Source organism: Paenibacillus sp. UNC217MF, assembly GCF_000686865.1.
Classification (GTDB): Bacteria; Bacillota; Bacilli; order Paenibacillales; family Paenibacillaceae; genus Paenibacillus_B; species Paenibacillus_B suaedae.
The window spans coordinates 1-57671 of record NZ_JMLT01000022.1 but is presented as its reverse complement, the minus strand read 5'-3'; the positions used below and the strand labels follow the sequence as shown (position 1 = coordinate 57671).

The following is a 57671-nucleotide window of genomic DNA, read 5'->3' as shown; positions in this document are numbered from 1 at the left end:
GAACAGCATAGCTTTACAAAAGCAGCTGAACAGCTGTATGTGTCCCAGCCTTGCATTACAGCCGCTGTAAATCGGCTGGAGGAATTTCTAGGTGTGCAATTGCTCGAACGCAATAAGAAGGAGAAGGCTGTGCATGTCACGCCGCAAGGGGCGTTATTTCTAGCCAGAGTCGATAACATTTTGTCTGAAATTGATGAAGCTATTGTAGAGGTTCGTAATTATAACAGCTCCAACATTCATTTTGGCTTGCCGCCAATTATCGGAGCCTATCTGTTCCCTTCCATGTTCGCTTACATAAGGAAGCGGTATCCGCATGTGCAATTTAAAGTAACCGAGTACGGTTCTCGCATTACAACAGAGCTGCTGCAAGAGGGTAAGCTGGATTTAGGCATTATCGGACAGGCAGATCAAGAACCAATCTCCGATCTCCATTCTGTGCTGCTCTATGAGGATCACTTAAACGTGTGTGTGCCTGACACTCACCCACTCGCGACTCGAGAGTCCATATCCATTGCTGAACTCAAGCATGAACATTTTATCGTGCTGACGGAAGCTTATGTACATCATGAACAACTGATGCTCGCTTGTGGAACATACGGATTCAAGCCGAATATTGTATTTGAATCAGATGAAATTCAAACCGTTAAGTCGATGGTAGCCAGTGGGGCAGGCATTTCCCTAATCGTCTCTATGGCGGTCAAAAATATGCCTGGTCTTGTAGCCATACCACTTGAGGATCCGTTGTACTTCTATATTTATTTATGCTGGAAGGAAGGACATCATCTGTCGCAAGACTGCCTCAGCATGATCGAGTGCATGCGCCAGCTCCCACTTCAAGAAGCATAACGCCGAACGGATAAATAACAGAGGACATAACTTCCATTTCGTTACTATAAATAAAATTTATTAGCTTATATGCGGAACGTATTTCCCTTTTCCCCACTAACGTAGCACAATGGTAGCATGGGGCTTGCGGGGCTTATGTTCAGCAGCGAGTCTCCTTGGAATGATAAACAGGGAGCTGATTGTAGTATGCCAGTCGCACTGGACATCAAAGAAGAGTCGTTACAACTTCATAAGAAGCTGCACGGCAAGATTGAAGTGACTAGCAAAATTGAGGTGACATCCCCAGAGGATCTGAGCCTTGTATATACACCAGGGGTGGCTGAATCATGCCGCCTGATTGCAAATGATGCGAATGCTGCTAACGAGTATACGTCACGCGGCAACATGATCGCCGTTGTGACAGACGGTTCGGCCGTTCTCGGCCTCGGCGACATCGGTCCCTATGCGGCTATGCCAGTCATGGAGGGCAAGTGCATGCTCTTCAAGCAGTTCGGCAATGTCGATGCCTTCCCAATCTGTCTATCCACGCAAAGTGTAGATGAGATCGTGAACATCGTCAAAAATATGGAGCCTACCTTCTCCGGTATTAATCTGGAGGACATATCGGCACCACGCTGCTTCGAAATTGAACGGCGCTTAAAGGAAGAAACGAATATCCCCGTCTTCCATGACGATCAGCATGGCACTGCTATCGTGCTGCTCTCTGCGTTAATCAATGCACTGAAAGTGGTAGATAAGCAGATGGAAGACGTACGCGTTGTCATCAATGGCGCCGGCTCTGCAGGCATTGCCATAGCGAAGCTGCTGTTGAAGGCAGGCATTCAGCATGTTGCCCTAGTGGATCTGAAGGGCGTAGTATGCGAAGGCGAGGAATGGATGAATCCTGCGCAGGCAGACATGGCGAAGGTAACGAATCGCGGACATCTACGCGGTACGCTGACCGATGTTGTACGCGGAGCAGATGTATTCATCGGGGTATCCGCACCGAAGGTGCTGACGCAGGAGCATGTGCGCTCCATGAATGTGAAGCCGATCGTATTTGCAATGGCGAATCCAACGCCGGAGATCTTCCCGGACGAAGCGCTTGCTGCTGGAGCGGCAGTAGTATGTACAGGTCGTTCGGACTTCCCGAACCAAGTGAACAACCTGCTCGCTTTCCCTGGCATCTTCCGCGGCGCACTCGATGTTCGTGCTATAGATATTACGGATGATATGAAGCTGGCGGCAGCCCGCGGTATTGCGGCTATCGTTACCGATGCAGAGCTCAGCCCGACGTATATTATCCCGAACCCGCTCGATAAGCGTGTCGTGCCTAGTGTCGCATCTGCGATTGCTCAGGTTGCGATCGAAACAGGAGTCGCACAGGTGAAGAAGATGCCTGTATATCGCGTCTAAGTCACCTTGTTGTAATGAGTGAACTCATCTCTATAATAATAGAAGGCCGCTGCACCGATCACGAGATCGGAATAGCGGCCTTCTTTAAATGTAAATGAATATGCTAGGCAAGCTGTGCCTTTACTTCTTTTGGCGTACGCTCCCACCACTCAGCATTGTGCGTCATAAGCAGCTCACGCAGCGCTGCCTTGTCTTCTGTATTCAGCTCTTCGACGAGCACGCGGCGCTTCATTGCATAGTCCATCCGATTGACGTGGTCTGCGAGCATCTTCCAACCGCGCTTCGCCTCCGTGTCGATCAGCATTTCACAAGCAGCCAAACCGCCGTAGAACGCACCTTCCGCAGAACGATCGACTGCCACCCATACGATCCAGCATTGGCGGCCATTCGGAACATCCTCTTTATTCGTAGAGAACTTAATTCCACGCTCCACCTTACTCTTCGCATGCATCGCGCCTAGATCGATGTACGCCGTTCCTTCATCGATGATGACGGGCGACACGTTGTTCAGATCGATACTACCCGAACCGAATCCTTTATGCTTACCACTGCTCATTACGTTCAATGCCAGCGGCTTCTTTACTTTCTTATCTGAAGATTCCATTTCGTCATGCGCTCCTTCCTTACCACGTACTCAAAATCATTTTCATTTTAGCTAATAATCTGCAAAAAGCCAACATATACATGCTGTAGATGCTTGTCAACGGGAGGTAAAAACGTATGACCCGAAGCAATGTATATCGCCGGCTTCTATTCACTGCCTTGTTCCTAGCCGCCTGCAGCTTCCTCCTCGTTCGGTTCTGGCCGTCTGGATCCGTTCCGTCCCTTGGACCCGAGGTGAACAAGCAGGCGGTTCAGGAACCCATTACGCAGCAAGCCGTGGAGACCCCCAATGCGGAGGTACTGAGTGAGCGTATTGCCGAATACCATATTGAAGTTAAACTGAATGAGTCCACACATACCCTTATCGGCAAGCAAACCGTAACTTGGACCAATCCTGGGAGATCGACTGTCAATGAACTGTTCTTCCACATGTATCCGAACGCTTTCCGTTCGCCCGATACCACCTTCATGAAGGAGTCTGGCGGAAAATTGCGGGAAGACAAGTTCCCTGCGGATGGATATGGCAGCATGACGCTAAAATCGTTATCCACGGTTGACGGTATGTCCCTAATGAACCGGGTACAGTACATTCAGCCAGATGACGGAAACGCGAAGGATGAGACGCTTCTGAAGCTGCGTCTTACCAAGCCAGTACGAAGTCAAGAGAAAGTCACACTTCGCATGGATTTTGAAGTAAAACTGCCGAAAATATTTGCACGTATGGGATACGCCGATAATTTCGTGATGGCTGGCCAATGGTTCCCTAAGATTGCTGCCTATGAAAAGGCAGGGGTACGCGGCCGGGCATCAGAAGGCTGGGATCTGCACCAATATCACGGTAATTCCGAATTTTACTCCAATTACGGCATTTACAGTGTACGCATTCAAGTACCCGACAATTACATCGTAGGCGCTACAGGCTTTCCAACGAAAACCCCTACGATAGCAGACAGAAAGAAATTTTATCAATTCTATGCGGATGATGTTCATGATTTCGCGTGGGCCGCATCTCCAAACTTTGTCTATTTTGAAGAGCCGTTCTCTTCTAGCCAAGTACCAGGGGTTCGTATCAAGCTATATTTAGACCCGAAGCATAAAGATTTGAAGGAGCGTTATTTCTACGCTGCGAAGACGGCGCTGTCCAAGTTCAGCGAATGGTACGGCAAATACCCGTACTCTACCTTGTCCATTATCGTGCCTCCTAAATTGGGCAACGGAGCTGGAGGAATGGAATACCCGACCTTGATTACAGCATTCGGTGCAGAAGATGAGAGTCCAGGTTACGATTTAGAACGTACCGTCGTTCATGAGATTGGACATCAATACTTTTATGGACTTCTCGCCTCAAACGAATTCGAGGAAGCATGGCTCGATGAAGGGTTCACTTCCTATGCAGAAGACAAGCTGATGGAGCAAGAATTCGGAGTACTTCCAAATAACGCAATACAAGCCAGCTACATCACAGATCCGGCTCCACTGAAGCTGAATGCATGGCGCTACAAAAATCAAAATCATTACGCAGAAAATGTGTACATGCGTGCCAAGCTGGTGCTGCTTGCAATCGAGAAGCAGGTCGGGGAAAAAATGATGAGCCGCATTATGAGAACTTATACGCAGAAGTACCGTTTCAAGTACCCAACTACATCAGACTTTCAGCGAGTCGTTGAGCAGGTAACTAACCGCAAGTGGAATGATTTCTTCCAACAATATGTGTACAACGGCATGATGGCAGACTTCGCCGTGGAGAACATTGATTCACGTACGATTGAATCGAATGGGTCTACCCAATATGAAGCGACTGTCTATATCCGCAAGCTCGGTGCCAATTATCCATCCATTCCGATCGTATTCGGATTCTTGGATGGCACGACGACTCGCAAGGGATGGAATGGAGAGGGAGACCGCATCCAATATACCGTCACCCATAAAGCGCCGCTCAGCTGGGTCATGGTTGATCCTCTATATTCGATTGTCGTTGAGAACAAGCACATCAATAATTATATGCGTGCTCATGTCGATGAACCTGTCCGTACACGAGTTAATTTATCCGTCATCAAGGTAATCGAAGCTGTTACGAACATTTTGGGGTGGTGATAGTGTGAAGGCTTATGTGCGTTCAGGCTGGAATTGGTGCAAAGAGCACATCTATATATGGGTCATTCTATTCTTGTACCAACTGTTATGGGGGTTCTTCCTCTATCGCTTCGTCGATGGAGTGGTAACACCTATCCTGCGCCGTTACCCAGATCCAGCACCTACCGAGATGAGCAGGCAGCTCTTTCTGACCGAAAGCCAGTTCTATCTAATGAAGACGAATGACTATTTCCCTTACTTATGGGCTATCCTCGGATTCGTTGCCGTCCATATGCTGCTTACCCCCTTCATTCACGCGGGTGTATTCCATGCTATGTCACGGCCCAAGCAGCAGGGGCTTGCCTTTTTCCAAGGGATCAAGCTCGCTTGGAAGCCAATGCTTGTCCTCTATCTACTCGAGACACTGCTCATTATCGCACCCGCTATATGGTTCGTTCCTTATGCGGCCCATGCCCTGTCCACATCGGCTTCTCTGTCTTCCTTACTCGTGGCAGTGGCACCGTTTGTAATCGCTTGGTTCATTGGCGGCTGGCTTGTTCATCAATTGTTCTTATTCCTTAACTTCGGCGCTGCCTCAGAAACACCGTTAATTCGATCTGTGACAGCCGGAACTCGTCGCTTGCTTCCCATTCTAGGATTGTCACTTCTCTTTATTGGTATCACTATTGGCGTAGGCATATTGTCCACAACGGCGGCGGCCGTGTTCACCGGAATTACCGCACTCATTATTCAACAGGCATTGCCTGCCATTATGACTATACTTAAAATGTGGGGATTGTCTGCACGCCACGCTGTCTGGCAGGAAGCAGAGCAACAGATGAAATAATGGGGGTTCTGATTGAACGCAATTTAGTTACAGAGTTATAAAGTTACAAAGTTACAAAGTTACAAAGGGTTACGATGATATTGAAGCAGCGTAACCTAACAAAATGAATTAAAAAACTTGTCTATCAGCGAAAAAAACGCTGATCTGACAAGTTTTTTTCGTGTCAAGGACAAAAAATATTTGTCAAAGGAATTTCCGTCTGTTACAATAAATCTAGATTTATTACAACTTTGTCATGAAAGCGGCACTAACTCTTGCAAAATTGTTACTATCGCACGCAGCAATACATATTCCAAAAACCAGAATGCCGAGTTTCCGGGCGGACCGGAAAGCGGGGGAACCAGTTTTTACGGGTGAATTGATCTTGTAACACAGGGATCATAGGGGTCCTTCAACCGAACCCTCCAGCTAACCTCGCAGGCACGGAAGGAGCTTTCCCTTTGAAGAAGAAGCTAGTGACAGCGGTGCTCGGACTGAGCGTTCTGTTTACTTCGTTCAGTGCAGGCAGCACATTCGCAGCATCCAAAATGGACAACACGATTGAAGGTTTGCTTGGCATTTCGTACAAGTATGGTGGTACAACAACGAAAGGCTTTGACTGCTCCGGATTTACGAAGTACGTGTTCGACAAGTTCGAAATTGATCTTCCTCGCACATCTTCGTCGCAATTTGACGCTGGTGAGAAAGTTAGCAAAGACGAGCTTCGTCCAGGAGACCTGGTCTTCTTTGACACAAGCGGCAGCAACGGTGTATCGCATGTCGGCATTTACGTAGGCGACAACAAATTTGCACACGCTTCGACAAGCAAGGGTACGCGCATCGACAGCCTTAGCATGGACTACTACGAGAAGCGCTATGTAGGTGCACGTCGTGTAATGAGCGAGAATGACTTCTCGTCTATCGCTACTGAAAATCAATAATATCAATAGTTTGATTGTTTACTGCACTCTTATAATGATATGAACGACTACATAACCCGATGAGAAGCGCTACGCGCCTTTTCGTCGGGTTGTTTCATGTTACCCTCATTATCCGCGCAAATCCAACTTCTTTATCCTATGCATCTCTGCATGTCAACGATTCGTGCTTTTATCTATCTTTACGAAATATTTCTTTTTCGGTTTCAACCATTCTCATCGCCATTAACGACACAAGGACATGCGCTTGTACGCATGTCCCAATATCTTGTCTGGATATTCACTATTTTTGCATAGACGCTTCTGATTTACTTGACTGACCCATTCGATTCTTGGAATTTCGCCTTAATCTCTTCTGGTGTGAGCCCATCCGCCTCCGCTCGATGCTTTTCTTCCTCGTGCTGAAGCTGAGTCTGACGATCCTCGACATGCTTCCCATTAATGTGATGTTTCTCGTGGAACAGTCGTCCTTTTATGCCTAATTTCTCGCGTAATTCCTGGTGAATTTGCTTGTTGGTCTTGCCTTCTGTCGAAATTCCGTGTTTCTTAGCTAGCAATTGAAGCTTCTTCTCGCGCAGCTGCTTCATTTCTGCACGAAGCTCCTTCATTTGTGCCTGTACTTGTTCTAATTGCTTATCCGTCTCCGTGCTCTGCTGATTCGGCTGTACAGCCTGAGATGAAGTGACCACTCGTACAGCAGCTTGCTCCCTGCTCTTATCTGTTGCAGCATCTAGCGCAGTTCTGCTTTGCGCTGCTGCAGGTGAAGCCATCAAGAGAAGCATTAGGCACGTCCACGCTGCTACGGTTGAATTGCGTTTCATAGGTTCCACCTCCTTATGTAAGGGATGGCTATAGTATGTTCGTAATTCCTGAAATGAAACTGAAAATAAGCTAAATATTCACTTAGAGAGAATGAAGCACTTACCCATTTATATTCTGGATGCTAATTGAGCCGACAATTCTCCATCAAGTATCTTCTGCATATATTCCAGCAGCAGTTCTTAATCCAGCCAGCCCTTCTCCCTGGCAGTTCGAATCGCCTCAATGCGCGTACCCGCTCCTACTTTGCTAATCGCATCCGACATATAGTTGCGCACCGTTCCATAGGATAAGAACAATTTGGCGCTAATATCCTGCATGGACAGTCCATTCTCAGCAAGCAACAGCACTTCCTTCTCCCTCGGGGACAACGGACAAGGGTCTTCCCACGCAGCCAACGTTAATTCGGGACTCATCACCCGCTTGCCTGCATATACCTGGCGAATGGCATCTGACAACTCGTCGCTTGGGCTGTCCTTGAGTAAATAACCGCCTACACTGGATGTCATTGCACGCTGGAGATAGCCTGAGCGAGCAAAGGTCGTCAGCATAATAATCCGACAGTCCAGCCCCTTCTTCTTGACTGCATCCGCGACATCCAGCCCCGTCATAAGCGGCATCTCAATATCCAATACCGCGATATCCGGCTGAAGTTCCTCTATAAGCGACAGCGCTACACTGCCATTCTCGGCCTGTCCAATCACTTCGATATCATCCTCAAGCGACAACAAGGTGGCGAGTGCACTTCGCAGCATCTGTTGGTCCTCTCCTAATATCACTCGAATCATGATGTACCTTTCCCCTTCCCATCGCGGATTACACGCGGAATGACTAACGATAATACCGTTCCCTTGTGGGCACCAGACTCTATAGCAAGCGTCCCGTCCACAAGCTGAAGCCGCTGTTTCAGTCCGGCCATGCCTGTCCCACTTGATTGCTTAAGCTGGTGCTCATCAATTCCGATGCCATCATCTGCAATCTCCAATCGAACCCTTGCCTCTTCCACCTCAACCCGAACCGAGCAATGCTTCGCCCGGCTGTGCCTGACGACATTCGTTAAGGTCTCCCGGAAGCACATGGCGAGAATCGTCTCCTGCAATGCTGATAATGGCAATCGGTCCACAATGCTTGGAGCTGCTGCTGAAGGGCTAATTCCCTCGCTGCGTTCCTGAAATTCCAGCTCAATTCCTGCGGCAGCGCATAGCTGCCTTCCATGCTCATATTCCTCTGCAAGCTTGACAATCTTCATTTCAGTTACGAGTTGGCGCATCTGCTTCAACGCCGCACGCGATGTTTCTTGAATCTCCCTTGCTTCAGCGATGGCCCGCTCTGGATTCCGTGTAATAAGCTTCTCTGTCACTTCACTCTTAAGCGTGATCAAGGACAACGTGTGTCCAAGTGTATCATGCAATTCGCGTGCAATGCGCTGGCGCTCTTCCTGCTGGGCCATCCGCTCGAGCTGTGAGGTCGCTGCCTGCAATCGTTCCGCCATCTGCTTGTATTGCCCAGCGGCACGCATGATGAATGGCATGACGAGCACACCGAATAATGGAGGAAGCAGCAGGGTATGCAGGGAAGACCATACGGCTACCGTATCCAAGCGTTGAGACAATCCGATTAAGATACCTACCGCCATGACGGCAGCTGTTCCTAAAATAATGGAGGTCTTCTGCCTGCTTATCATCTGCGCGATCATGAACACCATATAAGCATACATAGGGTGATAGAAAAGGATGAATACGAGAATAATTACAGCCTGAGCAGCCAACCACAGCAATGCCTGCTTCTCGTGCCGATACTGCAGCCAAAATGCGATCACTAGAAACAGAAGCAGCGTGAACCCCACCAATAGCTTGGTCGGAGTCTCACGCAGCAGGAAAAAGATGGGGACGCATAAGTTGACGAGGGAGATGTAAGGCTCCGCTCCCTCTTTTTCGGGAAATAATCTCTTCTTGACTACGTTCACTTACATCGCTTCCCGTCTGTTAAAGATATAACTCGATATTACCATGAAGATCATGCCACAGCCCAGAAGAATTACCCAATCCAGCAGGGCAGGACTTCCCCCAGCGAGCATATTCCATGCACCATGTGCATAGCGGTAGGATGGCAGCCATTCTCCAATAACTTGCATCCAGCTTGGCAATGTCTTCAGCGGCATCCACAAGCCTCCCATGATGGCAAATCCCATGAGCAAAATGTTCGCGACCGCAATGGAGGCATCCGCGCTCTTCATCGTTCCTAAAATAGAGCCGATCGCCAGGAATGGAATGCTTCCAAGCCACAGCCACAATCCGCATGTCACCCATTGTACAGCCGTCAGCTCAATGTGATAGGCAAAGTAGGCAGCAGGGAAAATGATGAGAATGACAAGCAAATGAACCAACATATGCGATACGATCTTAGCGCCAATCCATACCGACGGAGATAGTGGTGTCAGGCGAAGCAGACGTGTCCATCCATCACGACGCTCGTAAGCAAGGCGAATACCGAACTGACTCATTGCTGTGCCGATCAAGCTGAATGCTGTCATCGACATAAGTGAGAAGGCGCCATAGGTGGTCGATTCAATAGACTTCGATGCGCCATTTAAACTAGCGAATAAGAAATAAAAAGCGATTGGCATGACAAGTGAGAACAACAAGAAGAATGGACTGCGCATAATTCGTAAACTTTCTGCTTTGATTTGTGCTTGTAACATCGATCAATTCCCCCTATATATGATGATTTAAGGCACCCTCTGCCTCTATCGTTTATTTTCAGGCTTCAACTATATGCTTGCTTGAGTACGTGCAGCTTCATGAGATTTTGTTATTGATCGGAAAGCATCCTCAAGCTTAGCGGATTGGATATCAATATCGCTGACTCCCCAACCAGATTGCAAGAGTGCGGACAACACTTCGTCTGTACTGCGGACGTGAAGACGAATCCGACCTGATGCACGTTCGACCTTTACGACTCCCGGAAGCTGCATTAACGCTTCGTCCTGCTGTTCGACTTGAAGACGGAAGGACACTGTCCGCAGTGCCGTCTGTGCCTTGAGCTCCTGTGAGGTTCCGCTGGCCGCTACTGTACCTGCCGCAATAATCGCGATATGATCCGCCACTGCATCTGCTTCCTCCAAGTCATGCGTCGTAAGCACAACCGTCCGCCCATCGTTCGACAGAGCGCGAACCGTATCCCAGAAGCGACCACGCGCCTCCACATCCATGCCAACCGTCGGCTCATCAAGCAGGACAAGCTCTGGATTTCCAGCTAAGCTCTGCGCGAAGGCCAATCTGCGCCGTTGTCCACCGGATAACGATGTTGCGCGCCGCTTCGCTTCTCCGTGCAGACCTGATAAGTCAAGCAGTCTGGACAGTGGAAGTGGGTTGCGATAGTAGCTGCGGAACAGATTCAATACCTCTGCAACATTCAAGCCATCAGGAGCTTTCACATCCTGCATGAGCGCCCCTACTCTGTGGCGCAGTTCCCGTGTGCCTGCGGGCTGGCCAAGCACCTTAATCTCTCCTGATGTCGGCTTCTGCAACCCGAGGATCATGGAAATCGTCGTTGTCTTACCCGCTCCGTTCGGACCGAGCAGCGCGCTGATCTGTCCACGCTCGAAGCGAAGATTAATATTGTTCACGGCGCGAAAGCTGCCGAATTGCTTTATAAGGTTGGTACATTCGATTGCGTATGTCATCTATAATCATCCTTTGTCATTAAATTAGGAACCGTATGTGGTTCTATGATGCGGTCATTGTGTTGCGTGCAGCTTTCGGCTAACCAGTTAATCTTTCGAGATATGCTGCACGATGCTGTGCTGCTCAATTTCTGTTGCCCGTTGCCGTATCGCTTATGTTTGTATTGTACGGCAGGCACGCTTGAGCCAGTTAGTGTACGATGTCACCAACTGCATATGACAAATGTCAGGAATGAGGTGGCAGTATTCGAATTGCTGCGAGCCTCATTTTCTTCAAGGCCACTTTTTAAAGCAACCATTTATCCTGTGCCATAATTTTTGCAGCCCCGTCACAAAACGGCATGTCTGTCCGTTGTATAGGCAGAAAAGGAGAGATAGCATAAAAAAGATGTGGAAGCTAGGAATTGCACTGATACTGATCATTCCTTTGCTAGGTGGTTGCTACGGGGAACAACAACAAAATGAGAACTTGGAAAGTGAAAAAATCAAAGTCATGTACCATGATGAACCGTCGTTCTATAACGATTACGGGAATCTCTTCAAGATGAAGAACCCAAAAATCGAATTCGATGTCATTAGCATGAATAACGTGCTCGCAAATCGCGAGCAAAATGGCGCTTGGGACGATCATGCAGAATTGAAAAAATTAATTGAGACATACAAACCTGATGTGCTGCTGCTAAACGAGAATTTGTTCGAAGATTATGCGCGGCAGGAACGGCTGTACGACATCGAAACTATGATTGCGAAGGACAAATTCGATATTGACGCAATTTCTCCCGGACTTATCGAAATGATTAGAGGGAAAGGAGATGGCAAGTTATACGGATTAGCTCCGTCTTTTTATGCGGATGTCCTATATTTCAACCGCGATTTGTTCAAGCAGCATCATATTGATATGCCGACGAACAAGATGACCTGGAAGCAATTGTTTGAACTGTCGAGAAGATTCATCAACACGGGCACTGGCGAAAAGAAAATAGTTGGATTATATCAGGACTACGGTGTGGATCCAGATGTTACAGGAGATCGCGTCTTCCTCCGGGTTACGATTACTCGATGCAAAGGCAGACAGGCTGCTTATCAACTCAGACGGTTGGAAAGAAGCAATCAAACTCGTAACAAATGCCGTACGCGATAAATTCATCTACCTGCAGGCTTCAAATCAAAATAGCGAGGAGATGGCCGAAGCCTTTTATAGAGGTCAGGCTACGATGACAATCAATGGGCCTTGGCTTGCAAAAGAATTGAAAGCACGAGCTCTCTTCGACAGTGCATCGAAATCGTTCGAATGGGATATCGCCACAATGCCTGTTGACCCTTCCTCCCCAGATGAATCGGCAAATGTACATGTCTCGGAAATTTATGCGGTATCCGAAGACTCACCAAATAAGCAGGCGGCATGGGAGTTCGTCAAGTTCGTAAATAGCGCGGACATGGTTTCGGCCGCTTCACGGACGGCAAATGGAAAATTGCCCGCACGCTCTGGTGTGCTCAAAGATATTGAAGGCAAAAGCACGGAACCTTTCTATCTGCTTACGCCCAAAACAACGCCTTCTTTTGAGGAATCTCTAGGCAGTACAGCCGCTTCTAAAGAGTTCAATCAATTATTCCAACCTGTCTTATCAGAGGAACTGCAATCGATTATTGATGATAATCAGACCGTCGAGGAAGCGATAGCCGTGTTGGAAGTGAAGGGACAAGAAGCACTGCAAAAAGCAAAAAGCAAAAAAGCCGAAAAATAATGTACTGAAAAAGTGCTCTTATCACCCGAAAGTGAAGTTATACAATAAAAAGGTGTTATTAAGCCGGGCTGTATGAAAGGAGGATCCATACGGCTATGCCATCCAGCTCAGAATATCAAACTGTTGGGACTTTAGAACGTGCCATTGCTCAAGTCAAGTGCGGAGATAAAGAAGCGTACACCTTTATCATCCATCGATTTCAGAAACAAATTTATTTATATTGCTACTATTTGTTGGGCAGCAAGGAAGAAGCCGAGGACGCTGTTCAGGACATATTTATTAAAGGCTTTCAACGTATACACCTTTTCGAGCCTCAGGTATCTTTTTCAGCCTGGATATATAAGATCGCCTACAATCATTGCTTGGATATTTTGAACCGTAGAAGCAGGCTCCGAAAAATACTGTTCCTGCTGAAACGAGATCAAATCAATAATCAAGAACTTCCGTATGAAAATCTGGTTTATCAATTGCTGGACAAGCTTTCTGCAGAAGAGCGGCATATTTTGTTGTTAAGGGCCGTGGAAGAATATAGCTTCGATGAAATTAGCGAGATTATGGATTTAAAGCCATCGACAATTCGCAAAAAATATGAACGTTTGCGGAAAAAGCTGCTTCGCTATCAAGCCAATCCATTCACAGAGGAAGGAGGTCTTCATAAGCATGTCATCAAGCCATCGTAACGGTGTAGATAGCGAACAATTAGAGGCATGGATTCGCCAGACGCCGACAAATCCTGATTTTACGGGGCAAATTATGAGCCGATTGGACACTGGGTCTCTATTTGTTGATGCCTCACGTACAACACGTCGTAGTACAGCAGTTCGTTCCATTGTCACATCGATTGCTGCAGCAGCCGCTGCATTCGTCTTATTAATAGGGGGCTCCTTTCTGTCTCCCACGGTAGCCGAGTCAATGAGACATGTGCCGGGCGTGAGCAGTCTTTTTCGTTTTGCGGGAGATTTAGGTCTGCAGGCGGCCGACGAAAAAGGACTTGTCACCTCATCTGAGCAGAGCCTAACCCATCATGGTCTGACACTTTCGATTCCAGTAGCAGCCTATGACGGAGTACGAGTGGCAGTTGGTATTGAACGATCGAGCCTATCAGGGTTGCAGGAGAGCAGTAGCCGCAATACCTTGATGGAATCTTTGAGTGATATCCAACTCCTTATTGATGGAAAAAGTATTGCCGATTATGCATACAACCAGCACTCGGTTGGCATCATTACTGTCCCAGGGGAAAATGAAAATTCGGCAATCCTTATGTTCTCTGATATGCGAAATCAAGAAGGAATATCCTTGCCCGACAAGTTCGATTTAACGGTAAAGCTTACCGTGTCAGACATACAGGAGCCCTATCAAATGACGATTCCCGTTTCCATGCAATCAAATGATTCAGTCGTCATGAAGCCAAACATTTCGAAATCTAGCAGTCCATTCACCATCAAGTACAATAAAATAGAATTGACGCCGTTTACGACGAGTCTTGCTGCAAGGCTGGAAATATCGAAAGACGATCCGCTTACGGCCAACGATCTACCGTTTGGATTCGAAATCTACGATAATAAGGGGCGCACAGTCAAATTGCTAAACGGTTCAGGACTACATGAGGATAACGGGAAAACGATCCTGTTCAATTTGCTTTATCAGCCTTACGACCCTATTCCTACGTCTATTACGATCAAACCTTATATAAGTCTTATCAACGAGCATGATAAATCCCAATTCAAGCTTGGAGCAGACGGCCAACCACTCATCAAATATATCCCCGAGCTCGAAGTTACATTACCCGTTGAAACTCCAAAATAGAAAAGGAGAGAGCCCCACTGCTCTCTCCTTCCATCCTTATTTCATCCATTTATTCCGATTTCGCGTTCTCATTCCAATAATGATTATCTGGATAAATACGCTTGCCGAAAATTGCCGACCCAACCCGCACCAGTGTCGAGCCCTCCTCGATTGCCGTCTCGAAGTCTCCGGACATCCCCATCGACATAACTTCCATGCTGACATTCGGCAATGCAAGCTCCTCTGCTTCACGACGGATATTTTGCAGCAGCTTGAAGCATTTGCGCACCTTGTCTTGATCGTCAGTGAACAGCCCAATTGTCATGAGCCCCTTAATGCGGAGCGTGTCCAACTTGGCTACCTCTTGAATTAATGCGAGTGCATCCTCTGGGGCAGCACCGAACTTGCTATCCTCATACGACGTATTCACTTGGATAAGGATATCCATCGTGCGGCCTTCCTTTTGCAGCCGCTCATGGAGTGCCGTAGCCAGCTTCATGCGGTCAACGGATTGAACGCATGTTGCGAATTTGAGCACATCCTTGACCTTGTTTGTTTGCAAATGGCCGATAAAGTGGAAGTCTAGCGACGGATTAGCCGAGGTAAGCGGCTCCCGCTTCTGCAGCCCTTCCTGCACTTTATTTTCCCCAATTAAGTTCTCCCCTGCATCTAATGCCATCTGAATTCGTTCAACCGGAACTGTCTTCGTAACGAGCATCAGCTTCACTTCCTCGGGATTGCGCCCACTGCGCTTGCATGCCTGCTCGATACGCTCACGGATCACTCGTATGTTATGTTCAATATCGTTTAATTGCATCGTTATCACCACATTATTTTAGTATTTATGTCCATTCTAGCATACCTGTTCGGGTAAGGCTGTCACCTTCTGCACAATATAACGCTGAATCCGGCACCTCCCTTTCCATTTATTAGTTTCAACTTCTTGTGTTGATTTTATTTCCCTTATATATTAATATCGTAATATAACGATATAACGATTTATTAAGTGTATGAGTTCATGTACAAAATGAACCATTCCATCTTTTCACTTTCCTATAAATCAAAGGAGACATGATATGAATAACGACTATGAACGTTTTAATGATACTGCCGAGCTGTTAAAAGCTCTGGCACATCCTGTTCGCCTCTGTATCGTGAAGGGGCTGCTGGATAAGGGAAGCTGCAATGTATCCTTCATGCAGGACTGCCTAGGCTTGCCGCAATCGACGGTATCCCAACACCTACAGAAGCTGCGCAGCATGGGCATTGTAACCACACATCGCAACGGCCTAGAAGTGAACTATCGGGTAGAGAACGAGAAGGTAAAACAGTTCGTTGAAGCATTTTTCGGGGAGGAGACATCATGAGCAAAAAGGTATTGATCGTTGGAGGAGTAGCTGGAGGGGCTTCTGCCGCAGCACGTCTGCGCAGACTGGATGAGGATGCCCACATTGTCATGTTCGAGAGGGATGCTTATGTATCGTTCGCCAACTGCGGGCTTCCCTACTATATCGGAGATACCATTCAAGATCGCAACAAGCTGTTCGTGCAGACACCAGAAGCTATGCACCGCCGGTTCAATATCGATGTGCGCGTGCACAGCGAGGTCATCAGCATTGATACACAAGCGAAAAAGGTACGGGTACGCAGCAAAGAGAAAGGGGAATATGAGGAATCGTATGATTCACTGATTCTGTCCCCTGGTGCGAAGCCGGTACGTCCGTCTCTTCCTGGTATTGAGAGCGAGCGCATTTATACGCTTCGCAACATTCCGGATACGGATCGCGTGAAGACGCGCGTGATGGAAGGTGGCACCCGCTCTGCTGTCGTCATCGGCGGCGGATTCATCGGGGTGGAGATGGCCGAGAATTTGCGCGAAATTGGGCTGGACGTCACGTTGGTTGAGGCTGGACCAGCAATTCTTGCTCCATTTGACACAGAAATGGCCGGAATTCTGTCTAAGGAGATGGAACAGCACGGTACATCTCTCATTGTAAATGACCGCGTTCAATCGTTCCGTGATACGAACGGCGGGATTGAAACGCAGCTGGCCAGCGGCAAAGTGCTCACAAGCGACATGGTCATTCTCGCAATCGGGGTAGCACCTGATACGGGCTTTATTCGAGACAGTGGCATTGAGCTGGGGCCACGAGGTCACATCATTGTGAATGATTTTTTGCAGACCAATGTAGAAGACGTTTATGCCGTAGGAGACGCTGTTGAGGTTGTCGACTTCGTCAATGGGACGAAGACAGCGATCCCGCTTGCAGGGCCAGCCAACAAGCAAGGGCGTATCGCAGCAGACAATGTGAGCGGAATTGGCACTGCCTATAAAGGCTCGCAAGGAACATCTATCCTGAAGGTGTTCGGATTAACGGGTGCTGCAACAGGGAATAACGAAAAAACATTGCAACGATTAGGTTTGCCGTACAAGGTAACTTATGTGCATCCAAATTCCCATGCCGGGTACTATCCAGGTGCCAAGCCAATGACAATAAAGCTGATCTTTAATGAGGAAGGCAACGTACTAGGCAGCCAGATTGTCGGTTATGACGGTGTGGACAAACGGATGGACGTCATTGCTACGGTTATACGCTTAGGCGGCACCGTCACCGATCTTACGGAGCTTGAATTGTCCTATGCACCACCGTATTCTTCCGCTAAAGATCCCGTGAACATGGCCGGGTATACTGCCGAGAATATATGGACAGGAGCTGTGAACGCGTTTACGCCTGCCGATCTGGAACAGCGCGACCCACAAGCTACGATGCTTGTTGACGTGCGTACGGATATGGAGCATCAGAACGGTCATATTCCTAACTCCCTGTCTATTCCTGTAGATGAACTAAGAAGCCGTCTGAATGAGCTCGATCGGGAGAAAGAAATATGGGTCTACTGCCAAGTTGGTTTGCGCGGTTATACGGCGTCACGCATCCTAAGTCAGCATGGCTTCAAGGTGAAAAACTTAACGGGTGGATATAAGACATACCAGCATGCACAATATACCCCCGGACAGGTTACGCCGCCTGCCAGGCCTGACCAAGACACGTCTGGGAATCCGGTAAAAGAAAGCAATGAACAGAAAGATACACAGTACTCCTTCGATCGTACCCTGGACGCATGTGGTTTATGCTGCCCAGGGCCGCTCATGCAAGTGAAGCAGCATATGGATTTGCTGCAGGAAGGTCAAGTGCTGAAAGTAAATGCATCTGATCCCGGCTTCTATGAGGATATCCAAGCTTGGGTGGGCATGAGCAAGCAGGAGCTGCTGCATGTGCAGACACACACGGATGGGACGATTGAAGCCCATATACGCAAGCTGCCGCCTACCTCCGCGGAGGATTTGCAACAGGCAGACAATCGCAGTGTATCATCGGATCGCAGTACCATGGTCGTGTTCAGCGGCGATCTCGATAAAGCAATCGCCTCCTTCATTATTGCGAACGGAGCTGCTGCTTCGGGAAAGAAAGTGACTCTGTTCTTCACCTTCTGGGGTCTGAATATTTTGCGCAAGCCGAACAAGGTTCCCGTCAACAAGAGCTTCATCGGCAAAATGTTCGGTGCGATGATGCCACGAGGAAGCAAGAAGCTGGGCTTGTCGAAGATGAACATGATGGGTATCGGACCGAAAATGATTCGCTCAGTGATGAACAATAACAATGTATCTTCACTAGAAGAGTTGATTGAATCTGCGATCCAGCAGGGTGTCGAAATCGTTGCCTGCCAGATGTCGATGGACGTCATGGGCATTGCCCATGAGGAGCTTATCGACGGCGTTACCATCGGCGGCGTAGGCTACTATTTAGGCAAGGCTGATCAATCAGGCATTAATTTGTTTATTTAATATATCAATCAGAGCAATCAAATCGATAGGAAAACTCCAACTAAAGGAGGCTGCAGATCAACGATCTGCAGCCTTTTTACTTACTCTTCAGTTCCCTTTTCCCCATTTTCCAGCCACTCTATTTTAATGCTTCTTTGGTTTACACCCAAACCAGAAATCACCGGGTATTACCCCGAAGTCCATAAGTCAAGAGATACCTAGGTATTCACTATCTATGTTGATTCTGGCGGAAAACAGATGGCAGGCAATTTATTTTTTCTGCATTTTGGTATCTATAGCGTTTAATACCCCCCGCTTGCAGCTCTACTTCCAGACATCAGGTATACCACGTTTTTGTCGGCATCCAATGCAGCCCTCACTATCGTTGCTTCTGCCTTGGCGCCTTTGTCGTCCTTGTCGTACTTGAAGAAGCAGTAATCCCCAAATAAGTTATCCCTCTTCACTTCATATCCCGTAATGTCTATATTGAACAACTTTTTTGCCATCGGAGCAATCACTTCTTTTGCTTCTTTTACCGGAATCTCTTTGTCTGTCTTCACCTTTTCTGTCGTTTTATGAATTACATTAAGTACCTTGCCCGACTCTGCTTCTATCTCAACTAAAACACCGTTGCCTTCCAGTTCCCACTTAGATAGATTGATGTTGTTTTTAAAGTCAAATTCGCCAGGAATAAGTTTAGCTTCTGTAAAATTAAACTCTTGATCTAAAGCCGTTTTCACCGCGTCTGCTGCTGTTTTTAGCAATTTCCCTTCAATTTCTTGCGCCTCAACTTTAATCATGTATCCCATAGACTCTAGTTCCGACGATCCTTTGGATTTAACTAGAAGGACTTCAAAGTCTTTGCCCTTAAACGTATACCATACTTCCCCATTAAAAACAGCCTTCTTATCATCATACACTCGTATCGCTTTCACTTCATTTCCAAAAGCATATGTTTTTTTGGGATATCTCTTCTTTAGCTCTTGAATGGCCTTCTCCTGATCCTTTTTACTGATTTTATTGATTGGGACTAATCCAGAAACCGACCATACTCCACCTGTTTTAGTGCTATATTGGATTTTATATTTTCCGTCTACTGATTTAACCTCTGCATTCACTTTGTTTGAATCAATTATCATCTCGCCAACATCCTGCAACTTTATATCTTTCCCTGCAAATTGCTTTACCACTTTATTCAGCTTTTCTTTCATCGTCTTGTCGATTTGAACTTCCTTCTTATCCGATTTCTGCTGCTCTTGTACAGCCGCAGCAACGGGTGCGCTCGCTGCGTTGCTTTCCCTAGCATTAACCAATGTCACACTACCAAGCGCGAGAATCATTCCGATCCCCAGAATGGACAAGCGATAAGATTTTTTGTTGAATTGTTTGATCATCATAAGTCTCCTTTTCATTTCTTTATGTGTCGAGGACAAGCTGGCAAGCCCCGGCTGATGATGGCTGCCTGAAACATGCTCCAGTACATGAATAATGGTTTGTCCGTATGCTCTATTTTGCTGCGGATCCATCCGATCCAAGACGCATGCATCGCAAGCCATCTCCTGGGCCTGCCTTGCTTTATGTGCAGCAAGCCATATCAATGGATTGAACCAGTGGAGAATCAGGATGACGTGTATCACCCAATTCACAATCACATCCCGCCGCTGAATATGTGCGAACTCATGCGCCAGAATATATTGAAGCTGCTCCTTCTGTAGCGTGACGAGCAGACTTGGAGCAATAACGATCGCAGGTTTATGAAAACCGACTACGGCAGGTCCAGGAATCCGTTCCGATGCGACAAATCGTACGTTACGATTTATGCCCAATCGCTGCTTTGTCTCTTGAAACACGCCCGATAAAAAAGGCGTATCGATGACTCGGCCTGCACGCAGCGCCCGCTTTAATCGAAGCTGGTCGTATACCGTTTTCGCAGCAAGAAACAATCCCCCCGCAAGCCATACCAGCATAAGCCCATTGATAAACCCAAGTTGCTTGATCCGGTTCCACCAGAAACCGCGCCCCTGCACGGTCTCCGATTCATGGGATAGAGCAGGCATTTCCGAAGTTCCACCTGTTTCCGGCTGTACATATCGCTCACCATGCACCGCCACTTTACCTGCTCTCCCCGCGTCCCTCAAAACTTGGGGATCATGGGTCATCTGATGAATTCCAGGCGCTACATCCTTCAGAGAGAACACATTGTACAAGCTAAGCGAAGATTCCGGCGCCCAAGGAAGCAGCAGACGAATCGCCACAGGCAGCCAAATCAAATATTTCCATCTTGCTTCTAGCTTGTTTTTTAATAAAAATTGCAGGGTCAGGATTAGTAGAACCAGGATACCGGCCATAAATGATCCGCGAATCAACCAGCCAAAAAACGATAACAAGCTTGCATGTAATGTTGGGCCCATCAGCTATTTCTCTTTTCCGGCCCGCCGTCTATACAGCTTTCATCAAATAAAGCCTTCAGATCCTCAATTTCCTGCGCATTTAGCTTTTTATCGTCTAAAAAATTGGCCAGCATGGGCTTTAATGCACCGCCATATAACCTTTTTATAAAGGATCTGGTTTCAAACCGTAAGAATTCCTGCTCGCTAATAATGGGGTAGAATAGCTGGTTGCGCTTCGAACCCTTTTCCATCTTCGTACCAGCAGCTTCCTTCTGCACCAGCCGACTGAGGAATGTCCGAGTCGTATTCGGGCTCCAGCCCATTTTCTCTGCCATCAGCTTTACGACTTCGCCGGAAGGGCAATCCGGAATATCCCATAATACTCGCATAATTTCTAGCTCTGCATCCGTAATCGATGGTATTTGCTTCATGCATGTAACCTCCAAAGTCAATTTAATCAGACTACGTATGTAGTTGGAAAACAATGCTAGACTTGTAGTTTGATAAAATCCGAAGAAATGGAGATGCCGTGTTCGTATATACCACCTCCCTACCAGTATTAGTTTTTGGGTAAGCATGCGCTGAGTGCTCATCGTTAAAGGTGTAAAGATTTCTTCTCTGCCACTAGATCAACGATGAACAGCACTGCTGTTGAATGGCTACTTTTAATATTACGTTCTTTATATAGCACCCCCTTATGGTTATCATTAAAACTACAATTGTAGTCATGTATATACTACAGTTGTAGTTTTATGTTTGTCAATACCTTTGTTACGAAAATAACCCATCTTGCTATGCCTATTTGAAAGCGGGCTAAAGCTCAATTTGTTTCGGTTGCACAAAATACACAACATCAAAGAGCCATAGAGTGCTGCCTTCCACAGGCGGACATTCTATGGCTTTCCTATTTATCTTGAATTGCATCTACTCAGTGACCAAGTTCATTCCTGCATCGCATCGTATTCACTGCGCACTAAGCCAAAAATGAGTTCATCATGATATTGCCCCTTCGTAAATATCATCTCCCGAAGTCGCCCTTCCTGTAGGAACCCTAGGCGCTTGTGCAGCGCAATTGATGCCTCGTTGTACGCATATACATGCGCAATCACCTTGTGATAACGCAGCTCTTCGAAATAGTAACGGAGCAATACCTGAATTGCATCCGATGCATAGCCCTTACGCCAATGTTCTCGGAAGATCGATACGCCGTACTTGAATGTGCCGTTCCGCTTATCCACGCCATGCGTGTTCATTCCGCCCACCATTTCACCCGCAATCGTCTCAATGGCAAACCGAAATTGATCACTTTCCGGCACTGCAGCTGCCCGCTGGTCCGTCCATATTCGCGCACCCTCTTCGGATCTTGGAAAATGAACCTCATCGCATAATCGGGCAGTTTCCGTATCATAGTCATTGTTGTGGAACTTCTCCCAATCGCTTGGGACTATAGCGCGCAATCTAACCTTCCGTCCTTCCCAAATATGAAATACCATTTCGCTCCCCCTCATGGAAATTACTTCTCCATCATCTTGTTCATACATACCGCTTTAGTTGTTCTTAGCCTCTCTCCAGTGAAAATTCCGGATTGTCACCAAGATTTTGTTCCATCTTCTCGAAAGGTTGCCCCTTTAAGTAATGGTTAAAGAAATCAAGCGAGTATTCGTTAATGAGGCGATGTACAGGGCGTAAATTTACCCCTTCAGCCTTCTCGAGTAGAGGCGATAGCAGATAGAAGTCGCAGAAGGCTAAATGATCCATGTTTTTAATTTTCATCCAGTAGTTTCCTCCCTCTGCAACATGCTTATATCGTTCAAATATGTCACCGAAGTACTTGTATAAAGCTTTTCTCGTTGTACCTTGGGCAGCTGCTAACTGGTTTGCACCGGCAAGCGTTCTATCCGCACTCATCATCAACAACGGCTTCTTCACCCCGCCTTCCGGAATCCGGAGCTGACCAAATAAGCCGCCGTCCAAATTAATAGCTGCCTTAATTCTTGCGTCTGACATCAGCATTTGAACACTGGTTGCTCCACCGTAGGAATGACCGAACATACCGACGTTCTTCAAATCCATTCTTCCTGTAAAGCGATGGTCTGGATCGCCCTGTGCCAGCTTCTCCACTTGATTGACTACAAATTTGGCATCCTCCACCCATACCTTGTTCAGTTCATCCAAGTGCTCAACTGACGGATCCTGGGGAATAAAATTCGCAACGCGGCCATCATCGAACACCGATGTAATGCTATTATACGTGTGATCAATACCCACAACGATATACCCATAACTGACCAATTGTTCGATCTGGAAGGTGTTATGGCTCTTATGCCCACCCATTCCATGAGAAAACAGCAGTACTGGGTAAGCAGCTTCTTTACCGGATATCTCGGCATTTTCGATCGCATGTGTCTTGACGAATTTCATGCTTGTAAAAAACATTTTAGGCATATCGAAAGTTTGGCTGTACGCATTTACAAACACATCCGGATTAGATACATAAGGTGCGGTTTTTCCCTGTGCGCTCGAACTAACTGGATACCAAATTTGCACCATCAGTTCGCGCTTGTCACCCTTTTCTGGGGTAAGTGTTTCTTCACGCCGCTCATCCTTCCAATCATACGTTACTGTCCCAATCTTATACGGACCTGTAGGTTCTTCGAATGTGAACACCGGGAACAAGAGAGGCAGAAACACAGTGATAAGGGAATATAGCACTGCCAGCATAGCCACAAGAATTTGCTGAACTATGGACTTCTTTCCCTTCACTTCCTTCGATCTGAACAGATATCGTGCTGCAAGGATACAGATCGGCAGAAACGTTATCACATAGGCCGGAACCATCTCCCAACGCAGTCCCTCGATGAGTCCATGCAGCAGCACGAATATGGAAGATATGATGAAACTAATGAACAGCATTTGCTTTGTTTTGCTCCTTGCAAATAGCAGCCAACCAAGCAATAAAACATGAATGACGACTAACAGCAGTTCAAACGATCTCATAAGAATTGCACCCTCCCCATTTATGGCTTACAGCGGTGAATTTCAACATTAGATCCGTCTGTAAGGAGACATTCAAAACTTATAATTTATTCGTCATCCTCAACAATATGAACCCTGCTCAGGTGTTTAATGATACATAAATTTGAAATAATTGTAAATATTAATTAATTTTCTGTCGTGCTTGCCCTTCGGACTTTCCATGTTCCCGAATTCAAAGAACTTCACTTTTTTGATACCTACATACTGAAACAAGGCCCTTTTCATCAACACTTTATGCACATTGCGATAAAAGAAAAATGGATACAGGGTAGGACCCTTCATTGTAGATATACAAACAACCGATTTCCCTTTCAGCAGCCCTTCAGGCAGCAAGCCTCCGTTGTCTCGATAGGCGAAGTCAGAAGCAAATAACTGATCAATGTAGCCGAGCAGCATCGCAGGCGGACGCAGCCACCAGATCGGATACACAAACACCAACTTATCTGCCCAGCGTATCTGCTCACGATACTTCTCCAGGGTCGGATCGAGGTGCATATCTCTCCTCCGCTTCGTCTTGTGGAACACAAGTACTGGATCGAAGTCCTCTTCATATAAATCAAGAACCTGAATTTCTTCCACGTTCTTATTCTCTGTACACCCTTGTATGATTTGTTGTAAAAAGGCGTAACTCAAACTACTATGATTCGGATGCGTATATACGATTAACACCTTCATCTTCCCACCGCCATTTAGTTATCATTTGATAACTAAAAGATACCAACCCACCTATATAGTTGTCAAATGATAATTGTTTATTGATAATTGATTTGTTATCGTGTTCTGGTAAGAGGTGATTTTTGTGGACAAGAAAGCTCTGTTTCATCAATTCGTGAGCTTTACAACCTCCGTGCACGAAGTGACGCATGAATTAACGAGGGACATTAAGCCAGAGGATATTACACCCGTTCAATATCGTATTTTGGAATATATCGCGGTCAGCCAACCTGTTACCTTAAGCCAAATTAGCGATTGCATGCACATGTCTATGCCAAATACGAGCCGGGAACTGAGGAAATTAACGGAAAAGCATCTATGTGAAAAACTGGAGTCCACGGATGATAGACGCAAGCAAATGATCCAACTCTCGGAAACTGGACAAGCTATGATGGAAGAGGCCTTTGGGCGGATTAGCGAGCGTTTCTTCGAGCGAATTAAGAATTCCTCAGAAGAAGACTTGAAGGACATACAGCGGGCATTAGAGCTTCTCCAATCCCATGTGTTCGATGTAAAGAGGTAAGTCACAGCACAGCTTTTGTGAAAAGGAGTAAATACAAACTTGGTTTCTAGTATAGAAAAAGACGAAGGAACACGCCCATGTAGCGTCTGCCTTCGTCTTTTCCTTTTCAATCACCTAGAATCGTATCCTTGTACATATTCACCTGCTCGATCATATGACCGATATTGCCTTCTCCTGCATACAAGGTCATGTCGAAGAAATCGTGGGTCAGCTCCGACCAGTACAATTCATTCTCATCGCCATGAATCGCGACGTCATGCTTCAACTTGCCCACATAGACTTCCACATAACATTTTTGATAGTGGTACGTGAAGTCCATCAGGTGGTGCAGCGTGATATCCCCTTTGGAAATGCTCGTTTCTTCCGCCAGCTCTCGATAAGCACTTTCGATTCCTGCTTCACCAGCCTCTATTTTACCGCCGACTAGATTATTTAGTCCTTTGTACGGTTCTTTTAATCGTTTGCACATCAATAATTTGTCGAGTTCTTTATTGTAAACCATGATGACATTATAGCCCTGCATCTCTTCATCTCCCGATTCACAATTAACAAAAAATGGGTCCCGAAAAGTATCGAGACCCTATTCAACATCATAGCAAACCGGTCATTATAAGTCTATATTTTTTTGGGTTTTCGTGTAAAATTCTCCTCTGTAAGATGAACCCCATCATTCAGGAGGAAGCATATGATTCCAGAACGTCTATCTGCCTATACCAACAGAATCCCTTTGCTAGCTGAAGTAACCGAGTGGGCACTTTTACGAAAGTGGGCGCTATCCGAAGTGTATCGCATCACTTTACGTACAGGTGAAACTCGCATATTGAAATGGGGCGGCAAAGAAATGGCTCAAGAAGCCGCCAATTACCGTCACCTCGTGAAACCTTTGCACATATCAGCCCCTCGCATTTATGAATATTATGAATCGGAACGCAGTGCGGTCATGATTATGGAGGATGCCGGGCAGTACAATTTGGAGCAGCGTCCCAGCTCGGCGCTCTTTCTGGAAGCTGCAAGAGCGTTAGCTAGAATTCGAGATACAGCTGCGATGCATATCAAGCAGAATATTCCGAGCAGTCTCATTCATCAATACACCGAGACAGCTGCCGATTTCTTGGCGCTTGCGAAAGATCTCCTTCACTCGCCTCGTCTAACTGGCCATCCTGCCCTCGGCAAACTACAGGACATATTGCCGCAACAGCTGGAGAGACTATATCGCACTCAGCCCCTTACACTCGTGCACCATGATTATCATGCGAAGAACTTGCTCATTCAGGGGACACAGATTATGCCGATTGACTGGTCGCTTTCGTATCTAAGTCCCCATTTAGGCGACTTGCATTGTCTCATTGATGAAGCTCGAGAATATAGTCATGTCCCTAGAGAAGAGATGTTGTCCGCATTCCATAGCGCGATGGAGCAGAATTGTTCGATGGATCAGCTTAAATGGCAAGTGAACGTCGGTGGGGTATGCTGGCTTGTAAAAACGCTGAAATGGCTTGTCTATGGCGGAACCGATACAATCCCAGGTTCAGATGCGTGGATTCCGGATTTGATGGATGAGCTAGAATTGCTCGTGAATAGAATAGAGCAGCCTCCTGGCCGCTTAGTCTAAAACATATAGCCTGAAACCTGTGTCTCAGGCTATACTGTACTCAATCTATGGAATAAACGGAATCTATGGATATGAAGGGGGAACCAACATGAAAATCGGCATGATCGGTATCGGTGATATCGCACGCAAAGCATACTTGCCTGTACTAGGAACCCGTACGGATATTGAACTGTCCATTGCCAGCCGCAATCAAGAAGTGGTCGATGAAGTTGGTCGGCAATATCGTATTCGCAACCAATTCTCTACCGTGCAGGAATTGATCTCTTCTAACATCAATGCCGCTTTCGTACATACTTCAACGGAATCGCATGTAGATATGTTGCGTCAGCTTATCACTGCAGGAATTCATGTATTTGTAGACAAGCCCATCGCCTATACATTGCATGAATCGGAGGAAATCGTTTCTCTGGCTCAACAGCAAAACGTGCAGCTCATGGTCGGATTTAACCGTCGGTTCATGCCGATGTACAAAGGAGCAAAAGAAACCATTCCGGCAATCGAAACTGCCTTCATGCAAAAGAATCGAACCGGCCCCTTGTCGCCAATCCGGCAGACGGTTTTTGATGATTTCATTCACGTGGTAGACACGCTGCTGTACTATGTAGGCGAACCAGAGACGATTACGGTCAACGGCAAGGTCGAGGATGGCTTACTGCATTACTTAGTCCTTAACTTGGTGGGCAAGAAGACGACCGGGCTCGCAATGATGAACCGACAAACGGGAATAACGGAAGAACGACTGGAAGTCATGGGATGTCAGCAGAAGATCGTCGTCCATAACTGCGTTCATAAGACAACGTATGTAAACAACACCGAACAGCAGTCCACATTCGGGGATTGGACTCCCGTTCTCTATCGCCGCGGGTTTGTTGATATGATCGACCATTTCATCAGCTGTGTGAAGAGCGGAGACGAGTTTTTATCCAGTGGAGCAAAGTCACTGCTGACTCATCGCATCTGTGAAGATATCTCGCAACAGTTAGAGATATTATGATTCGCCTTTGCACCTGTAGCATCAACTGCCGCATGGGCTTATATATTGAGTGACAACAGGGAACCCGTTGGCCCCTTAGGTTAAAGACATACTATGCGAAGCAGTAGCAAATTTGTATTGAGCCATTTCACATCCACCTTACTCGTGTGTAGTCTCGACAACTACATGTTATGTAAGAGATATGAACATGGCTCTTTCCGCTGCCTTCCTCCCTATCTTCTTCATACTGCAATACATCCATCATTTAGTAGGAATATGACCAGATGCCAGATTCACGTACCTCAAATCAGCTTTGCAAGCCCAACCGCAACTTAAAGACCACCCCATTTCCAATCCAACAATGGAAATAATACCTATTTATGAACTTGATGTTGAAAAGAATTTATCTGAACTGCTTTGAAAATTGTCCTGTATGGAAATTGTGGTAATAAATGGCTTCATTTCAAACGCCGACTGTAATATATTTGGTTATAACTGCCGATAGACGATGTAGATAATGGACAATTTATCCTTCATGGCAGCTCCATCTCTTCTGAACAAAAATCGGGGAAATCGAAAGATGGCATACCTTTGTATGCGGAACTAGGGTAGCAGAATGGCTTTAAAAAAGAAAAGATATGAAATGGGGTCATGAGAAGTGAATGCTGTCAAAGTAATCGTCGCCCTGGTCGCAAGTATTGTGGCTGGAGGCGCTTATGCCTGGGTAACTAACCAATGGTCAGATCTTGTCCCGGTATACCCATTAATTTTAGCTGGATTGCTGTATCTGCTTATACTATGGGTATCCAAAAAGAAAAGCACCGTGATCTCGCTCGGTGTCCTGCTCGGCATTGTAGCCATTGCTGCGAATCTGTTCATCGGCATGGAGTTATTGAAAAAAGATCTCCAGACTCAAATGACAAAAGCGGGCAGCTTCACTGGTAGCGATGCGGAGATTAAGAGTGCGGTCAATGAATTTCTCGATGAACGGTTAATGGAAATGACCGGATATAAAGGCATTGTCGGGTACACGATCAACCTGACGAGTGGCGAGATCACGACCAAGACTGGAAGAACTGTCGGTGATGATGAGTCGTCTCCAGCCGGCGTAGTCTTCCAGGTCGCTAAGTTCGGTATCATACTGCTAGGTCCGGCCATTATGGGCTGGAGAAGAAAAGAAGAAAATCAAGAAGAGATTGCCGGCGCTGAGGTATCCAACAACGCCTAATCGTTCCGGCAGCCCTATTGACCAGAGCGTCTATCCAATATAACGCTCTGGCCGATTCCCCTACACCTGAATAAGGTGCGAGACGCCTTACACATGAGGCGAGATTTGTCATGTCTATCATAGCGAGCTGCCCTCGGCAGCGCGGCAGCAATACGTTTAGCGGTGGAGCTATATACTTCACCGCTGCTTCGTATGCCGGTTACACCCATCTCTCCCGAAATGTAATTTTGACTTACTTTGTCGTCATCATACTATTCACTCGCTCAAAAATATCAAATAACGCCTCGTTGAATATCCCCTTTCGTTCAAGCATGGCAATATGCCCCGCATCTGGAATGGAGTGAAATTGCTTGAGCGGTGCTTTAATGGTCGAATAGAATTCCCGTGCCAGTGGATAAGGTGTTTGCCAGTCCCGCTCGCCATGTATATAAAAAACAGGGACTTCGAATGCAGCACCCATCGACGCCAAATCGAACGACTCCATTAAATACTTCCAAATATGACGTTGTCCATCTCCAAATGCCCCAGAGATAAAGAAATAGCGCATATCCTTGAATGTATAAAACGGAGAGCTTAAAGCATTGCCAATCAACTCAATTGTAGGGCCAGCCGCTAACTTATATTTACTTTGAAATTTACGAACCTTTTTAACCTTCCTAATCATTTCACCATCAAATGTATTTGGAGGGTAAGGCTTCAAACGAAGTAGAGCTCGAACATCGTTTTCGTTGCCCGCTTCTTTTGCCGACTCTAGTACTTTTTCGTAACCGACACGTTCATTATCAATCATATTGACAATCTGCCCGACACCGATATAAGCCTGTACAAGCTCAGGGTATTTTTTAGTGAACAGGCTACCTAGTACCGATCCCCATGAATGCCCCAAAATGATAATCTTCTCTTTGCTGTACTTATTTTTTAAATACTGTACAACCTCATAAGTGTCCTGAACGATACGGTCAACCGTGGTTGTTGGCGTGACTTGTTTCGGATCATTGTTAAAATAGGTTTTGCCACAGTTCCTTTGATCCCAGTGCACAACCGTAACGTGCTTCTCCCATGGGATCTGAAACTCTTGGGCAAATGGCAATATCGTCTCTCCCGGGCCACCATGCAAAAACAGAAGTACAGGATTGTCAATGTCCTCGCCTCGATGGTGCAAATATTGCGAAATGCCGCCGATCGTTACGAACTCCCTACAATCAATACCGTTGCTCGTGGGAGCAATGCGAATTTGATTGGCCTTCTTCTTTTTCTGATACTGGACAAGCAGAACCAAGCAAGCCGTCCCTAACATGATAAGCAGTCCGCCTAAAATAACGATCCATAATATGATCATAGCTACCTCCAATAATCGATATAACCTCGCCTCTGCTCAAGCAAACCATTGCAACCAATCCACTGTGATGGTCTACAGTCTATTAGGAATTCTCTCATCGCCGGACTCCCCCTGCCATATAGTCGGCAATAGAATGGACGAGTATATCCAGGGCCTTCTCTTTACCTCGCTCACCAAAAGTTATATCTGCCGAACCGACATAATGGAGTGCATTCATTAAATAAGCTAGCACATCCATCTCGCATTCTGATTCATCAATGCCGCAAAGCGATAGTGTCCTGCTAAAATAGTCGTTTGATTTCAAGGTCTCCCATTCGGACACCTCTTCAGGAAGCTTGCGAAGCAGATACTCGAAATCCGATGGAGACACGTAAAGGACAATACTGTCTCCAGCCAGATAAATCTCCTTCAATGCCTTTACAATCTTCTCTTTCACATTTATTTTTTCGGATAGAACGGACTCTACTCTCTCAAAAATTCGACTCTCGTTCTGCTTGATGATCGCATAAAGGGATTCTTCCTTGGAATTGTAGTAGGAATAAAAGGAGCCTTTACCGATGTTGGTCGCTGTGGTGATGTCCTCCACCGTCACTCGCTTTATCCCCTTTTTGCGAATCAGCTCGATCCCTTTTGTATACATCGCTTCCCTCACCATTTGTTTTTCGTGCTCAGTGACAATCTTAGGCATAATCCCCCTCCTTTTTAATGACTATAAAATCATAATTCAGTCAATAAAATATTAAACCATTTTCCTATATATTACAATATGTTTTATAACTTCTTTTATAGTCTGGGAAATCCCGCGTTTAACCGCAATTTGTAAAAATACAGATTGATTACTTTTCCCAATATTTCCATGATATATTTGGTGAGAATGGTCTACATGGAATGTGTATGTCTTTATATAAGGGGGATTGGCATGGATGAGGATAAGCAGGGGATCGATATTCATCGATTCATAACCGAAGCTAGGAATGGAAATTTCGATGCTTTTCGCCAGATCGTTCTACAATATTCTAACGCTATGTTATCCGTTGCCTTCAGCATCATCGGGGACTTTCATGAAGCGCAGGATGCAACGCAAGAGGCTTTTACGAAATGCTATCGTCGACTACATACCCTAGACGATCCTTCAAAATTGGGCAGTTGGTTATATGCCATTGTTTATCGAACAAGTCTCGATTTCGTAAAAAAGAAAAAACAAACCTTGCCTTACGAAGGGGTGATTGCCCCCTCCAATAATAATATCGATACATGGTTAAATCAGCATATGACGCAAGAAACGATTTGGAATGCCATGCAGCATTTAGAGCAGACAAGTAAAATGGCCATCATGCTGCACTACTTAAGCGAATGGACAATGAAGGAAATCAGTCAATTCCTGAATATTTCTTTGTCCGCCGTAGAAAGCCGTATTCGGCGGGCCAGAGCAACGCTAAGGCGTCAGCTCACCGGCGAATTTGAGTCTTATTTCCGAATGCAGCGCCTAGATCGGAAGTTCGAACAGAAAGTCTCGGAACGAATATTAAGAAGCGCAGGTCATTTCTACATTCCCGTACTTCATCGAGAACGGGTATTAAATTGGTTCGTCCAGCATTTTCAACTGGGAATCAGCAGACATGGCAATCTTTTAGTAGAGTCTGGACATGAATTGTATTTACTGGAATGCCATACCCATCTACCAAGTGATTTGCCCTTATTGGCATTCGAGGTGTCCGATATAGAGGAGCTGTGGCATAAGCTGCAACATGACGAAGTCAAGTTGCAGTCGATCAATACGAACCCCTTTATCGGCAAATACTTCATTTTCTATGACCCTGACGGCAACTCATATCATGCGGTTGAACATAAAGAAAAAAGGAAAGCTTGAGGGCGACGGCTTTGATGAAGTCAGATCGTCTATATATAGAAATGTAAATTATGGTGAGAGGTGGAACTTTCATGGCCGAAAAAGAATCAATCAAAACAGAGGAGCAACAAGCAACACAAACACCGATGTTAAAGAGAGTCTCTCATAACTACTTACCCGTATCTAACGTGGAACTTGCATCCAAGTGGTACAAAGAGACATTAGGACTTTCAGTAAGACCCCGTGGATCTGCCGAAGGTGCCATCCTTGTGCTCTGTAACGGGCAATGGTTGTTCCTGCTGGAAACGAAAGAGAAGAAAACAGCAAACTTCATGACGGATCAATGGGAAGGCGACCAATATGAAATGTTCTCTCTGACATTCGAGGTTGATAATATCGTAGAGGTCCATAAACGACTTCGCGAAAGCGGCGTCTACGTCGAGCCGATAAGCGACCAAGGAAGCTGTGGTTTGCAATTCAAATTCAAAGACCCGGACGGAAACAAGTTCAATGTGTGGCAAGACGCAAAATAAACTGTTCATTCATAAGGGAACTTATTAATTCTTGTATCGTCAATAAAGGCCGAATCCCCTTTGTGTGGAGTTACGGTCTTTTCGCTTTATTCAACGTGGTCGGTTACTTATAACGAACGAAAATGTTTATTTTCTACAATACGACTTGCGTCTACCCTAATGTCGATTCAAAACGAGTTAAATTGTAAAACCAATTATTAAATTAAATTGTCAATACAGACTCCATGGCTAATCGTTCTTTCTCCGCAATCTCGAGTAGAAGCTCGGATGCAAGTCTTAGCTCCTGTTGATTTCCGGTTCTTCCCGCATTATCAATCGATGACGAAACACCGTTCCACATCGGCGCGATTTCCGTAAACAGAGAGTATGCCTGCTCTAATTTAGAATCACCGAACAAATCCACGCATTCTTTTAGAAAATCTCTATACAGGTTTCGAAATAAGGCGCCGCCGGTCCCCGCTCTTTCCATCAATAAAGCGGTCAAACACAGATCTTTCTCTAAATCCTTGCTTCTAGAAGGCCAATTCAGGATTTCACCGCTCATTTTTTTGATTCCTTTATTGCCCATATTGCGGATAGGCGGATTCAAATAGGCATGAGCATTGTTGATAAGGGATGATCGTATGGCGGGTGCAAGCGGCGGAAGGGTATCCGTTTGCTCGATCGTAAAGGAGCGATTCCTGGAGCTCATGGGCCCCTTTGCGTTTCTTGCCATAGCCAAATTCGACAATCGCGTTGTCACGAGTCCGCCTTGTTGGCTTGTGTCTGCCATATAGGCGTATTCGTCATCCATGCCATATATCACCGCATAGTGGGCTGCAAAGTGTATTTTGTTCGTAAAGTAATCTAAATAATACGAATCTAATTTAAGTCCCGCAGGAATTCCACGGTCTATGCAGCTTTGCACGTTCTGCCATGCTTTTGTAACAGACGAGGTTTCTTGCACCCTGATATTCAAATTGAGCCGGGATGCTATGCAAGCAGACAGTTCATCAGGCTTTACTCTACCCCCGATAAAAGGAAAGTCCATCCCCTTTGAATCCCAATAAATGAATCCCAAACCTTGCCCTATACCGAATAACATCGGCTCCGATAATCGAACACCTTTATGTTGAAGGAGATTGCCCATCGCTGTCGTCTCGCAGTGTTCTCCGTGAAAAAGAGTAAAACCTTCAATCAACATGGACATGTCCCTCCAGTTCTCCTGTGAGTTCACTGATCAGATTTGCGACAAATGTCTTTTCAGTCTCGATGAGATTCATCGGGTGAAGGAAAAGAGCCCTAACGTGCAATGGCAATTGATAGCCGCCTTGCGATTCATATTTCTGAGCTAAGTTCCTCAATGTCTCCTCTAGAAAGTTCTCCCGTTTCCGCAAAGCTTCTACGGCTTCATTCTTCCCTATAAAAGGGAGAGCCGCGAGTCCGAGATCGAAACGGTTATCTCGTTCCCGCGTAGAAGCTAGGCTTACGATGATTTCATTCCTTAATGTTTCTATCCCCGCTTCCATCATGACATACGTAGACGGCACAGGCCCTTTGCCAGACTTATGGACGGAATTTTCGGATCGGATCAGTCGTTTGTCTTTCAGTTTCTTCAATCCGACGTAAATAGAAGTAGTACCTATATTCGCCCATTCCCTGTAGCCTCTAAGCTCTATTAACTTATTGATTTGGTACCCCGACGCTTGTTTGGATTCCGCAATAATTTGCAGCAACATAAATTCCACGTTGGAAAGAGAACTCATTGTTCATCTCCTCTTCATATTACATACATGTAATATAACACTGATGAAATATAAAATCAAGAAGAGCTACCTAGCATGACGATCGGACTCTTGCTCCCAAGCCAAAGACAATCGCACGTTTGTGGATGGATATACTTGACGAGCTTTTCAACAGTAACCTGTCTCAATTGTTGAACCGTGGCTGGCTCTGGGCCTGCTGCAACTGTTTTCTCCGGCTTCTTGTTTGCCAGCTGTTGAACGAGAACGCCAAAGAGAGCCGAAACAGGTCACTTGCTCACCACCTGTCACAGCCCCAAAGCTCGCGTCCGACGCGGTCCAGCTCTTATTCCTCCAACGTTGCAATCGGATTGTCCGCGTAAGAACTCCAATCGCTCCAGCTTCCTGCATACAGCTTCGCACCCTTAATTCCCGATTGCCACAAGGACAAGAGGTTCGGGCATGCCGTTACGCCAGATCCGCAATAGACGATGACTTCCTCTGCGCCTTGCACGACCGGCTCCCATTGCTCACGCTGCGCTTGCACAGTTAGCCAGTTCCCTGCTTCATCGAGGCGATTGCGCCAAAATTGGTTCACCGCTCCCGGGATATGCCCCGCCTTCGCATCTATAGGCTCAATGCGTCCCGCATAGCGGTCAGCCTCGCGAGAGTCAATCATGACGACACCCGGTCTTCCGAGTCGCTCCCGAATATCATCAACATGAAGAACAAGCTCCGGACGAACCTGCGGTTCATAGCTGCGTGTTGCAATTTCAGGGCCTTCTGCCGATACAGGGTGTCCCGCTTCCACCCACTCAGTGTATCCGCCATCCATTACATAAACATGGCCTTCATGACCGATATATTGCAGCAGCCACCACAGGCGGCTAGCCATGGCTCCACCTTGATCATCATAGGCAATTACCGTCGTAGTACGGTCAATGCCGCTTGCACCAAGCTTCTGTGCCAATTCGCTAATCTCTGGCAATGGGTGACGTCCGCCATGTACCCCACGTGGTGATGACAGATCCCGATCCAAATCAAAATAAACGGCCCCCGGAAGATGTCCTTCCTCATACGCTGCCTGTCCACGCTCCGGCTCTGTTAGCCAAAATCGGCAGTCCGCTACTGCCGCTTGCCCTTCTTCAATCAGCTTCGCTGCTTCTTCCACAGATACAATTACCGTATACTCCTGCATGTCCCTATACCTCCCGAATCCATTTGTACTTTGCTTATGTAATCCAGCCATTGTCGTTCACATCGTAAGACACCCGTTTGCCAAACTCCCCTTCCCATGTCACAATGGGAGAAAATCCACGCGATAACGTCTTGTATCGCCGCGAAGGAGGAGAACAGACCAATGAGTTCGCCTCATGATCCATCATCACCTAATCATAATCATTCGATGTCCGGTCATCACCATCCTGCACAGCCAGAACCATTATTTCACGTTCACCCCATGACCGAGGAAGAGGCGCAGGACATCTGCACCTGGAAATACGAACCGCCGTATCAGCTATATGGATTCCTTCCTTGGGAACAGATGAAGGCGTTGGGCATTGAGATGGGCGATCCCGACATTCGCCGCAAGCAATATGTATCCGTCAAGAACCGGAACGAGGAACTTATCGGCTTCGCACAGTATTTTCCGCTGGTTGGAGTTACGCGCATCGGATTAGGCATGCGCCCTGATCTGCTTGGTCATGGAAAGGGGACTGCGTTCGTGCAAGCCATCGTGAGTGATGTCGCACGCCGTCACCCCGAAGATGAAATCGACCTCGAGGTACTTACCTGGAACCATCGCGCAATTCGCGCCTATCAAACAGCCGGATTCCTCATTACAGATACGTATGAACGGCCTACACCAGAAGGGATGGGGGAATTCCACTGTATGGTGTATCAGCCCGAAGCGAATTTAGCAGAGTAGTCTGCCAATATGATGCTTGGCTGTTCCATGAGCATTCTTTCACCTATGTATAATAAGAGCTGCCCGGTACGGGCAGCTCTTCGTTTTTTTGCGAAATTTTAGATTAGAGAAACCGTGGCCACCGTATCGCTTTCCACCACAATCTCGATGTTGTGAAACTGGGGATCATACTGTACACTGCCGCTTCCGATGAACAACAGCCGATCCTCTCCCAGCCCATAGAACACATCATCTGCGAGCGCTTCCAACACTTCTTGGCGTTCCGCTTGTCCAAGCTCGGCCCAGTCTTCTTCGGTCATTTCGAAAAACGTATACCCGTCCGGAATCAGTCCTATTGCGTTCGTCAATTCTTTCAAAATATCTTCATATGGTCTCCCGAATGAAACGCCCATCTACGCTGCCCCTCTCGAATCAACTATGTCTTCCGTATTGTAGCATAGAACGTCTATTCACTCGAATAGCGATTGCACCAGAAACCTAATTATTCCCCCACGAACTGGCTACTGCTTCAATCAGTTCTTCCACTGTCAGAGCGGTATGCGGAAACTTACACTGCTGGCCTAATTAAGTGACACATGGCGTATCCAGGTAGCCCTGTCTCGGCAATTCTGGCTACAAGAACACATTCCCCCCTCCCCACAATCAGCAACAGAACAAGGAGCAGACCTAATCGATCTGCTCCTGCCGATACTGATGCATATCTCAATGGCAATCACCTCTCCTTGCTCAAAAAGTCATCACCGTTCACGTTCATATCGTGATCCATCCAACGGTTCAGCTAAGACTGATTTCTCGCTTGCCATTGTTGAACCGATGCACGCGCAAGCTGGGTCAGCGCGACATCCTCCATCGGGGGATTATGGAGCCCAAATCGTACATCGCGGTACATCCGCTGCAGCGGATGATCCAATCGGAGGCTGTGTGCACCGACGATTCGCATCGCCTTATCGACAATCGATTGTGCAGCCTGCACGACGAATACCTTGGCAGCCGCAAGGTCGGCAGCTCGCAATTCCGCTCTCTCAGTTCCGCCCGACTCCCATGACTTCGCAACGCTATATAGCAATCTTCTGGCTGCAATCCATTCAAGCTCTATCTCTCCTAAATGCCGTTCCACGTTCGGCGTACTCACAATAGGCTCCGACAACGACGGAGGCGTATACGAGGTAGCGAAGGCAATCGCCTCGTCACGGGCAGCTGTTGCAATGCCCAGGTAGCAAGCTGGGATATGAAGCAAATAAGGGTTCAGCAGCGAACGATCACGCTGATTATGCTTATATAGGAACGCATCCTTTGATACTCTCACCTGTTCCAGCACAAGATCATGACTTGCTGTTCCCCGCATACCCGCCATATTCCATGTCCATTCAATGGACACACCCGGACTGTCGTGCGGGATAAGCAGTTCAATGACTTCCTCACTGTCCTCAAGTGTTGCCGTCACAATAAACCATTCCAGCAGCGGCGCGAAAGTTGTGAACGTCTTGCGTCCGTCCACCACATAACCACCACCAGGGATCGGCTTGACTGTTGTGCGTGTCTTGCCTCCACGGGAAGGACTGCCTCCCCCCACCTCCATGACGGCGCGATTCAGCAGCCCTCCCTCAAGAGCAATGCGGCGGCATACGTCTGCAAAGGTTACCTCCGGCCAAGTTCGGCGCTCTGCCAACTCATGCACAATACTCATATGCCATCCCATGCCAAGCGCTACAGAAGGATTTGCCTGAGCAAGCAGCTCCTGAGCCTTCAGCCATGCGGTAAGCGGCATGGCCTGACCGCCATACTCTTCCGGCACATTCCAAGCTGGATAGCCGATTTCCTTCAGCTTCGCTACATGATGCGCAGGCAGCCCGTGCTTCGCATCCAGCTCTGCTGCATCCTCATGCATATGCTTCACAATTTGTTCCACCTGCAGCAAACCACGCTTTACTTTGCAATCCGAAGCCACCGTCTGCTTCTGGAGATGTTGTTGCTCCGTTTCCACGCCATTTTGTTCATCTCTCCGTTCTCTCAGCGTATGTCCTGCACTTTGTGCCACACTTGTTCCCCCTCCGTCACCTTATCTCTAACTCCCTCATAAACAATTGCCAGCAAACAAGTAATGCAAACAGCAAAAGAAAATAAGGAAAGGCCTATTTCCATCCGAGTCTTGCCAGACAGCTACTAAACAACTAAACAGCTGTGCTATCAGCAAAAATCCGTTCCAATACTCGCCGCTCCAATGCTCCAAACTCCTGATCGGTTACCTGTCGCGGTCTTGCGCATGGATTGGCAACATCCAGCGCAATCCGCCCCTGATCAATAAGCACGATACGATCTGCAAGCCGTACAGCCTCATTCACATCATGCGTAACAAGCAGAGTTGTGAACCGCTGGGTTCCCCAGAGGGAGGCAATCAGCTGCTGCATCTCCAGCTTCGTCAACGCATCAAGTGCACTGAGCGGTTCATCGAGCAGCAGCAGCCTTGGCTTCCGTACCAGCGCTCTTGCCAGCGCTACACGCTGCTTCTGCCCGCCAGAGAGAGTGCTAGGCCAATCGTTCTGGCGACTATCGAGTCCGACCTGCTGCAGCGCTTGCTCCGCTCTTCCTTTCCAATCCCCCTGCAAGCCAATTCCAACATTATCGATCACCGTCTTCCACGGAATGAGCCTGCTCTCTTGGAACATCACCGTAGTGCTGCCCTGAATGCCATGGATTGGCTCACCATCAATCAGTAGTTCGCCCTCCGTCACTGTCTCCAGCCCTGCCAGGAGACGAAGCAGCGTACTCTTTCCACAGCCACTGCGACCAACAACTGCAACGAACTGCCCCTCCGTAATTGTTACATCGATATGATCAAGAACCTGATGTTCTCCAAAAAATTTACTGACCCCACTAATCCTAATCTCTGCCCCTACTGCAGCAGCCTGATCAGGTGCGGTCTCATTCGCTTGGAACGGCCATCCTGTTTGCGCTAACGGGCGCATGGCTTGATATCCTCCCATTTCTCAAACGCCTCCTTCTCTCCACATTCAAGCATGCTCCACACCTAATGAATCTCATCAGCCTTACTTCCGATACCTACTGCAAGCGGGGCTGCTTCGTTCAACCTCACGTTCGTTGCTCTGCATTCCAACGAAGCGACTTGCGCTCCAACAGCTTCGCAATCACATCGGCTGCTTTGCCGAATGCCGCATACAGCATGATGCTCAGAATAATGATGTCTGTCTGCATGAACTCTCGTGCGTTGAGCGCCAGATAACCTACACCAGCATCCGTAGCTATCGTCTCTGCGACAATTAACGTCAACCACATTACGCCAAGCGAATACCGCAAGCCGACAAATATGGATGGCAGTGCACCGGGCAATATAATATGCCGAAATAATAAGCCTGATCGCAGCCCATACACTTTCGCCATTTCCACAACGCCTGGATCAACACTGCGAATGCCATGGTACGTATTCACATAAATCGGGAACATGACGCCTAGAGAGACGAGAAAGACCTTAGCCCCTTCATCAATACCCAGCCAAATAATAACGAGTGGGACAAGTGCCAAATGAGGAACATTGCGCAGCATCTGTATCGATGTATCGAACAATCGATAGAAAGCCAAATACCTGCCGCTAAGTACGCCAAATAGAAAACCGATCCCTCCGCCAATAAGAAAGCCTATAAGTGCCCGCTGTAAACTAACACCAATATGATAGGCAAGTGTTCCATTTGAGGTCAGCTCCCATAAAGTATTCAGCACCTTCATGGGTGTAGGCAGCAGCTGCGCCGACACGATCGCTGACGAAGCTGCCCATTGCCAGAGCGCTAGGCATAATAGGGGCAGCAGCCATGGCACAATGGCAGAGGCGAGCTTACTCCCCCATTTCCATCCACTTCGCTGATTCGTTCCGTCCAATTGGCCTAACCGCTTCGTATCCGCTGTGCCCCGCACATCAGGGGATATTGATCGAACGGTACGTGAAGACTGTTCACGTCTTGTGAACCCCACTGACCGAGCTGAATCGGTGCCAACAATATTCGTCCCTAAGGGTTCTACATCTCGATTGGCCGGATCGATGGGTGAAGCCGCATCTGTCGTGCGCATTGTATATCCCTCCTCATCACTTGCTCGTAACAGGGCCTTTCGCAGCCCACGGTGTATCCAGCGGCATCCGTTCCGCCACCTTGATCGGACTCGGTATCAATCCAATCCGATAATACGTATCCGCCAGCTGCTGCTGTGCGTCGATAATAGCAGAATTGAACAGTTCCACTCCGTACGTGCGGCGCTTAACGGCAAGTTCGACAGCCTCTTTGTCAATTCCCTGTGTTTCCGACAATAGCTTAATCACTTCGTCCTTGTGTGAGTTCGCCCATTCATCAGACACTTGGATCTCCTCAAGAATGGTACGGATTAGTTCAGGCTTCTCCTTGGCAAAGTGTTCATTGGCATAATAGAAAGTACGATTCGGAGAGTAACCTTGGCCATCCGTGAGCGTGAGCGGCTTCAGATCCGTCTGTATTGCTGCAAAAAAGGGATCCCAGGAGCCAAGTGCATCCACCTGCTTCGTCTCAAATACAGCTCGCCCTTCAGAGGCATCCTTGACGTATACGAATTGGACATCCTCCAATTTCAGCCCCGCCCTCTCTATCGCCAGCACTGCCAAGTAGTGATGATTGCCTCCCTTGGCCACTGCGAGCTTCTTCCCCTTCAAGTCGGCAATCGACTTGATTCCTGACTCCGGATGCACCACAATGCCTATCCCTTCAGGATTCGGAAGATCATTGCCTACATACACAAATGGTTTATTGCCCGCTTGAGCGAAGACACCAGAGCCATCCGCTGCATGCCCGAAGTCAATGCTGCCGCTGCTCAATGCCTCAAGTAAGAAATTCCCTCCTGCAAATACCTTCCACTCGACATCATAACCATCTGCCTTCAGCCGCTTTTCTAGATTGCCGTTCACCTTGAGTACGTTCAGCGTGTTGCCCTTCTGATAGCCGATGCGAATCACTTGATGAGATTTCCCCTTATCGCTGGCAGAACCATTGGCTTCTGCTCCATTGCCGCCTACTGTCCCAGTTCCACCCGAAGTGCATCCTGCCAGTATCGCCATCAGGCAGATCCATGAAATAAAAAATTTGACTGCTCGTAAACGAGGATGCCCATTGGCATGATACTCAGATGACTTCGCCTCAGTCCCGCTAGCCAAGTTATCCAATGCATATAATTGGGTTTTAGACATCGTAAGTCCCCCTTTCATAATGAAATTCAGCAAGCAGCAATTCCTTCTCGACGAATATCACTTCAATGATGTTTGACATAACAGGCCATATCATTAACCACACACCATCTCTTCCCGCAATACCGAGCGCTCGCGATGGTAGACTACCTCCTTCCACTCCCGATAACCACATAATCCGATTAACTTACTAAGTATTTAGAAGACATTTTATTCCTCGCGCCTCTTTCCTGTCAATCCTATTTTTCCTCCATCATTTGAACTAGAGATATATCGTTTCATTAAATAAAATGGCCTCTTTTGCCGATAAAAAGAATATTGCATCTTTTTTTCACGTATTTCGGCTCACGCTGTCGAATACGCACGCAGGAAGCACCATTATACTCATGGATGAGGTGTGTATGGAATTATGGAAAAATCTACGATCATTGGTCTCGTGCTCGGCCTTGCTGCCGTCACGCTAGGGATGTACTTTAAGGGCGCGCCTATCTCCAATCTCGCCAACCCAGCAGCCATTATGATTATTTTCGTTGGTACTGCGGGCTCCCTGTTCATTGCCTTTCCGATGAAGGAACTGAAGAAATTTCCGAAGCTAATCGGCCTTCTCTTCAAGAAGCAAGATTTAGTTGACCGTGTCGAATTGATCTCGCTCTTCATGGAGTGGGCGTCGATTACACGTCGCGAAGGCTTGCTTGCCTTGGAAACGCGCATTGACGAAATTGAAGACGAATTCCTCCGCAACGGAATGCGGATGATTATTGATGGTAATGATCAGGACTTCGTTCGTGACGTGCTCATGGAAGACATTCACGCAACTGAGGAAAGACACCATTCTGGCGCTCTTATTTTCTCCCAAGCCGGCATGTATGCTCCAACGCTGGGGGTATTAGGTGCCGTTATCGGTCTGATTGCTGCCTTATCGCAAATGTCAGAGATGGAACATCTGGCAAAAGCGATTGCTGCGGCCTTCGTTGCTACTCTGATGGGTATTTTCTCTGGTTATGTGCTGTGGCATCCAATTGCCAATAAGCTGAAGCGATTGTCGCACAGCGAAATTGAAATTCGTCTCATGATGGTTGAAGGGCTCTTGTCCATCCAATCGGGTGTATCCACGATTGCAATTAATCAGAAGCTCTCTGTCTTCTTGACTCCACAAGAGCGTTCTCTTATGAGTACTAAGGAGGGGGCAAGCGTTGAGTAAGAAACTGCGTACCCCGCCGAAGGAAGAGCATACCGATGAGACATGGCTCATTCCTTATGCCGATATATTGACACTGCTGCTCGCCCTTTTCATTGTGTTGTACGCCATGCAAGCCGTTGACGCGAAGAAGTTTGAGCAAATGAGCCAAGCCTTCAGCTCAGCGCTGAACTCTGGCGGCGGGGGGGCTGGAATCTTAAATGAGTCAGCAGTCATTCGATCAGATGGATCAAAATCCAGCATGGTTGATGCGACGCCTAAAAATTACACGAAATCTCGCAATCGTGAACGAGATGAGTATATGCTGCATGCCAAGCAGGAGCAGCAGCAGCTTGAACAGCTTCAGAACAAGATGAACCAGTATATTGCCAACAATGGCTTAACGGATCAGCTGAACACGAAGCTCAATCACTCTGAATTGAAGATTACGATCAAAGACAGCGCACTCTTCGATTCCGGTAAAGCGGACTTAAAACCAGATTCCAAACAGCTGGCGGCTACTGTCGGCGACATGATGAAGCAGTATCAAGGCTTCTCCGTCGTCATTAGTGGGCATACAGACAATCGCCCTATCCGCAACAGCCGGTTCGATTCCAACTGGGACTTGAGCTCGGCACGGGCACTCAGCTTCATGAAGGTTGTCCTCGAGCGTTCTGGAATCGATCCAAAGCAATTCCAGGCAGTTGGGATGGGTGAATACCATCCTGTAGCCGACAATGATAGTGCCGAAGGTCAAGCGAAGAATCGCCGTGTAGAGGTATCTATTCTTCGCAAGTATACAGACAAAAATAATGCTGCTGCGAACGCAAATGAACTTACCGATCAAAACTGATCGGTGGAAGATAGGATAACGCAGGCTGCAAATAGGGGTGCCCTGATCTAGACGTAAATGTCACTGATCAAGGCACCCCTTACTATTATAATCCTTATGAGGAGATTGCGGTTAATGCTGGCTGTGACGCAGCATCATCTCCGCCACCTGCGTCCTCCATCCCAATGGCGGGTAGCGAGATGGTTACTTCTGTTCCACAGTTCTGCTCACTTGCAATGTCTATCAACCCCCGGTGATTGTGAATAATTCGTTGACTCACCATCAGTCCAAGACCTGTTCCACATTCCTTGCTCGTGAAGAATGGATCACCTAGCTGCGACAAGTGCTCCGCTGGTATACCGATGCCATGATCCCGAATCACCACGACGACCTGCCCCTTGTACCGTGATTGCACAGCAATTTCGACCATGCCGCCTTCCGGCATTGCTTCCATTGCATTCTTCATCACATTGATGAATACCTGCTTCAACTGGTTCTCTTCACAGTTCACTAAGGGCACGAACTCATCGAACTGGGTTGCAAAATACACATTATTCAACTTCGCTTGACTGTCCAATAAAGTGACGACGTCCGTAACAATTCGGCGTACATCTTTCGGCTGAAACTGAATTGCCTGTGGCTTAGCCAATACGAGAAATTCGCTTACAATTAAGTTGATGCGCTCCAGCTCCGCCAGCATCATATCCATGTGATTGTCATTCAGAGCTCTTGTACGCTGCTGCAGCTGTAAGAATCCCTTCAACGTCGTTAGTGGATTGCGAATCTCATGCGCAACACCTGCTGCCAATTGACCGACCGTCGTCAGCTTCTCAGAACGTCGCAACAGCTCTTCCATCCGCTTGCGACTGGTCATATCTCGCGTAATGCTTGCCCAAGCGATGCAATCCCCGCCCTCGTTGTACATTGGTGAGGTACTGACACTAACATCCAGGATTCGCCCATCCTTCGTTAGACGCGTCGTCTCCCAGTTGCTCACATATTCGCCATGACGCTGTGCTTCATGAATTTGGTGCTCTTCATCCACCTTGTCCTCTGGAATATTGCATAGTTGCTTGCCTAGCACCTCTTCCGAGGTCCAGCCAAACATATCAACGAACGCTTGGTTCACTCGCTCAATTTGTCCCTTCAGATCTGTTACATGAATAGCATCATTCGATTGGTTAATGAATGATTCCAGATGCTCTTTCATGGCGCGGTTCTCCAGATACGACATGCGCAGCCGCTCTGTCGAAGCATCCAAATTCCGCGCCATCGTATTAATTCGCTGAGCCAATATTCCAAGCTCATCCTTACGATCAATATTCAATTGCGTATTGAAATGGCCTACCGAAATCATATTGATTTTGTTCAGTATCGATTGAAGTGGACGTATCAATATGCCGGACAGCATATAGCTTCCGATAAGAACAATCTCCAATAGCACAATGCCTACCGCGACATTGCGCATCAACTGGTCATGGAGTGCCTCTACGACCGCTCTTGCATCCATGGATATGTTCAATACATAGGAAGTCGCCCCGATGATTGGAATGAACCCTTTAATGATGGTTCTACTGCCAAAATCACTTTCATAGAACAGAGGCTTTCTCCGCTCCAGCGCATTTCGAATATATTCTTCATCACGCTCATGATTCAAGGTGTATTCACCGTATAAGACACGACTCTTGCTCTCGTCAACCACCTGTACACCATCGCTGCGAACTTTGAATGTGGGTTCATCTTTAAAATTATTAATATTAAGAGCTGCGATTTCCACAATATTGGATTGAGCACTCAATGTCTGCTCAATTAAGATATTCGGTTTTGTCAGTTCGAAGAAGGTTTCAACCTTATCATCGCGAATAAACGGATTAATTATATAATCCCGCTTGCCATCGTAATAATATCCCCATTTATCAAGATGTTCAGGGTTGGATGAAGACACATCAAACGGACCTGACCAAAAATACTTGCGCTTCTGCCCTTCCGCAATCCATACTTGCTTATCCTCAAATAATTGAATGAAAGCTTGATACCAATACCCCCACTGTCTCGTCGACATGCCGATTTCTTTCGGATCAGAGGAGCGATTAATCGTGATATCGTCACCGTTCGGCGTCTTGTGCAAGAGGGAAATGTGGGATATTCCAATATCAGCGCTTATTTGCTGCAGTTGCTCGTTCGTTATACTAGCAATTCGAGGCGGGAGCTTATCCGCAGCATACATAGACGCAATGTGCAGCTTCTCTGCCAACTGCTCTTCGAATGAATTCGCCGCCATGCGGGATTGCTGTACGGACACATTGATCTGCTGAGCAATCGCATTCATTCGCTGCTGAATTTCCTCAACAAGCTTATCCTTGGTTATGTTGTAAGTGAGGATCATATGAAGCAGAAGGACGACAAACACGATACAAGCTATAGAAATAGATAATTTCGCTTTGATGGAAAGTCTCATGCTTCACCTCTATCAGGCCTATCCATCAGTATCAGAGTAAACATACGGAGATAATGTCGGATATCCTGACAAATGTTGGATTTCGTTGGAGTATCTCTTCGAATCATATCGTAATATAGGGCGATTTGTCCATTGTTTTGGCGATTATTGTGGGAAGAAGGTATAATAATATCGATTAAGTTCGAACCCCTGCTTCACGTGTATAACATATGGTTATCAACAGGTTATGCACATAATGTGAACAGTTTTGGATAAGATGTGTATAATACTGTGTACATCCATATAGTTATCCACAATTTTATACACACACTGTTAACAACGAATATTTGTTCGATGAATAACGACTAGACTTTTACACATATTTGCGTCTAATACAAGATCGCTTGGATCCATAGAGGCAGGGATACGAGAAAGGAAGCTGAAGTTGGAAATACAATCGATTGAACCTGAACAAATCAGTCAGCACGAATACTGGATGCGTAGGGCCATTGAAGAGGCCCTCAAGGCCGAGGCAATTGGAGAGGTTCCCATTGGCGCTATTGTCGTCCATCAGAATGAGATTATTGGACGCGGCTACAATTTGCGAGAGACATCGCTTGACTCTACTGCACATGCCGAGATGATTGCGATTCGAGAGGCGAGTGATCATCTTCAAGCTTGGCGGCTGCTTGATTGCACTTTATATGTTACTTTGGAGCCTTGCCCGATGTGTGCCGGGGCAATCGTTCAATCCCGAGTGCCTACCGTTGTATACGGAACGACCGACCCGAAGGCAGGCTGCGCAGGCACACTGATGAACCTGCTTCAGGAGCCCCGCTTCAACCATCGTGCAGAAGTCATTGAGGGCGTGCTGCAAGAAGAATGTGCATCAATGTTAACGCAATTCTTCCGCCGTCTGCGCGGCAAAGCTTAATCAATACGCATAAAGAAGCCGCAGAGTCAACGAATTTGAGCAATGCGGCTTCACTGCTTCGTTCTAGAATGAAATCTGCACGCTTGATAAAGCTCCTATTGCTCACGATTATAAGTCCTTTCTAACAAATTCTATTTGTTGTCACTCTCTCCTTTACGATTCAATCACTCTCCTCATAGACCAATCGAATATGCTCCATTAATTCAGACAAGGATACGTTCAGTGCCTTAGCGTCCTTCACCGCTTCTTCGATCATCATCTCCATCTGATGCAGACGCTGCTCACGTATCAGCTGTGGATTTGCGCCCGAGATGAAGGATCCCTTGCCAACCATGCTGTCAATAAACCCTTCCCTCTCCAGTTCCTCATAAGCACGCTTCGTTGTAATGACACTAATTTGCAAATCCTTAGCCAGTTGTCGTATAGAAGGGAGCGCATCTCCAGGCTTAAAATCACCACTGAATATACCAGTTCGTATTTGTCTTGCGATCTGCTCGTATATCGGCTCGTCAGTCGATGATTCGATACGAATGTGAATCATTGTGGCCACACACCTTATATATTGTATATGTAAACCATATACATTACAGAATGAAGCGTCAAGTCATGTCTTGCCCATATTAGATCCCATTTGCATACCTCCTCCTCTTCTTCTAACTATTCCGCGCATAATAAAAGACCGCCACTCTCTAGGAGCGGCGGTCTTGCTAATGACTATATCTTAATATCCACCGAACATTTGCTGCAATTGTTCCATTGTCAGAACATCGGTTGGTACAGGCTTGAATTCAACCTTCTCGTTGATCTTGCTCAACTCAGTCGTAACGCGAGCGGCAACCTTCGATTTCACACCATCGTCGCCAGTCACATCCAAGTTGGCTACAATTACTTGATATGCAGGATATTGATCATTGTTGATCGCAGTAGTGACGCTCAGTTCGTTAATCTTCAGCGACTTTTTCATTTCTTCGATATCTTTTTTCAGTTCGCTGTCATCTGTTTTCATTTCTTGCTTCATTTTCTCAACTTGGTCTTTTTCCAATTTAAACAGCTTGCTGTACTCTTCCTTACCCATTACATCTGCTAGTGCAGGCAATGCCTCTTTAACCAGGGTTGTAACGAATTGCTCCAAGTTCTCATTGGTAACATTGAATTTCACAATTTGCTTTGCATCTACATTTTCAGGAAGACCAGCGTCTTTTTTCTCTACTGTAGTGAAATACATTTTCTCATCGAACTTGCCGAGGAATGCTTTGAACATATCATTCGAGAGGTTCTGCATTGCCTTCATATCCTTCGCAGAAGGAAGCTCTTGGCCGGATTGCTCTGCCATTTTCTTCAAATCAATCTCAATTGTTTTGCCGATCAACTCATCTGGAATTTGGCCCGCCAACATCGGAATATTCGGGATTTTTACCCACATTTTATTTTCATCCATAGTCAATGGGAGAGAAAATTTCATTTCCATATCGCCTTTAAGGCTGATTTCGAGATTCGCTTCCATCTTCATAGGCTCTTGTTGAACTACACCATTTACACTAAGCTCAGCATTTTTAAGCATGTTCAAGACCATCTGTGCATTTGGATCCATTGCGCCACCATTATCCATTTGAAGATCTTCAAGCTTAATCGATGTATTGAATGCATAGGACTTCATATCGAAGGACTTGCCTAGAGAACCTTCGATTAATTCCTTCGGACTAGACTTGGCTCCACAACCCGTAATAATTAGTGCTAAAGCAAATATGAGTGCTAATGCCCCTTTTAAACCTCTCTTCAATCTCTTCAACCCCTATTCATCATAATAAGTGAGCTAAAATTACCCAGTATATATTAACTTATACGTATGATAATGAAAATAGTTCCTTTGAAACATATTTCGCGACCCTGTACATAGAATTATGAACTTCGTCCTATCTTTCACTGCTTAATGGATGTCCTTTTTCTTAAATCTGCCACCCTTAACGTCATGAATGTTGCCGATTGCAAGAAACGCATGCTCATCATGCTCCTCTACGATCCCCTTGAGCTTCGCTTCCTCCAATCGGGTAATGACGGTGAAAATCACTTTCTTCTCATCTCCGGAGAAGCCGCCCTCGCCTTTCATATACGTAACGCCCCGACCGAGACGTCTAAGCAGCGCATCGCCGATTTCCTTGTGATTGTCACTAATAATCCACACCGCCTTCGAATCGTTCAATCCCTCAACGGTAATATCGATCATTTTATATGCAATGTAATAGGCAATGAGGGAATACATCGCACGATCCCAGCCAAATACGAAGCCCGCACTCGTGAGTATGAACAAATTGAAGAACATAATGATCTCGCCGACGGAGAAGGGAGAACGTTTGTTAAGCAAAATTGCTATAATCTCTGTACCGTCCAAAGAACCACCATAGCGAATGACGAGCCCCACGCCAATACCGAGAATAATCCCGCCAAATACGGCAGCCAGGAACGTATTTTCTGTAAATGCACTTACATCGTGAAGCAGCGTCGTGCTGAGCGACATCACTAGGACGCCGAGTAATGTGGATAGGGCAAAGGTTTTGCCAATTTGTTTGTAGCCGATAATCAGGAAGGGCAAGTTAAGTAGAAATAGAAATACACCGAGTGGCACTGAGGTTACATAAGACAAAATAATTGAAATGCCGGTTACTCCACCGTCTGTAATTTGATTCGGAACAAGAAATAGCTCAAGTCCGACACCCATTAAGACTGACCCAATGACAATAAAGATAATTCGCTTGAGAAGCTTGATTAGGCCGATCTTCGTGTGCTGATACTGCTGCACACTGGCAATAGCTGCAGAATCGAGTGCTCCCAATTGGGCAATTGCCTCAAACTGATCCATATCCTGCGAAGCCGATGCATGATTCCCCTTAGAACTGTTGCTGTCTGCACTGGTGTTCGTTGTCAGATGCTCCACCGCGTTCACCTCTCTATATAAGCCTTAAATACACTACACTCATTATTATATCGGAATTCACTTCCTTGTTGGACCCTATTGGTAAATATTAATAATAATAGTACTAATTCGAACTTCAACATACCCTATTTATTTGCATAAAAAAACACAGACTCTCCTCACTCTTGCAAGGAAAATCCGTGTTGCTTGTACCCTGTTATCTTATCCCTCGGGATTGTTGTGGCTGACATGATTCGCCATCTTCGTCTTCTTAGACCCTGACAATGGCTCTTGCATCGCATTCCGTTCATTACCTGCTTGATGCCGGCTGGATTGCTCCTGGTTAGGTACAGGGACTGCTCTTGGCTTGCTCATTGCACGCACACTCCTCCGTCATTATAAGTGTTCTAAGTCCGTCGGCTTATCATGATTCAGTGCATCCTGATGGCGTCGATCATTGTGATCCTGCTGTAACTGCTGGGCATGATGACTATTGACCGGTGCCTGCTCCAAGTCCTTGACGACATTGCTCAAATTTTTGTCCAGACCATCCTTTGCTTTCGTCACCTTCATCCCTCCTACTGTAAGCCGTGATGGGTTACATCATGCAGCGCTTGCGCGCATTCATGAATATGACGCACATAATTCTGTACAAGCTCCTGCACAACCTCAGTCCGCTCATCGATATGAACCCCACTCTTCTCGACATCGATGAGATTGAGCTCTACCTCGCGCGAATCCACATAAGCGCAATGGAAATCGAATGAGTACATTTGGCGGCCGGCTGTATCGATATGAATAACGAGTGCCTGTGGATTGGCGCCGTCAGGCAGTACTGTGGCTTTATCGCCAGGCTCAAGCTTCGCCGGCAACGTTTGCTGCCATGCATCCACAAGCCTCGATTGATCGACTTGCGGTTGTTCTTCCTGATTCATAAGAGCTACACCTCCACTATTCAATTACAGTTTGCGGCCAGCAGAGGCATTTTATACAGCAAAAAACCCACATCACCAAGGATGTGGGTTCTACATGTAAAAGTTATGGCGGAGAGGGTGGGATTCGAACCCACGTGAGCTTGCACCCTAACGGTTTTCAAGACCGCCCCGTTATGACCACTTCGGTACCTCTCCATATTCGACTGCCCGAGTCGAGTCGGACAGTCTTTATTATATCATAGGCATTACAACAATGCAACTATGATCTTTCAATTATTTGCGGCGAATGGATTCCAATCCACCCATATAAGGACGCAATGCTTCTGGAATCACAATGGAACCGTCTTCTTGTTGGTAATTCTCCATAATCGCAGCGACAGTACGTCCAATAGCAAGGCCAGAGCCATTCAGCGTATGCACGAACTCAGGCTTGGATTTCGTATCGCGGCGGAAGCGGATGTTCGCACGACGCGCCTGGAAGTCCTCGAAGTTCGAGCAGGACGAAATCTCACGGTACGTACCGCTGCTCGGCAGCCATACTTCCAAATCATACGTCTTCGCAGAGCTGAATCCAATGTCTCCTGTGCACAATGTCATCACACGATACGGCAAGCCAAGCAGCTGCAGAATCTTCTCTGCTTGGTTCGTCAGTGATTCCAGTTCAGCATAAGAATCCTCTGGCTTAACCATCTTCACCAGCTCAACCTTATTGAATTGATGCTGACGGATAAGTCCGCGTGTATCACGGCCAGATGCGCCTGCTTCAGAACGGAAGCAAGAGCTGTAAGCTGTATAATAACGAGGAACTTGCTCGTCCGTCAGAATCTCATCGCGGTGGAGGTTCGTTACAGGAACTTCTGCCGTCGGGATGAGGTAATACTCCGTACCTTCCAGCTTGAATAGATCTTCCTCGAACTTCGGCAGCTGACCTGTACCGATCAAGCTGTCACGGTTCACGATAAGCGGAGGGAGCACTTCTTCATATCCATGCTGCATCGTATGCACGTCCAGCATAAAGCTGATTAGGGCACGCTCCAAGCGAGCTCCTGCCCCCTTGTAGAATACGAAGCGAGAGCCTGTTACCTTCGCAGCTGATTCGAAGTCCAAGATGCCGAGATCCTGCGCGATATCCCAATGCGCCTTTGCTTCGAAGGAGAATGCGGTAGGCTCGCTCCAACGGCGAACTTCTACGTTATCCTCCTCTGATTTACCTACTGGTGTACTTTCATGAGGTACATTTGGAATGGATAATGTAATCTGCTCCATTTGTACTTCAATACCACGAATCTCTTCATCGAGCTCCTTAATCCGATCGCCTACTTCACGCATTTGCGCAATAAGTTCGTCGGCTGACTCGCCTGCTTTTTTCTTCTTCGCTACATCTTGAGACACGACATTGCGTTGATTTTTCAACTGCTCGGTCTCTTGCAGCATTTCGCGGCGACGTGCGTCAAGCTCCGGGAAGTCCGCGATCATCTCTTCCGATTTGCCCCGATTTTGGAGTGCTGTTACTACACGTCCATAATCACTTCTTAACAATTTGATATCTAGCACCGATTGACCCTCCTGCCAGAAACGGATGAACACCCCTAACGATATACGCTGGGCTTATTTGATTCGATCCGTATCATACTATTTCACTATTATACCGTATATCCGAGAAAAACACCTTAACTCTCCTAGCATCAGGAGAGTCAAAGTGTTTGTTATTCTTTATCCTGCTACATTTGCAGCCTGTTTAACCATATCAACGAAATAGCTGTGCAGGCTAATATCTGATGTCAGCTCCGGATGGAACGAGCAAGCTAGAAGCGAGCCTTGTCTTGCTGTTACAATCTCGCCGTTCACCTCGCAGAGTACATCAACACACTCACCGACCGATTGGATAAGCGGTGCGCGAATGAAAACCGCACGTACAGGCTGCTCGATCCCTTTCACATCTAAATCTGCCTCGAAGCTTTCACGCTGCCGTCCAAATGCGTTGCGCATTACCGTCATATCCATCAGCTGCAAATGCGGCTCCTCTGAGCCTTGATGGCCTTCCACTCGTTCCGCCAAGCAAATCAGTCCCGCACATGTGCCGAAGATCGGCTTGCCAGCTGCTGCAAATGCCTGAATCGCCTCGATAAAGCCGTACTTCCGCATCAACTTGCCAATGGTTGTACTCTCTCCACCGGGAATGACAAGCCCCTGAAGCTCATCAAGCTGTTCTGGCCGCTTCACGGCTACCGCATGGGCTCCTGCCGCCTCCAAGCTGCGCATATGTTCTGCTACCGCGCCTTGCAGCGCCAATACTCCGATGTTCATCCGTGAAGTCCCTTCTTTCCCCTGAGGCTATACTAATACACCTATAGATAGGATACAGGGCGCTTAACGCCGACTAGGAAGCACCGTCACGGTGCTTCCTCAGCTGCCCTGCTTCTATAATTACCAGCCGCGATCCTGCATACGCTCAGATGGCGCAAGCTTGGAGATTTCAATCCCCTTCATCGGTGTACCCAGGTTCTTGGATACGTTCGCAATTAGAGCATAATCTTCATAATGAGTTGTCGCTTCCACAATCGCACGAGCGAACTTCTCAGGACTGTCGGATTTGAAAATACCAGAACCAACGAATACGCCGTCAGCGCCCAGATGCATCATCAATGCTGCATCTGCTGGTGTTGCAACGCCGCCTGCAGCGAAGTTCACGACTGGCAACTTACCTGTCTCATGAACATGTAACAGCAAGTCATACGCTACACCCAAGTTTTTCGCTTCTGCATACAGCTCGTCCTTCGACAAGCTCTGAACTTTGCGAACTTGGCTAGTGATCAAGCGCATGTGGCGAACAGCCTCAACAATATTGCCTGTTCCCGGTTCACCCTTCGTACGAAGCATTGCTGCTCCTTCGCTAATACGGCGAAGTGCCTCACCCAAGTCTTTAGCGCCGCATACGAATGGGATGGTAAATGTATTTTTGTCAATATGGAATACTTCGTCTGCTGGAGTCAGTACTTCCGATTCATCGATGTAATCTACGCCAAGGGATTCCAATACTTTGGCTTCTACGTAATGACCAATGCGTGCCTTCGCCATAACTGGAATCGATACAACCTTCATAACCTCTTCTACGATTGTTGGATCTGCCATACGAGCTACGCCACCAGCTGCACGAATATCAGATGGGACACGTTCAAGCGCCATAACTGCTGTTGCGCCTGCTGCTTCAGCAATTTTCGCTTGCTCTGCATTCATGACGTCCATAATGACGCCGCCCTTTTGCATCTCTGCCATACCACGTTTTACTCGAGCTGTACCTGTTTCCATTTTCGATTGCCCCCCGCCACTAGTCAGTCATTTTCGATTGTTACAGTTTCATCCCTCTATTTTACATGATCGTCATTCGAATAGACAATTGATTTTGTCACAGACGAAAGCCAATTCTTATGACCAATACTGAGAAACTAGAACAAATTCTTGATAGACTTGAACAAATCTGCAAAGAATTCCCCGATTGCTCGGAAGAATAGACGCCACCAGCTGCCCTTCTCCACTTCTTCTGTTGCAATCATGTTCACGGTCTTCTTCTGCTCGGCACCATTGTCCTTGTATGTGAACGTCACCGTACCCACTTGTTGTCCCTTCTTAATAGGGGCAACAAGCTCATTTGCCGGCTTCAGATTCACTTCTTTTGTAATTTTGCCTTCTGTGCTCGCTCCCTTAGGAATGACGAACGATACACCAGTTTCCGCAACGATCGGCACTTCCGTATCTACACCTTTTTTGATTGGAGCTGTCTCTACGCCTGTTACAGTCTTCTTCGGTGCAATCTCATTCTTTATTTCAAAATGCTCGAACCCGTGATTAAGCAGCTTCGCTGTTTCTTCGAACCGTGCTCCTTTATCTTTCGCGCCCATTACAACTGAGATCAGTCGCATATTATCGCGTACTGCTGTACCTGCGAAGCAATATTGAGCAATATCAGTAAATCCTGTTTTCATTCCATCCAAGCCTTGATAAGCATAACGCTTGAAGTTCACGACATCTTTATTGGCTTCAAGCATCCAGTTCAAGTTGGAGATTGGCGTTTTATCACGTTCTCTGAACTTATAGGATTGAATCTTTGTATACTCGCTGAATTCAGGGTGATCATTAACGATTGCACGCACCAGCTTGGCCACATCCATTGCGGACATCATCGTCTCTGCTTTTTCAGCGGGGCGGAAGCCTTCCGGCATGCTTGCCCAATCCAATCCAGTAGAGTTGATATAGTGTGTCTTCGTCATGCCAAGACGCTTTGCTGTCTCGTTCATGATTTTTACAAACTCAGCCTCAGAGCCAGCAATATGCTCCGCTAGAGCTACCGTTGCATCGTTGGCAGAACCGATTGCCATCGCAATATACAAATCGCGAACCTTATGCGTATCCCCTTCTGCCAAGAAGATGCGGGATCCTTCTGTTACGGATGCATTTTTCTTCGCTACAACCTCGTCGTCGAAGCTCAACTCGCCTTTCTTCACTTTCTCCATGACAATGTACTCTGTCATCATCTTCGTCATGCTTGCTGGAGGATAAGAGATCTCCGAGTCAATATCGACTAATATTTTTCCCGTTGAAGCTTCCATAAGAACCGCGGAGCGAAGCTTCAAATCAAGCTTAGACTTATCCGTAATAACTTGATTGTTGTTCCCCTTCGTTGCCGCTACTTGCTTCGTTTGCGTTTGAGTTTGAGCAGCTGCCTCAGCTGCCACCATTCCTGCTGATGGCAATAAGGCGAAGCTTAATATTTGACAAGCGGTAACCAAAGCGACCGCTCGTTTCCATTTGTTATGTTTCACTGTTGTATGTTGCTTAGACACTACGTACAACTCCTCTCCTGTTGAGTCCCATAGCTATTCTAACATAGCCAGACACGCAAAAAAAAGACAGGGTTGTAATACCCTGTCTTTCCTTGTCGACATTTTCCGTAAATGCAACACAATTACATGGAATAGTTAGGAGCTTCCTTTGTAATTTGTACATCATGCGGATGACTTTCACGCAATCCTGCGCCAGATATCTTCACAAAATGAGTATCATTTTGAAGCTCTTTTAGAGTGTTCGTACCACAGTAACCCATACCTGCTCTCAATCCGCCAAGCAATTGATGGATCGTATCAGCCAAAGGCCCCTTGTAAGCTACACGGCCTTCAATGCCTTCTGGAACCAGCTTCTTCTCATTGCTGCTGTCTTGGAAGTAACGATCCTTACTGCCTTGCTTCATTGCGCCTAGCGAGCCCATACCGCGGTATACTTTGAAGCTGCGGCCTTGATAAATTTCAGATTCACCAGGGCTTTCTTCTGTACCTGCAAACAAGCTTCCGAGCATAACCGCACTTGCACCTGCAGCGATTGCTTTTGTAATATCACCAGAGTATTTAATACCGCCATCCGCAATAACAGGGATGCCGTACTCACGAGCTACGCTCGCACAGTCGTATACAGCTGTAATTTGTGGTACGCCGATACCAGCAATAACCCGAGTCGTACAGATGGAACCTGGTCCAATACCAACCTTAACTACAGAAGCGCCTGCCTCAATCAAATCACGAGTTGCTTCACCAGTAGCTACATTCCCTGCTACGATAGTCAACTCAGGGTACAAGCCGCGTAGCTTGCGTACTGCTTCAATAATATTGATATGATGGCCATGAGCGGAGTCAACAACGATTAGGTCAACACCAGCTTGTACAAGCAGTTCAGCACGTTCGAATGAATCTTGGGAAATACCGATTGCTGCACCACACAGAAGACGTCCTTGAGCATCCTTCGCAGCTTTCGGATATTGGATTGCCTTCTCAATATCCTTAATCGTGATAAGTCCCTTCAACGTGTTGCTTTCGTCAACCAATGGAAGCTTCTCGATCTTGTGCTGCTGCAAAATCACTTCTGCTTCTTGAAGCGTAGTGCCGACAGGAGCTGTTACCAAGTTCTCATGTGTCATCACTTCTTTAATCTGAATGCTGTAGTCATGAACAAAACGAAGATCCCGGTTCGTCAAAATACCTATAAGCTTATTTTCTGCATCCACAATAGGGACACCAGAAATGCGATACTTCGCCATTACACGATCCGCGTCTTCAACAGTATGATCTGGAGAAAGCGAAAATGGATTAGTAATAACGCCGCTTTCTGAACGCTTTACGCGATCCACTTCTTCGGCTTGTTGCTCAGCCGACATATTTTTATGAATAACACCGATACCGCCTTCGCGAGCAATTGCAATTGCCAATGGAGCCTCGGTAACTGTGTCCATACCTGCACTCATAAATGGAATGTTCAATTTAACCTTATCGCTCAAAATTGTCGATACGTCTGTTTCCCGTGGCAGTACACTCGATTTACGAGGTACTAACAGCACATCGTCAAAAGTTAAGCCTTCCTTCACAAACTTAGATTCCCACACCAGAAAGTTCCTCCCTTGATTGTATTGGCGCATTCATTGTCCAAACTCCTTATCATACAGGGCTTGTCCTCTGATTAACGTCGTCTCTAAAAATATATTATTGCAATCTTAGCAAAGCGGTATGAGGCTGTCAAGGATAAGCGTCTTGTTTTGGTAATTCGTAATTCATTTGATTCCTATTCATGTACAAACAAATAAATGTCCACTCCAGGCGAACAATTTTATTACTATTATGGATAGTATGAGATTGTTTGTTATTCTCCATTCATCACCTAATCAGCAAGAAATATAAAAAAAGACCACCGTCGAGATGTCTCAACAGTGGTCTTTAGTTGCTTGGCGACGTCCTACTCTCCCGGGACCCTGCGGTCCAAGTACCATCGGCGCTGGAGGGCTTAACGGTCGTGTTCGGGATGG

General features: G+C 46.8%; 56 protein-coding genes, 1 tRNA gene, 1 rRNA gene and 1 riboswitch (1 of these 59 running past the window's edge). Of the genes, 21 read left to right on the top strand and 37 right to left on the bottom strand.

Annotated elements, in window-relative coordinates; genetic code table 11:
• Window positions 1-846, top strand: the 3' portion of a protein-coding gene (locus tag BP95_RS30320) for a LysR family transcriptional regulator (RefSeq protein WP_021253452.1). 39 nt of this gene lie to the left of the window's left edge; the window shows 846 of its 885 coding nt (coding positions 40-885); the start codon falls outside the window, past its left edge; the stop codon is at window positions 844-846.
• A 186-nt stretch (window positions 847-1032) separates the two neighbouring features.
• Entirely contained in the window at window positions 1033-2241 is a 1209-nt protein-coding gene (locus tag BP95_RS0113310) for an NAD(P)-dependent malic enzyme (protein WP_021253453.1), read from the top strand.
• A gap of 103 nt (window positions 2242-2344) precedes the next feature.
• Here BP95_RS0113310 and BP95_RS0113305 read toward each other — a convergent pair whose 3' ends face one another.
• Window positions 2345-2845 carry a YwhD family protein gene (locus BP95_RS0113305; protein WP_021253454.1) on the bottom strand — a complete coding sequence of 167 codons (501 nt, stop codon included), beginning with the start codon at window positions 2843-2845 and terminating at the stop codon, window positions 2345-2347.
• Window positions 2846-2961: 116 nt separating this feature from the next.
• Here BP95_RS0113305 and BP95_RS0113300 point away from each other — a divergent pair, with 116 nt between their 5' ends.
• The 3 genes from BP95_RS0113300 (at window position 2962) to BP95_RS0113290 (ending at window position 6684) form a co-directional block, all read left to right on the top strand.
• Window positions 2962-4938 carry a M1 family metallopeptidase gene (locus tag BP95_RS0113300; protein ID WP_028532427.1) on the top strand — a complete coding sequence of 659 codons (1977 nt, stop codon included), beginning with the start codon at window positions 2962-2964 and terminating at the stop codon, window positions 4936-4938.
• 4 nt (window positions 4939-4942) lie between these two features.
• On the top strand, window positions 4943-5764 hold the full coding sequence (locus BP95_RS0113295) for a hypothetical protein (RefSeq protein ID WP_021253456.1): 822 nt from the start codon (window positions 4943-4945) through the stop codon (window positions 5762-5764).
• A 295-nt stretch (window positions 5765-6059) separates the two neighbouring features.
• Window positions 6060-6201, top strand: a riboswitch (cyclic di-AMP (ydaO/yuaA leader).
• A gap of 3 nt (window positions 6202-6204) precedes the next feature.
• Window positions 6205-6684, top strand: a complete 480-nt coding sequence (locus BP95_RS0113290) for a C40 family peptidase (RefSeq protein WP_028532426.1) — start codon at window positions 6205-6207, stop codon at window positions 6682-6684.
• A gap of 305 nt (window positions 6685-6989) precedes the next feature.
• Here BP95_RS0113290 and BP95_RS0113285 read toward each other — a convergent pair whose 3' ends face one another.
• From BP95_RS0113285 to BP95_RS0113265, 5 genes are all read right to left on the bottom strand, one after another.
• Complete coding sequence (locus BP95_RS0113285; RefSeq protein WP_021253458.1) at window positions 6990-7502, bottom strand: hypothetical protein; 513 nt, start codon at window positions 7500-7502, stop codon at window positions 6990-6992.
• A gap of 180 nt (window positions 7503-7682) precedes the next feature.
• Window positions 7683-8288 carry a response regulator transcription factor gene (locus tag BP95_RS0113280; RefSeq protein ID WP_021253459.1) on the bottom strand — a complete coding sequence of 202 codons (606 nt, stop codon included), beginning with the start codon at window positions 8286-8288 and terminating at the stop codon, window positions 7683-7685.
• Entirely contained in the window at window positions 8285-9466 is a 1182-nt protein-coding gene (locus BP95_RS0113275; RefSeq protein WP_021253460.1) for a sensor histidine kinase, read from the bottom strand. Before BP95_RS0113275 ends, BP95_RS0113280 begins: the two co-directional genes overlap by 4 nt.
• A complete protein-coding gene (locus BP95_RS0113270; protein ID WP_021253461.1) occupies window positions 9467-10201 on the bottom strand; it encodes an ABC transporter permease in 735 nt (244 codons plus the stop codon).
• 69 nt (window positions 10202-10270) lie between these two features.
• Window positions 10271-11185: an ABC transporter ATP-binding protein gene (locus BP95_RS0113265; RefSeq protein ID WP_028532425.1), complete on the bottom strand. Its 915-nt coding sequence runs from the start codon at window positions 11183-11185 to the stop codon at window positions 10271-10273.
• Window positions 11186-11573: 388 nt separating this feature from the next.
• On the opposite strand from BP95_RS0113265, the gene BP95_RS34260 reads away from it, so the two are divergent.
• The 4 genes from BP95_RS34260 to BP95_RS0113250 all read left to right on the top strand — a co-directional run bounded on the left by BP95_RS34260 (window position 11574) and on the right by BP95_RS0113250 (window position 14736).
• Complete coding sequence (locus BP95_RS34260) at window positions 11574-12326, top strand: type 2 periplasmic-binding domain-containing protein (protein WP_051614082.1); 753 nt, start codon at window positions 11574-11576, stop codon at window positions 12324-12326.
• Entirely contained in the window at window positions 12214-12930 is a 717-nt protein-coding gene (locus BP95_RS34255; protein WP_269321449.1) for an extracellular solute-binding protein, read from the top strand. Before BP95_RS34260 ends, BP95_RS34255 begins: the two co-directional genes overlap by 113 nt.
• A gap of 95 nt (window positions 12931-13025) precedes the next feature.
• The gene (locus BP95_RS0113255; protein WP_021253464.1) at window positions 13026-13610 is read left to right on the top strand and encodes an RNA polymerase sigma factor; all 585 of its coding nucleotides are present in this window, start codon (window positions 13026-13028) and stop codon (window positions 13608-13610) included.
• Window positions 13591-14736, top strand: a complete 1146-nt coding sequence (locus tag BP95_RS0113250; protein ID WP_028532424.1) for a DUF4179 domain-containing protein — start codon at window positions 13591-13593, stop codon at window positions 14734-14736. The genes BP95_RS0113255 and BP95_RS0113250 overlap by 20 nt, the downstream gene beginning before the upstream one ends.
• 49 nt (window positions 14737-14785) lie before the next feature.
• Here the strand turns inward: BP95_RS0113250 and BP95_RS0113245 are convergent, their stop codons facing one another.
• Window positions 14786-15532: a YggS family pyridoxal phosphate-dependent enzyme gene (locus BP95_RS0113245; protein ID WP_036667056.1), complete on the bottom strand. Its 747-nt coding sequence runs from the start codon at window positions 15530-15532 to the stop codon at window positions 14786-14788.
• A 259-nt stretch (window positions 15533-15791) separates the two neighbouring features.
• On the opposite strand from BP95_RS0113245, the gene BP95_RS0113240 reads away from it, so the two are divergent.
• Together BP95_RS0113240 and BP95_RS0113235 are read left to right on the top strand one after the other, a co-directional pair.
• Window positions 15792-16082 (top strand): ArsR/SmtB family transcription factor, encoded by a 291-nt coding sequence (locus BP95_RS0113240; RefSeq protein WP_028532422.1) that lies wholly within the window; start codon window positions 15792-15794, stop codon window positions 16080-16082.
• Window positions 16079-18559, top strand: coding sequence for a DsrE/DsrF/DrsH-like family protein (locus BP95_RS0113235; protein ID WP_028532421.1), 2481 nt, complete (start codon window positions 16079-16081; stop codon window positions 18557-18559). The genes BP95_RS0113240 and BP95_RS0113235 overlap by 4 nt, the downstream gene beginning before the upstream one ends.
• Before the next feature lie 281 nt (window positions 18560-18840).
• Here BP95_RS0113235 and BP95_RS31930 read toward each other — a convergent pair whose 3' ends face one another.
• The 5 genes from BP95_RS31930 to BP95_RS0113210 all read right to left on the bottom strand — a co-directional run bounded on the left by BP95_RS31930 (window position 18841) and on the right by BP95_RS0113210 (window position 24639).
• Complete coding sequence (locus BP95_RS31930) at window positions 18841-20949, bottom strand: M56 family metallopeptidase (protein WP_051614080.1); 2109 nt, start codon at window positions 20947-20949, stop codon at window positions 18841-18843.
• Window positions 20949-21359: a BlaI/MecI/CopY family transcriptional regulator gene (locus BP95_RS0113225; protein ID WP_021253470.1), complete on the bottom strand. Its 411-nt coding sequence runs from the start codon at window positions 21357-21359 to the stop codon at window positions 20949-20951. The genes BP95_RS31930 and BP95_RS0113225 overlap by 1 nt, the downstream gene beginning before the upstream one ends.
• Before the next feature lie 510 nt (window positions 21360-21869).
• Window positions 21870-22421: a GNAT family N-acetyltransferase gene (locus tag BP95_RS0113220; RefSeq protein ID WP_021253471.1), complete on the bottom strand. Its 552-nt coding sequence runs from the start codon at window positions 22419-22421 to the stop codon at window positions 21870-21872.
• 64 nt (window positions 22422-22485) lie between these two features.
• Window positions 22486-23925, bottom strand: coding sequence for an alpha/beta hydrolase family protein (locus tag BP95_RS0113215; protein WP_028532420.1), 1440 nt, complete (start codon window positions 23923-23925; stop codon window positions 22486-22488).
• 126 nt (window positions 23926-24051) lie between these two features.
• The gene (locus BP95_RS0113210) at window positions 24052-24639 is read right to left on the bottom strand and encodes an NAD(P)H-dependent oxidoreductase (protein WP_021253473.1); all 588 of its coding nucleotides are present in this window, start codon (window positions 24637-24639) and stop codon (window positions 24052-24054) included.
• Window positions 24640-24763: 124 nt separating this feature from the next.
• Here BP95_RS0113210 and BP95_RS0113205 point away from each other — a divergent pair, with 124 nt between their 5' ends.
• Window positions 24764-25201 (top strand): MarR family winged helix-turn-helix transcriptional regulator, encoded by a 438-nt coding sequence (locus BP95_RS0113205; protein WP_021253474.1) that lies wholly within the window; start codon window positions 24764-24766, stop codon window positions 25199-25201.
• 106 nt (window positions 25202-25307) lie between these two features.
• Here the strand turns inward: BP95_RS0113205 and BP95_RS0113200 are convergent, their stop codons facing one another.
• Complete coding sequence (locus BP95_RS0113200) at window positions 25308-25724, bottom strand: NUDIX hydrolase (protein ID WP_028532419.1); 417 nt, start codon at window positions 25722-25724, stop codon at window positions 25308-25310.
• 162 nt (window positions 25725-25886) lie between these two features.
• Between BP95_RS0113200 and BP95_RS0113195 the strand changes: the two genes are divergently transcribed.
• The 3 genes from BP95_RS0113195 (at window position 25887) to BP95_RS0113185 (ending at window position 29014) form a co-directional block, all read left to right on the top strand.
• Window positions 25887-26813 carry a phosphotransferase family protein gene (locus BP95_RS0113195; RefSeq protein ID WP_028532418.1) on the top strand — a complete coding sequence of 309 codons (927 nt, stop codon included), beginning with the start codon at window positions 25887-25889 and terminating at the stop codon, window positions 26811-26813.
• An 88-nt stretch (window positions 26814-26901) separates the two neighbouring features.
• The gene (locus BP95_RS0113190; RefSeq protein WP_028532417.1) at window positions 26902-27807 is read left to right on the top strand and encodes a Gfo/Idh/MocA family protein; all 906 of its coding nucleotides are present in this window, start codon (window positions 26902-26904) and stop codon (window positions 27805-27807) included.
• Window positions 27808-28444: 637 nt separating this feature from the next.
• The gene (locus tag BP95_RS0113185) at window positions 28445-29014 is read left to right on the top strand and encodes a hypothetical protein (protein WP_021253478.1); all 570 of its coding nucleotides are present in this window, start codon (window positions 28445-28447) and stop codon (window positions 29012-29014) included.
• 232 nt (window positions 29015-29246) lie between these two features.
• Here the strand turns inward: BP95_RS0113185 and BP95_RS0113180 are convergent, their stop codons facing one another.
• Window positions 29247-30353, bottom strand: coding sequence for an alpha/beta fold hydrolase (locus BP95_RS0113180; RefSeq protein WP_028532416.1), 1107 nt, complete (start codon window positions 30351-30353; stop codon window positions 29247-29249).
• 94 nt (window positions 30354-30447) lie between these two features.
• Window positions 30448-31041, bottom strand: a complete 594-nt coding sequence (locus BP95_RS0113175) for a TetR/AcrR family transcriptional regulator (RefSeq protein WP_028532415.1) — start codon at window positions 31039-31041, stop codon at window positions 30448-30450.
• A 231-nt stretch (window positions 31042-31272) separates the two neighbouring features.
• Here BP95_RS0113175 and BP95_RS0113170 point away from each other — a divergent pair, with 231 nt between their 5' ends.
• Together BP95_RS0113170 and BP95_RS0113165 are read left to right on the top strand one after the other, a co-directional pair.
• On the top strand, window positions 31273-32223 hold the full coding sequence (locus tag BP95_RS0113170) for a sigma-70 family RNA polymerase sigma factor (protein ID WP_021253481.1): 951 nt from the start codon (window positions 31273-31275) through the stop codon (window positions 32221-32223).
• A 71-nt stretch (window positions 32224-32294) separates the two neighbouring features.
• Entirely contained in the window at window positions 32295-32735 is a 441-nt protein-coding gene (locus tag BP95_RS0113165; RefSeq protein WP_036667054.1) for a VOC family protein, read from the top strand.
• Between the two features lie 202 nt (window positions 32736-32937).
• Here BP95_RS0113165 and BP95_RS0113160 read toward each other — a convergent pair whose 3' ends face one another.
• From BP95_RS0113160 to BP95_RS0113150, 3 genes are all read right to left on the bottom strand, one after another.
• On the bottom strand, window positions 32938-33924 hold the full coding sequence (locus tag BP95_RS0113160) for a BtrH N-terminal domain-containing protein (protein WP_028532413.1): 987 nt from the start codon (window positions 33922-33924) through the stop codon (window positions 32938-32940).
• Entirely contained in the window at window positions 33908-34480 is a 573-nt protein-coding gene (locus tag BP95_RS0113155) for a PadR family transcriptional regulator (protein WP_028532412.1), read from the bottom strand. The genes BP95_RS0113160 and BP95_RS0113155 overlap by 17 nt, the downstream gene beginning before the upstream one ends.
• 322 nt (window positions 34481-34802) lie before the next feature.
• Window positions 34803-35654 carry a sulfurtransferase gene (locus tag BP95_RS0113150; protein WP_028532411.1) on the bottom strand — a complete coding sequence of 284 codons (852 nt, stop codon included), beginning with the start codon at window positions 35652-35654 and terminating at the stop codon, window positions 34803-34805.
• Between the two features lie 207 nt (window positions 35655-35861).
• Between BP95_RS0113150 and BP95_RS0113145 the strand changes: the two genes are divergently transcribed.
• Window positions 35862-36383 carry a GNAT family N-acetyltransferase gene (locus BP95_RS0113145; RefSeq protein ID WP_036667058.1) on the top strand — a complete coding sequence of 174 codons (522 nt, stop codon included), beginning with the start codon at window positions 35862-35864 and terminating at the stop codon, window positions 36381-36383.
• A gap of 98 nt (window positions 36384-36481) precedes the next feature.
• Here the strand turns inward: BP95_RS0113145 and BP95_RS0113140 are convergent, their stop codons facing one another.
• The 5 genes from BP95_RS0113140 to BP95_RS0113120 form a co-directional block, all read right to left on the bottom strand.
• Window positions 36482-36775 (bottom strand): hypothetical protein, encoded by a 294-nt coding sequence (locus BP95_RS0113140; protein ID WP_028532409.1) that lies wholly within the window; start codon window positions 36773-36775, stop codon window positions 36482-36484.
• Window positions 36776-37161: 386 nt separating this feature from the next.
• The gene (locus tag BP95_RS0113135) at window positions 37162-38421 is read right to left on the bottom strand and encodes an acyl-CoA dehydrogenase family protein (protein ID WP_021253488.1); all 1260 of its coding nucleotides are present in this window, start codon (window positions 38419-38421) and stop codon (window positions 37162-37164) included.
• Window positions 38422-38554: 133 nt separating this feature from the next.
• On the bottom strand, window positions 38555-39367 hold the full coding sequence (locus BP95_RS0113130; protein WP_021253489.1) for an ATP-binding cassette domain-containing protein: 813 nt from the start codon (window positions 39365-39367) through the stop codon (window positions 38555-38557).
• Between the two features lie 106 nt (window positions 39368-39473).
• On the bottom strand, window positions 39474-40274 hold the full coding sequence (locus tag BP95_RS0113125; RefSeq protein ID WP_051249893.1) for an ABC transporter permease subunit: 801 nt from the start codon (window positions 40272-40274) through the stop codon (window positions 39474-39476).
• Window positions 40275-40479: 205 nt separating this feature from the next.
• On the bottom strand, window positions 40480-41604 hold the full coding sequence (locus tag BP95_RS0113120) for a sulfonate ABC transporter substrate-binding protein (RefSeq protein ID WP_021253491.1): 1125 nt from the start codon (window positions 41602-41604) through the stop codon (window positions 40480-40482).
• A 406-nt stretch (window positions 41605-42010) separates the two neighbouring features.
• Here BP95_RS0113120 and motA point away from each other — a divergent pair, with 406 nt between their 5' ends.
• Together motA and BP95_RS0113105 are read left to right on the top strand one after the other, a co-directional pair.
• The gene (gene motA / locus BP95_RS0113110; protein WP_021253492.1) at window positions 42011-42802 is read left to right on the top strand and encodes a flagellar motor stator protein MotA; all 792 of its coding nucleotides are present in this window, start codon (window positions 42011-42013) and stop codon (window positions 42800-42802) included.
• Window positions 42795-43631, top strand: coding sequence for a flagellar motor protein MotB (locus BP95_RS0113105; protein ID WP_021253493.1), 837 nt, complete (start codon window positions 42795-42797; stop codon window positions 43629-43631). Before motA ends, BP95_RS0113105 begins: the two co-directional genes overlap by 8 nt.
• A gap of 94 nt (window positions 43632-43725) precedes the next feature.
• Here the strand turns inward: BP95_RS0113105 and BP95_RS0113100 are convergent, their stop codons facing one another.
• Window positions 43726-46068 carry a PAS domain S-box protein gene (locus BP95_RS0113100; RefSeq protein ID WP_021253494.1) on the bottom strand — a complete coding sequence of 781 codons (2343 nt, stop codon included), beginning with the start codon at window positions 46066-46068 and terminating at the stop codon, window positions 43726-43728.
• A 424-nt stretch (window positions 46069-46492) separates the two neighbouring features.
• Between BP95_RS0113100 and tadA the strand changes: the two genes are divergently transcribed.
• On the top strand, window positions 46493-46981 hold the full coding sequence (gene tadA / locus BP95_RS0113095; RefSeq protein ID WP_021253495.1) for a tRNA adenosine(34) deaminase TadA: 489 nt from the start codon (window positions 46493-46495) through the stop codon (window positions 46979-46981).
• Between the two features lie 160 nt (window positions 46982-47141).
• On the opposite strand, the gene BP95_RS0113090 is transcribed toward tadA, so the two are convergent.
• From BP95_RS0113090 to rrf, 13 genes are all read right to left on the bottom strand, one after another.
• Window positions 47142-47519, bottom strand: coding sequence for a GntR family transcriptional regulator (locus BP95_RS0113090; RefSeq protein ID WP_028532406.1), 378 nt, complete (start codon window positions 47517-47519; stop codon window positions 47142-47144).
• Between the two features lie 183 nt (window positions 47520-47702).
• Window positions 47703-48761, bottom strand: a complete 1059-nt coding sequence (locus BP95_RS0113085) for a hypothetical protein (protein ID WP_028532405.1) — start codon at window positions 48759-48761, stop codon at window positions 47703-47705.
• A gap of 147 nt (window positions 48762-48908) precedes the next feature.
• On the bottom strand, window positions 48909-49913 hold the full coding sequence (locus BP95_RS0113080; RefSeq protein WP_021253498.1) for a YitT family protein: 1005 nt from the start codon (window positions 49911-49913) through the stop codon (window positions 48909-48911).
• 201 nt (window positions 49914-50114) lie between these two features.
• On the bottom strand, window positions 50115-50267 hold the full coding sequence (locus tag BP95_RS0113075) for a small acid-soluble spore protein P (protein WP_028532403.1): 153 nt from the start codon (window positions 50265-50267) through the stop codon (window positions 50115-50117).
• 21 nt (window positions 50268-50288) lie between these two features.
• The gene (locus BP95_RS33570; RefSeq protein WP_162833944.1) at window positions 50289-50459 is read right to left on the bottom strand and encodes a hypothetical protein; all 171 of its coding nucleotides are present in this window, start codon (window positions 50457-50459) and stop codon (window positions 50289-50291) included.
• An 11-nt stretch (window positions 50460-50470) separates the two neighbouring features.
• Window positions 50471-50827, bottom strand: coding sequence for a hypothetical protein (locus tag BP95_RS0113065; RefSeq protein WP_021253500.1), 357 nt, complete (start codon window positions 50825-50827; stop codon window positions 50471-50473).
• 106 nt (window positions 50828-50933) lie between these two features.
• Window positions 50934-51022 (bottom strand) — tRNA-Ser (locus BP95_RS0113060).
• 78 nt (window positions 51023-51100) lie between these two features.
• Window positions 51101-52381: a serine--tRNA ligase gene (serS, locus tag BP95_RS0113055; protein ID WP_028532402.1), complete on the bottom strand. Its 1281-nt coding sequence runs from the start codon at window positions 52379-52381 to the stop codon at window positions 51101-51103.
• A 159-nt stretch (window positions 52382-52540) separates the two neighbouring features.
• Window positions 52541-53134 carry a pyridoxal 5'-phosphate synthase glutaminase subunit PdxT gene (gene pdxT, locus BP95_RS0113050; protein WP_021253502.1) on the bottom strand — a complete coding sequence of 198 codons (594 nt, stop codon included), beginning with the start codon at window positions 53132-53134 and terminating at the stop codon, window positions 52541-52543.
• A 120-nt stretch (window positions 53135-53254) separates the two neighbouring features.
• Window positions 53255-54136, bottom strand: coding sequence for a pyridoxal 5'-phosphate synthase lyase subunit PdxS (gene pdxS / locus BP95_RS0113045; protein ID WP_021253503.1), 882 nt, complete (start codon window positions 54134-54136; stop codon window positions 53255-53257).
• Between the two features lie 137 nt (window positions 54137-54273).
• Window positions 54274-55668 carry a D-alanyl-D-alanine carboxypeptidase family protein gene (locus BP95_RS0113040; protein WP_028532401.1) on the bottom strand — a complete coding sequence of 465 codons (1395 nt, stop codon included), beginning with the start codon at window positions 55666-55668 and terminating at the stop codon, window positions 54274-54276.
• 122 nt (window positions 55669-55790) lie between these two features.
• Window positions 55791-57254 (bottom strand): IMP dehydrogenase, encoded by a 1464-nt coding sequence (gene guaB / locus BP95_RS0113035; protein ID WP_021253505.1) that lies wholly within the window; start codon window positions 57252-57254, stop codon window positions 55791-55793.
• Between the two features lie 334 nt (window positions 57255-57588).
• Window positions 57589-57671: ribosomal RNA gene (gene rrf, locus BP95_RS31925) — 5S ribosomal RNA — on the bottom strand; the annotation flags it as partial.

Excerpts from the sequence above, each read along its gene's own strand:
- BP95_RS0113270 (WP_021253461.1), bottom strand. The coding sequence starts at position 10,201 with ATGTTACAAGCACAAATCAAAGCAGAAAGTTTACGAATTATGCGCAGT.
- BP95_RS0113120 (WP_021253491.1), bottom strand. The coding sequence starts at position 41,604 with ATGTCTAAAACCCAATTATATGCATTGGATAACTTGGCTAGCGGGACT.
- BP95_RS0113140 (WP_028532409.1), bottom strand. The coding sequence starts at position 36,775 with ATGGGCGTTTCATTCGGGAGACCATATGAAGATATTTTGAAAGAATTG.
- BP95_RS0113175 (WP_028532415.1), bottom strand. The coding sequence starts at position 31,041 with ATGCCTAAGATTGTCACTGAGCACGAAAAACAAATGGTGAGGGAAGCG.
- BP95_RS0113225 (WP_021253470.1), bottom strand. The coding sequence starts at position 21,359 with ATGAAGCAAATACCATCGATTACGGATGCAGAGCTAGAAATTATGCGA.
- BP95_RS0113280 (WP_021253459.1), bottom strand. The coding sequence starts at position 8,288 with ATGATTCGAGTGATATTAGGAGAGGACCAACAGATGCTGCGAAGTGCA.
- BP95_RS0113160 (WP_028532413.1), bottom strand. The coding sequence starts at position 33,924 with ATGTCCATGTTGATTGAAGGTTTTACTCTTTTTCACGGAGAACACTGC.
- BP95_RS0113215 (WP_028532420.1), bottom strand. The coding sequence starts at position 23,925 with ATGAGATCGTTTGAACTGCTGTTAGTCGTCATTCATGTTTTATTGCTT.
- BP95_RS0113130 (WP_021253489.1), bottom strand. The coding sequence starts at position 39,367 with ATGGGAGGATATCAAGCCATGCGCCCGTTAGCGCAAACAGGATGGCCG.
- BP95_RS0113170 (WP_021253481.1), top strand. The coding sequence starts at position 31,273 with ATGGATGAGGATAAGCAGGGGATCGATATTCATCGATTCATAACCGAA.
- BP95_RS0113200 (WP_028532419.1), bottom strand. The coding sequence starts at position 25,724 with ATGCAGGGCTATAATGTCATCATGGTTTACAATAAAGAACTCGACAAA.
- BP95_RS0113150 (WP_028532411.1), bottom strand. The coding sequence starts at position 35,654 with ATGCAGGAGTATACGGTAATTGTATCTGTGGAAGAAGCAGCGAAGCTG.
- BP95_RS0113155 (WP_028532412.1), bottom strand. The coding sequence starts at position 34,480 with ATGAGTTCTCTTTCCAACGTGGAATTTATGTTGCTGCAAATTATTGCG.
- BP95_RS0113075 (WP_028532403.1), bottom strand. The coding sequence starts at position 50,267 with ATGAGCAAGCCAAGAGCAGTCCCTGTACCTAACCAGGAGCAATCCAGC.
- BP95_RS0113240 (WP_028532422.1), top strand. The coding sequence starts at position 15,792 with ATGAATAACGACTATGAACGTTTTAATGATACTGCCGAGCTGTTAAAA.
- BP95_RS0113250 (WP_028532424.1), top strand. The coding sequence starts at position 13,591 with ATGTCATCAAGCCATCGTAACGGTGTAGATAGCGAACAATTAGAGGCA.
- BP95_RS0113305 (WP_021253454.1), bottom strand. The coding sequence starts at position 2,845 with ATGGAATCTTCAGATAAGAAAGTAAAGAAGCCGCTGGCATTGAACGTA.
- BP95_RS0113190 (WP_028532417.1), top strand. The coding sequence starts at position 26,902 with ATGAAAATCGGCATGATCGGTATCGGTGATATCGCACGCAAAGCATAC.
- BP95_RS0113220 (WP_021253471.1), bottom strand. The coding sequence starts at position 22,421 with ATGGTATTTCATATTTGGGAAGGACGGAAGGTTAGATTGCGCGCTATA.
- BP95_RS0113065 (WP_021253500.1), bottom strand. The coding sequence starts at position 50,827 with ATGAATCAGGAAGAACAACCGCAAGTCGATCAATCGAGGCTTGTGGAT.
- BP95_RS0113265 (WP_028532425.1), bottom strand. The coding sequence starts at position 11,185 with ATGACATACGCAATCGAATGTACCAACCTTATAAAGCAATTCGGCAGC.
- BP95_RS0113195 (WP_028532418.1), top strand. The coding sequence starts at position 25,887 with ATGATTCCAGAACGTCTATCTGCCTATACCAACAGAATCCCTTTGCTA.
- BP95_RS0113255 (WP_021253464.1), top strand. The coding sequence starts at position 13,026 with ATGCCATCCAGCTCAGAATATCAAACTGTTGGGACTTTAGAACGTGCC.
- BP95_RS0113180 (WP_028532416.1), bottom strand. The coding sequence starts at position 30,353 with ATGATCATATTATGGATCGTTATTTTAGGCGGACTGCTTATCATGTTA.
- BP95_RS0113245 (WP_036667056.1), bottom strand. The coding sequence starts at position 15,532 with ATGCAATTAAACGATATTGAACATAACATACGAGTGATCCGTGAGCGT.
- BP95_RS34260 (WP_051614082.1), top strand. The coding sequence starts at position 11,574 with ATGTGGAAGCTAGGAATTGCACTGATACTGATCATTCCTTTGCTAGGT.
- BP95_RS0113145 (WP_036667058.1), top strand. The coding sequence starts at position 35,862 with ATGTCCGGTCATCACCATCCTGCACAGCCAGAACCATTATTTCACGTT.
- BP95_RS0113235 (WP_028532421.1), top strand. The coding sequence starts at position 16,079 with ATGAGCAAAAAGGTATTGATCGTTGGAGGAGTAGCTGGAGGGGCTTCT.
- BP95_RS0113310 (WP_021253453.1), top strand. The coding sequence starts at position 1,033 with ATGCCAGTCGCACTGGACATCAAAGAAGAGTCGTTACAACTTCATAAG.
- BP95_RS0113100 (WP_021253494.1), bottom strand. The coding sequence starts at position 46,068 with ATGAGACTTTCCATCAAAGCGAAATTATCTATTTCTATAGCTTGTATC.
- pdxS (WP_021253503.1), bottom strand. The coding sequence starts at position 54,136 with ATGGAAACAGGTACAGCTCGAGTAAAACGTGGTATGGCAGAGATGCAA.
- pdxT (WP_021253502.1), bottom strand. The coding sequence starts at position 53,134 with ATGAACATCGGAGTATTGGCGCTGCAAGGCGCGGTAGCAGAACATATG.
- BP95_RS0113285 (WP_021253458.1), bottom strand. The coding sequence starts at position 7,502 with ATGAAACGCAATTCAACCGTAGCAGCGTGGACGTGCCTAATGCTTCTC.
- BP95_RS0113300 (WP_028532427.1), top strand. The coding sequence starts at position 2,962 with ATGACCCGAAGCAATGTATATCGCCGGCTTCTATTCACTGCCTTGTTC.
- motA (WP_021253492.1), top strand. The coding sequence starts at position 42,011 with ATGGAAAAATCTACGATCATTGGTCTCGTGCTCGGCCTTGCTGCCGTC.
- BP95_RS0113165 (WP_036667054.1), top strand. The coding sequence starts at position 32,295 with ATGGCCGAAAAAGAATCAATCAAAACAGAGGAGCAACAAGCAACACAA.
- BP95_RS31930 (WP_051614080.1), bottom strand. The coding sequence starts at position 20,949 with ATGGGCCCAACATTACATGCAAGCTTGTTATCGTTTTTTGGCTGGTTG.
- BP95_RS0113210 (WP_021253473.1), bottom strand. The coding sequence starts at position 24,639 with ATGAAGGTGTTAATCGTATATACGCATCCGAATCATAGTAGTTTGAGT.